Consider the following 55755-nt stretch of genomic DNA (forward strand, 5'->3'; position numbering starts at 1 on the left):
AAACGTCTGCAAGATGGACAATCATCCTTCCTGCAGGCGCCTTCACAAGATACCTGCGCATACTTTCAAAGATCCGGGGAAGTGGCCTCAGCGCCGTTCCCGTGTGCTGCGAAGTTTCCTTCGTAGCGAGCCGCCCATTATGCCAGACTTTTTCAGTCCGTCAACACCTTCGTTCGATCATCTCGTTCGGCGGTGGTGGGCGCCCTGATGTCGCTGAAGCCCCTTGGTGGCGACCCCTGCGACGGGGGAGGAGAAGTATGTCCCTATTCCCATCGTTTGTGAAGGGGGTGTGGCGACTTTTTTCACCGGATGTTGCATCTGTTCAGCCGTCGCGCTGGGGGAGGACCGCTCGAAGAGCAAGCCAAGCGCGGGCTTGGCTCTACAAGAGCATCAAGGAAGGGCCGGCTGCGCCGGCCCTTCCCTGGTGTCAGCCAGCGACCAGGCGCACGCGGGCGAAGGTGCGCTTGCCGACCTGCAGCAGGCCTTCGAAGCCCGGCTGCAGCACCTGCTGGCCATCTTCCACCACTTCGCCGTCCACTTTCACCGCCCGCTCCTTGAGCTTGCGGTTGGCTTCGGAATTACTCGGGGTCAGCCCCGCCGCGGTCAGCAGTGCGGCGATGCGCAGGCCTTCGGCCGGGATCGCCACGTCCTGCAACGGCAGCTGGGTGATGTCGCCCTGCCCGGTCACCGCCGCTTCCCAGCCCGCGATCGCCTGCTCGGCCGCCGCAGCGTCGTGGAAGCGGGTCGCCAGTTCACGCGCCAGGCGCAGCTTGACCACACGCGGGTTCAGGCCGCCAGTGGCCACCTGCTCGCGCAGTTGCACGGCTTCGGCCTGGCTGATGTCGAAGGACAGCAGCTCGATCCAGCGCCACATCAGGGTGTCGTCCACCTTCATGGTCTTGGTGACGATGTCGATGGCCGGCTCGCTGATGCCAATGTAGTTGCCCAGCGACTTGGACATCTTGTTGACGCCGTCCAGGCCTTCCAGCAGCGGCATGGTCAGCACCACCTGCGGCTTCTGGCCGTGGTGCTCCTGCAGGCCACGGCCCATCAGCAGGTTGAACTTCTGGTCGGTACCGCCCAGCTCCACGTCGGCCTCCAGGGCCACGGAGTCGTAGCCCTGCACCAGCGGGTACAGGAACTCATGGATGGCGATGGACTGCTGGGCGGCGTAGCGCTTGGCGAAGTCGTCGCGCTCGAGCATGCGTGCCACGGTGTGCTGGCCGGCCAAGCGGATCATGTCGGCCGCGCCCATCTTGCCGAACCACTCCGAGTTGAAGCGGACTTCGGTACGGCTGCGGTCCAGCACCTTGAACACCTGCTCCTCATAGGTACGGGCGTTGGCCAGCACGTCCTCGCGGCTGAGCGGCTTGCGGGTGAGGCTCTTGCCGGACGGGTCGCCGATCATGCCGGTGAAGTCGCCGATCAGGAAAATGACCTGGTGGCCGAGGTCCTGGAACTGGCGCATCTTGTTCAGCAGCACCGTGTGGCCCAGGTGCAGGTCGGGCGCGGTGGGGTCGAAGCCGGCCTTGATCCGCAGCGGGCGGCCCTCCTGCAGGCGCGCACGCAGATCCTCGAGCTTGAGGATCTCGTCGGCACCACGGCCGATCTGGGCAAGGGCTTCTTCAATCGAGGACACGTGACTACTCCCGGCAACGCCGATTCTTGTGTGGGGTGTTAAAGCAAAGTTAACCCGATTGGCTTCACAAAAGCCAATGGGCACAAGGGTTTGACGCGGTTTTCTCAGGTGTCTATGGTAACCGGCGATCAGGCCCCCGCTCCCGGGCCACCAGGAAAAAACCGCCGATGCACAATTCCGAACAAGGGCGCGCACGCAAGCAGCGCTTCCAGGAACGCCTCCACGTCCTGCACGACAACGCCCTGCATCGGAAGCTCAGGCAACATCTTCCCGCCGCCTTCAACGAGCGCTGGACCCGGCGCCATTGGATGCATGCCAGCCTGTTCGCGACCATCGGCGCCCTGGTGGCGACGATCGTGCCGGGCTTCTCGCACACCATCGACGCCCCCTTTGCCGACAGCCATACCAGCCTGGCACTGCCGTTGCCGCCGCTGGCCATGGCCCGCCAGCAGCAGGTGCCCGGTGACAGCTGGCAGGTGCTGCGCGTGGAACGCGGCCAGACCCTGAGCGATCTGTTCGACAAGGCCGGTATCCCGGCGACCACCCTGCACCGGGTACTGGACCACCCGGGCGCGCGCGAGGCGCTGACCAAGCTTCGCCCGGGCGCCGAGATCGCCTTCGACATGCCGCTGTCCGGCGACCTGCGCAGCATCCGCTTCGACCGCGATGCCGACAACCGGGTGGAGCTGAGCCTGGCCGGTGACGACATCAAGGAGAAGGTGACCAAGCGCGAGACCTCCACGCGCACGGTGGTCACCAGTGGCGAGATCACCAGCTCGCTGTATGCCGCGGCCCGCCGCGCCGGGCTGTCGCCGTCGGCGATCGCGACGATGACCGACGACATCTTCAAGTACGACATCGACTTCTCGAAGGACCTGCAGCCGGGCGACCGCTTCAGCGTGGTGATGGATGAAACCTGGCGCGAAGGCGAGAAGGTGGACACCAGCAAGATTCTGGCGGCGACTTTCACCACCGGTGGCAAGACCTATTCCGGCTTCCGCTTCGACCGCAACGGCAAGTCCGAGTACTACGACATCAACGGCCGTTCGCTGAAGAAGAGCTTCATCCGCATGCCGATCCCGTTCGCGCGGCTGAGCTCGACCTTCGGTGCGCGCAAGCACCCCGTGCTGGGCAAGATGCGCATGCACAAGGGCGTGGACTACGCCGCGCGCACCGGCACCCCGATCATGGCCGCCGGCGACGCCCGCGTGCAGTTCGCCGGCGTGCAGCGCGGTTACGGCAACGTGGTGATCCTCGACCACGGCCGTGGCCACACCACCCTGTATGGGCACATGTCGCGCTTTGCGAACATCAAGACCGGCCAGCGGGTGGCCCAGGGCACGGTGATCGGTTATGTCGGCTCGACCGGCCTGGCCACCGGCCCGCACCTGCACTACGAATTCCGCGTCAACGGCGAGCACCGCAACCCGCTGACCGTGACCATGCCGCCGCCGGAGCCGCTGAAGGGCGCCGAGCTGGTCGCCTTCCGCGCGCAGACCGCGCCGGCGATGGCCCGCATCCAGGGCATGGAGAAGCTGATCTACGCCGATGCCAGCCCGGCACCGACCAGCCGCGACGAGGCCGCCCCCGAGGTGGCCAGCGCCAAGGACAAGAGCAGCGCCGGCCGCAAGCGCGGCTGAGCCCCTGCGTTGACGAAGAAGGACGCGGCAGCACAAGCTTGCCGCGTCCTTTTTTTATGCCCGCCATGAACACGACTGCCGACACTGACGCCCCCCTGTACCTTGGCCTGATGTCGGGCACCAGTGCCGACGGCATCGATGCCGCGCTGGTGCAGTTTCCTGCCGGCGGAGGCTGCCGCTTCGTGCACGGCCTGACCGCCCGCTGGGAGCCGGTGCTGCGTGCACGGCTGGTGGCGCTGGGCGAAGGTGGTCCACTGGATTCGCTGGAGGAGCTGGGCGAGCTGGACGCCCGGATCGCGATCAGCTTCGCCGGGGCCGCCAACCAGCTGTTGGCCGAGGCTGGCGTGGACCGCAGCCAGGTGCGCGCGATCGGCTCGCATGGGCAGACCGTGCGTCACCGGCCGCTGGCCGACCCCGCCTTCACCGTGCAGCTGGGCGACGGCAACCGCATCACCGAGTTGACCGGGATCACCACGGTTTCCGACTTCCGCCGACGCGACGTGGCGGCCGGGGGCCATGGTGCGCCACTGATGCCGGCCTTCCACCTGGCCATGCTGGGCACGGCCGACGAAGACCGCGCCGTGCTCAATCTGGGCGGTATCGCCAACCTGACCCTGATTCCGCGCGAAGGTGCGGTACGTGGCTTCGATACCGGCCCGGCCAATGCGCTGATGGATGCCTGGTGCCAGCGCCACACCGGCCGGACCTTTGATGCCGACGGCGCGTACGCCGCCAGCGGCGCGGTGGACGAGGGCCTGCTGGCGGGCTGGCGCTCGGACCCGTGGTTCGCGCTGCCGCCGCCGAAGAGCACCGGCCGTGAGCAGTTCCACCTGGCCTGGGCCGAGGCGCACATGGCCGAGGGCCAGTACGCGGCGGCCGACGTGCAGGCGACCCTGCTGGAGCTGACCGTGGCAACGGTGGCCGACGCGCTGCTGGCGCAGCAGCCGCAGACCCGCCGCCTGCTGGTCTGTGGCGGCGGGGTACGCAACCGGCAGCTGATGAAGCGCCTCGCGGCCCGGCTGCCGGACGTGCAGGTGGAATCCAGCGCCGTGCACGGGCTGGACCCGGAGTACGTGGAAGCGATGGGCTTTGCATGGCTGGCGCAGCGGACGATGGACGGGCTGGCCGGCAACCTGCCAAGCGTGACCGGAGCTAAGGGCCCGCGGATCCTGGGTGCGATCCACCTGGCGTGAGGTGGCGCCATCCACGCGTGGCGTGGATCTACCGGGCAGCCGGACGTGGACTCGTCTCTACAGCATTGCGGCGCGGCCGCTAATCGAAGCCCTGCCCTGCGGGCAAGGCCTGCAGGGCGGCAATGGCATCGGACAGGGCATCCACTTCCGGATCGCCGAAGCCGGAGCGGACTTCCAGTTCACTGCTGAACAGGCCCTGCTCCAGCAAGGCGGCACAGGTCTGTTCGTGGGTCCAGCCGCGGGCGACCGCGACGCGTTTGATGCGTTCCAGCAGCAGCGGGTCCAGGTCCCGCAGCACAACGTCGGCCATGCTCACTTCCCCGTTCGCAAGGCACCGCCCCCTCGGCGCGTCGGGGCGATGATCCCGCAGACCGGGCGGGCAGGCAATCAGGTTGAGCCGGCGGCCTGGCGACGGCGCTGCTGCAGGATCAGCAGGGCGCAGAGGATCACCACCGGGATCGCCACCAGCGCAGTACCGACGAAGAACAGCGCGTAGCCTTCCAGCAGCGTCCGGCCCTGTGCGAGCGTCTGTACCGACCACCCCGAGAGCCCCTTGAGCGCCTTGCCGGGCATCGCGTAGAACGAACTCAGCAGTGCGTACTGGGTTGCGGTGTATCCAATGCTGGTCAGGCTCGACATGTAGGCGATCAGCGCCGTACCGGCGAAGCCGCTGGCGAAGTTGTCGATTGCCATGGCCACGGCGAAATGGGTTGTGTCCGGGCCGGAATAGGCCAGCCAGGCAAACGCCAGGTTGGAGGCCGGCCCCAGCACGGCGCCTACCATCAGCGCCGCCAGCACCCCCCAGCGGACCGAGACCAGGCCCGCTGCGGCAATACCGACGAAGGTCGCGACCAGCCCGACCGAGCCACGCACCGCGCCCACGGTGTCCTCGTCCAGGCCGAGATCGACGTAGAACGGGTTGGCCATCGGTCCCATGACGAAGTCGGCCATGCGATAGACGCTGATGGCCACCAGGATCAGGATCGCGCCGCTGCGATGCTCGCGGACGAAGGCGATGAACGGTCCCGCTACGGCGTCGAACAATCCGCGCGGTGTCCACAGCGAGGTCGCCTGCGCCTGCACGGCAGCCACTTCCCGCGCGGGTTCGCGGGCCATGACCACGGCCACCACGCCAAGCGCCATCAGCACGGCCATGATCTCGTAGGAAACCTGCCAGCCGACACGGGCCGCGATGATCAGGATCAGCGCATCGGTGACCAGCAATGCAGTGCGGTAGCCCAGTGCCGAGGATGAGGTCAGCAGTCCAAGCTGCTCGCTGTTGTCAGCACTTTCAATGCGCCAGGCATCGATGACGATGTCCTGGGTGGCCGAAGCAAACGCTACGATCACGGCCATCACGCCGAACACGACGATGTGCTGCCAGGCGATACCCAGGAACTGGATCTGGCCCCCCTTGGGCTGGACCAGCGCCATGCCGACCAGGCCCACCACCACAACCAGCTGCGACAGCAGCATCCAGCCACGGCGGCGGCCAAAGCGGCCGAACAGAGGCACGTCGGTCTTGTCGACGATCGGTGCCCACAGGAACTTCATGGTGTAGGCCAGCCCGACCCATGACAGGAAGCCGATCGTACTCAGCTCGATGCCTTCCTTGCGCATCCAGAAGCCGAGCGTGTTGCCCACCAGATAGATCGGCAGGCCGGAACTGAAGCCGAGCAGCAGCATCGCCAGCACCTTGCGCTGGCTCAGGTTGGACAACACCTGCTGCCACGGTCGGCGCGGCTTGGCAGCCTCGGTCACAGGTCGTAGTCCACGGTGAACGGGGCGTGGTCGGAGAAGCGCTCGTCGCGGTAGATCGAGCAGCTTCGCAGGCGGTCACGCAGGCCCGGGGTGATGAACTGGTAGTCGATGCGCCAACCGACATTGTTGGCACGGGCGGCGCCGCGGTTGCTCCACCAGGTGTAGTCCTCGCCGGTGGGGTTGAGCAGGCGGTAGGCATCGGCCCAGCCGCGGCCGGCGGTGACATCGGTGGTCTGGCCGTGGTCGGCGCAGAGGGCGTTGAGCCAGTCGCGCTCCTCCGGCAGGCAGCCGGAATTCTTCTGGTTGGACTTCCAGTTCTTGATGTCCAGCGCCGAACGCACGATGTTCCAGTCGCCACACAGCACGTAGTCGCGGCCGCTGCGCGCCCACTCCTCCAGGATCGGCCGCAGCCATTCCATCACTTCGAACTTGAAGCCCTGGCGCAGGTCGCCCGAGCTGCCGGACGGGATATAGAAGGAGACCACGCTGAGGTTGCCGTAGCGTGCCTCGATGTAGCGGCCTTCGTCGTCGAACGGGGCCCAGCCCAGCGAAGTGATGACCTGGTCCGGCTCGCGCTTGCTGTAGATCGCCACGCCGCTGTAGCCCTTCTTGGTAATGGCGTCGCGGTAGAAGCAGTGGTGGCCGTCCGGGCGGAACATCGGGTCGCTCAGCTGGTCTTCCTGGGCCTTGGTTTCCTGGATGCACAGGACATCGGCATCCTGGGCACGGAACCAGTCGAGGAAGCCCTTGGTCGCGGCGGAACGGATGCCATTGGCGTTGAAACTGATGATGCGCATGCGGAAGACCTACGGCGGGAAACCGGGCAAGCATACCGGTTGACTGCAGGGCTGCGCAGTCCGCCGGGTGGGCCCGCCAGCGCCTTCACACGGGGCCGGACGAGCGCGAAACGCCCAGCTGGATTAGGATTTGTGCTCCAAATGAAGATGAATCGAGTTTTGATGAGCGACCACCGCCACCGTTTCCTGCAGCTGGCCCTGACCGCCGACGCCCTTCGCTTCGGCCAGTTCACCCTCAAGTCCGGCCGGCTGAGCCCCTATTTCTTCAACGCCGGGCGCTTCGACTCCGGCTCGCTGCTGTCCCAGCTCGGCGCGTGCTATGCCGATGCCATCGATGCCAGCGGGATCAAGTACGACGTGGTGTTCGGCCCGGCCTACAAGGGCATCCCGCTGGCCACAGCGATGGCCTGCGAGCTGGCCCAGCGCGGCCGCGACCTGCCGCTGTCGTTCAACCGCAAGGAAGCCAAGGACCATGGCGAGGGTGGCCAGCTGATCGGCGCCGACATGCAGGGCAAGCGCGTGCTGATCGTCGACGACGTGATCACCGCCGGTACCGCGATCCGCGAAGCGCTGGGCATCATCCGCGCCGCCGGTGGCACCCCGGCCGGCATCGTGGTGGCACTGGACCGCCAGGAGATCGCTTCGGAGACCGACCGCCGCTCGGCCGCGCAGTCGGTGGCCGAAGAAGCCGGTATCCCGGTGATCGCCGTGGCATCGCTGGCCGATCTGCTTGATTTCGCCTCCGGCAACCCGGAACTTGTGGGTTACCGGCAGCCGCTGGAAGCCTATCGGGCCCAGTACGGCGTTCGTTCGATCCGCTGACCGACCCAGGGGAAAGGTCATGTCCCGAGTTCCTGCTGTCCTCTTCGCCGGCCTGCTGCTGGTCGTGCCGTTCACCGTACCGGCGCAGTCGCGCGACAGCGGCAAGGCGGAAAAGAAGCTGTACTGCTGGAACGAGGGCAAGGAGCGGATCTGCAGTGATTCGCTGCCGGCCGACGCGGTCAACCATGCCCGCGAGGAATTCAATGCGAGCACGGGCCTGCGCAATGCGCAGGTCCAGCGCGCGTTGACCGACGAGGAGCGTGCCGCTGCCAGCACGGCTGCGCAGCAGCAACAGCTGGACCTGATGGCCGAGCAGACCCGCCAGCGCACCGAGCAGGCCATGTTGTCCACCTACGGCAGCGAGGCCGACCTGCGCCGGGTGTTTGCCGAGCGCCAGGAAGTGCTGGACAACAACCTGAAGACCGCCGAGTACAACGTCACCAGCCTGCGTGAGTCGCTGGTGGCGCTGCTGTCGGCGGCGGGAGACCGCGAGCTGGCCGGCGCCAAGGTGGCCGACAAGCAGGCCGAGGCGATCCGCAAGCGGCATGCGCAGCTGCAGGCGCAGCAGCGCTTGCAGGCCGGGCTGGTGCAGCAGCAGCAGGCGTTGAAGGCCGAGATCGACAGCACCCTGCAGCGCTATCGCGAGCTGAAGGGGCTGGTGCCGGCGGACACTCCGGCGGGCTGACGGCGCTGCCTCCGCCGGGCATGGCCCGGCGCTACCCCGGGCCTGGTTACGGGTTGGCCCACGGAATTTATGCACTCTTTACGCGTCGGCCCGGTCCGGCGCGTAGTGCGTTTATGGGGGGTAGGACGACGATGGCGGCCTGAGGTGGAGGGGTTCCACCAGGACGCTATTGCAATGTCCCCCTGGCTGTCGTTGTTGTGTGGCGTGCTGGTGCTGGTTGCCGCCGCCTATCTCCTTTATGTCGTGCTGCGGCCCGAGTCGTTCTGAGCGGAGCCGGCCATGACTGAGATGCTTGTGATTATTGCCGCCAGCCTGCTGCTGGCGTGGCCGCTGGGCCTGTACCTGGCGCGCGTGATGCGCGGCACGCCGATGAAGGTCGACGTGCTGTTCCATTGGATAGAGAAGCCGCTGTACAAGGTGCTCGGCGTAGATCCATCGCGCGCCATGTCCTGGCGCGGCTATGTGCTGGCCTTCGTGCTGAGCAACGTGGTGGTCGCGGTGCTGACCCAGGCGGTGTTCATGACCCAGGCCTGGTTGCCGTTGAACCCGGACCAGATCCCGAACATGCGCTGGGACACCGCGCTGCACACGATGATCTCGTTCCTGACCAACACCAACCAGCAGCACTATTCGGGCCAGGCGCAGCTGTCCTACTTCTCGCAGATGACCGGCATCACCGGCCTGCAGGTGGTGACGCCGATGATGGGCCTGGCGCTGGCGGTGGCGACGCTGCGCGCGTTGTTCTCGCGTGCGCCGCAGGCTGCGGCGACCACCGGGGCCGGCGATGACCGCCAGGTGGCGGTGGGCAACTACTACGTGGACGTGGTGCGCCTGTGCGTGCGCTTCCTGCTGCCGCTGTGCCTGGTGTGGACGCTGGTGCTGACCAGTCAGGGCGTGCCGTCGACGATCGCCGGTGGGCCACAGGCTACGCCGATCGATGCCAGCGCTGGCATGGCCGAACAGAAACTTCCGCTGGGCCCGGTCGCGGCGATGGTCGCGGCCAAGCAGCTGGGCGCCAACGGCGGCGGCTGGTATGGCCCGAACAGCAGCTTCCCGCTGGAGAACCCGACCCCGCTGTCGAACGCGCTGGAGATCGTCGGCATCCTGCTGGTGCCGATGGCGGTGATCTTCATGATCGGCGCGTTCACCGGCCGGCGCCGCTTCGGCGCCCTGGTGTTCAGCTGCATGCTGGGCATGTCGCTGCTGTCCACCGGCGCGATGATGTGGAGCGAAGGGCATAGCGCCAGCGCCGCCACCCCGCTGCTGATGGAAGGCAAGGAAGTGCGCTTCGGCGCCGACGGCACTGCGCTGTGGGCGGCGGTGACCACCCAGGTCTCCAACGGCTCGGTCAACGGCATGCACGATTCGCTGGCGCCGCTCAGTGGCGGCATCGCGATGGTCAACATGCTGGTCAGCGCGATCTGGGGCGGTATCGGCTGCGGCCTGCAGCAGTTCATCGTGTACCTGCTGCTGGGCGTGTTCCTGGCCGGGTTGATGACCGGGCGTACGCCGGAACTGTTCGGCCGCAAGCTGGAGACGCCACAGGTACGCCTGCTGGCCCTGCTGGTGCTGCTGCAGCCGATCACCCTGCTGGTGTTCACCGCGATCACCCTGGCCGTACCCGGCCTGGCCGGCACCTCCAATCCCGGCTTCCATGGCATCAGCCAGGTGTTCTACGAGTATGTCTCGGCCTATGCCAACAACGGTTCGGGCTTCGAAGGGCTGGGTGACGCCACGCTGTGGTGGAACCTGAGTTGCTCGCTGGTGCTGCTGCTCGGCCGCTTCCCGCTGCTGATCATCCCGCTGGTGGTGGCCGCACAGCTGGCTGCCAAGCGCCAGGCGCCGGAGTCTGCCGGCAGCCTGCAGATCGAAACGCCGACCTTCGCCCTGACCCTGGTCTCGGTGATCGTCATCCTGACCGTGCTGCAGTTCATGCCGGCGCTGGTACTCGGCCCGATCGCCGACCACCTGAGCCTGGGACTGCACTGAGGACATCGCAATGAGTACCCACGCAAGTTCAACCCGTAGTTCCCTCGCACCGCGCCCTGCCCTGCTGGATGGCGCAGGCCTGCGCCGCGCACTGGTCGAGGCAGTGCGCAAGCTGTCGCCGATGCATCTGGTGCGCAGCCCGGTGATGGCGGTGGTGATGGCCGGCACGATCGTGGCCGCGATCGTCACCCTGACCGGCAATGCGCCGCTGGGCTTTGGCCTGGCGGTGACCGCGATCCTGCTGGTGACCGTGCTGTTCGGCAATTTTGCCGAAGCCGTGGCCGAAGCACGTGGCCGTGGCCAGGCCGCATCGCTGCGCCGCGCCCGCCAGGACCTGGTGGCGCGCCGCCTGGCCGCACCGCAGCCGGGTGCCGCGGAAACCCAGCTGCCAGCCGCCGAGCTGCGCCCGGGCGACCATGTGATCGTCAGTGCCGGTGAGCTGGTACCGGCCGATGGCGAGATCGTGCAGGGCCTGGCCACCATCAACGAAGCAGCGGTGACCGGCGAATCGGCACCGGTGCTGCGCGAGGCCGGTACCGACCGATCCGGTGTGATCGGCGGAACCAAGGTGCTGTCCGACCAGATCATCGTGCGGGTGACCGCCGAGCCGGGCCACAGCTTCCTGGACCGGATGATCGCGCTGGTGGAAGGCGCCAACCGGCAGAAGACGCCGAACGAGATCGCACTGACCCTGCTGCTGGCGGCGATGACGCTGACCTTCCTGGTGGTGGTGGCGACGCTGCCGGCCATTGGCGCGGCGGTAGGCGTGCAGGTTGACCCGCTGCTGCTGATCGCGCTTCTGGTCTGCCTGATCCCGACCACCATCGGCGGCCTGCTGCCGGCCATCGGCATCGCCGGCATGAACCGCGCGCTGGCCGCCAACGTGCTGGCCAAGTCGGGCAAGGCGGTGGAAGTCGCGGGAGACGTGGACGTGCTGCTGCTGGACAAGACCGGCACCATCACCTACGGCGACCGCCAGGCCAGCCACTTCCATCCGTTGGCCGGTATCGATGCCAGCCAGCTGCGTGAAGCGGCGCTGTTGTCCTCGCTGGCCGACCCGACCCCGGAAGGCAAGTCGATCGTGCGCCTGGCGCGCGAACAGGGCTGCGCCACCGCTGAACCGGACCACGCCGAGTACCTGGCGTTCAGTGCGCAGACCCGCATGTCCGGCGTGGATCTTGAACATGGGCGGCAGATCCGCAAGGGTGCCGCCGATGCGATCCGTGCCCACGTACAGGCGCTGGGCGGCAATGTACCGGCTGAACTGGCCGGCCGCGTCGAGCAGGTCGCACGCAACGGTGCCACCCCGCTGGTGGTGGCCGAGGGCCGCCACGTGCTGGGCGTGATCGAACTGTCGGACGTGGTCAAGCACGGCATGCGCGAGAAGTTCGCGCAGCTGCGGGCGATGGGCATCCGCACGGTGATGATCACCGGTGACAATCCGCTGACCGCCGCCGCGATCGCTGCCGAAGCCGGTGTCGACGACTACATCGCCGAGGCGCGACCGGAAGACAAGCTGGCGCGCATCCGCCAGGAGCAGGCCGGTGGCCGTCTGGTGGCGATGGTCGGTGACGGTACCAACGACGCCCCGGCACTGGCCCAGGCCGACATCGGCCTGGCGATGAACTCCGGTACGCAGGCGGCGAAGGAGGCCGGCAACATGGTCGACCTCGATTCGGACCCGGCCAAGCTGCTGGCAGTGGTGGAAGTAGGCAAGCAGCAGCTGATCACCCGCGGCGCGCTGACCACCTTCTCGCTGGCCAACGACGTGTCCAAGTACTTCGCGATCCTGCCGGCGCTGTTCGCCGCGGCCGTTCCGACCATGGCCGCACTGAACGTGATGCAGCTGTCGAGCCCGCGCAACGCGGTGCTGGCGGCGCTGATCTTCAACGCCCTGGTGATTCCCGCCCTGATCCCGCTCGCCCTGCGTGGCGTGCGCTTCCGCCCGGCCACCGCAACGGCGCTGCTGCGCCGGAACATGCTGGTGTACGGCCTCGGCGGCGTGCTGCTGCCGTTCGCAGCGATCAAGGCGATCGACCTCCTTCTTGTCCTGGTATTCGGCGCATGAACCGTTCTGCTTCCACCTCCACTTCCCTGTCGCGCGAACCGAAGGCCGAGGCCCGCGTGGCCAGCCTGCAGGATGGCGCCAGCTGGCGCCCGGTGATCGGCCTGGGCCTGGCCACCCTGCTGCTGGCCGGTGCGGTCTACGCCGGCATCGCCACCGGTTTCGCCGGCCTGGCCTACCCGACCCAGGCCGAGGGCAGCCTGCTGCGCGATGGCAATGGCCAGGTGCGCGGCTCGGCGTGGCTGTCGCAGCCGTTCACCGGTGACGGCTACTTCCAGGCACGTCCGTCGGCGGCCAACTACGACCCGATGGCGGCAGCCGGTTCCAACATGGCGCGCAGCAACCCGGCGCTGGCCGAGCGCGTCGCCGCCAGCACCGCGGCGGTGGCCGCGCGCGAAGGCGTCACCGCGGCGCAGGTACCGGCGGACCTGGTCACGCAGTCCGCCGGCGGCCTGGATCCGCAACTGTCGCCGGCCGCGGCGCAGCTGCAGGTGGCCCGCGTGGCGCGTGCCCGTGGCCTGCCTGTGGAACGCGTGCAGGCACTGGTGCAGGCGCATACCGAAGGTCGCCAGTGGGGCCTGTTCGGCCAGCCGCGGGTGAACGTGGTGACGCTGAACTTCGCGCTGGACCACGCGCCCAAGGCGCCGTGATGCCGGCCTGCACCGGCTGCGCGCACAATGGCACCCATGACTGATGCGCGTACCCGCCAGGCCGATGCCCTGGTCGAAGGCCTGCAACGCGAAGCCGGCGGCAAGCTGACCGTGTTCCTCGGCGCGGCGCCGGGCGTGGGCAAGACCTACGCCATGCTGACCCGCGCGCAGGAACAGCTGCGTCGCGGCGTCGACCTGGTGGTCGGGTTGGTGGAAACCCATGGCCGTGCCGATACCCAGGCGCTGCTGGAGGGGCTGCCACAGCTGCCGCTGAAGGACGTGGCCTACCACGGCCATGCCCTGCAGGAGATGGACCTGGATGCCGTGCTCGCACGGCATCCGGCCTTGGTGCTGGTGGACGAACTGGCCCATCGCAATGCACCCGGCAGCCGCCACGAGCGGCGCTGGCAGGATGTGATGGAGCTGCTGGACGCCGGCATCGACGTCTGGACCACGGTCAACATCCAGCATCTGGAAAGCCTCAATGACGTGGTGATGCGCATCACCGGTGTGCGGGTCAGCGAGACCGTGCCGGATGGGGTGCTCGACCGCCTGCATGACATCGTGCTGGTCGACCTGCCGCCGCGCGAGCTGATCGCGCGCCTGCAGCAGGGCAAGGTCTATGTGCCCGAACAGGCCGCGCAGGCGCTGCAGGCGTTCTTCTCGCCGGCCAACCTGACCGCGCTGCGCGAGCTGGCGATGCAGGAGGCGGCCGACCGCGTCGACAGCAGCCTGCGTGAAGCGCGCGCCGCGCGCGGCGAGAGCAACCTGCCACTGCGTCGTGGCGTGCTGGTGGCCATTGATGGCGGCGGTCAGAGCGAATACCTGGTGCGGGTGGCGCGGCGCATCGCCGAACGCCGCGATGCGCCGTGGACGGTGGTGACCGTGCAGGGCCGACGCCAGGACGAGGCGACCCGGCGCGAGATCGATGCTGCGTTCGCCCTGGCACGCCGCCTCGGCGGCGACGCCGAACTGCTGCACGGATCAAGCATCGCCGATGCCCTGCTCGACCATGCCGCGCACAACGGCGTGTCGACCCTGGTGCTCGGCCGGACCCGCGAACGTCCACTGGCGCGGATGTTCAACCGCACCCTGACCCAGCAGCTGATCCAGCGCGGCGCGCATTACGAGATCACCATCATCAGCACCCCACAGGCACGTGCGCGCTCGCGCCGCGAGGGCCTGCTGCCGCCGATGCGCGGCATCAGCTACGAACCGGTGCAGGCGCTGATCGCCACCGCGCTGGCCTGTGCGGTGGCATGGCTGGCCGAACGCTGGGTCGGCATGGCCGACCTGTCGATGGTGTTCATCGTGGCGGTGGTGCTGGTGGCCGCACGCACGCGCGCCAGCGTGGCGGTGATGGCGGCGATCCTGTGCTTCCTCGCCTACAACTTCCTGTTCATCGCGCCGCGCTTCACCTTCGCCATCGGCGCGCGCCAGGGCGTGATCACCGTGTTCCTGTTCCTGGCCGCCGCACTGGTGGCCGGACGCCTGGCCTCGCGCCTGCGCATGCAGGTGATCGCGCTGCGTGCGGCGAATCGACATGCGCGTGCGCGCCAGCAGCTGGGACGGCAGCTGGCCAGCGCGGCCGGCAACGGCGAGGTGGCCCAGGCGGGTCGGCATGCACTGGAACAGGCCATGGACGTTCCAGCGTGGCTACGGATCGGCGCCGATACCGCAACCGGTGGCCGCAGCCAGCCGGGCGATACCGACTTGGCCGCCGCCGATTGGGCACTGCGCCACGGCCAGCCCAGCGGGCGCTTCACCGACACCCTGGCCGGTGCGCAGTGGTGGTTCCTGCCGCTGCTGGATGGCGAAGACCGCGCCATCGGCGTGGCGGGCCTTTACCTGCCCGGCGCACAGGCGCGCCTGCTGCCCGAGCAGCGGCAGCTGGCCGAGGCGATGGTCGACGACATCGCCCAGGCCGCGCTGCGCACGCGGCTGGTGGCCGAACTGGAGCAGGCCCACGTCAGCAACGAGACCGAGCGGCTGCGCTCGGCGCTGCTCTCTTCGGTGTCGCACGACCTGCGCTCGCCGCTTGCGGCGATGATCGGCTCGGCCGACAGCCTGGCCAGCTACGGTGCGGCGATGGATACGGCCGATCGCCGTGCCCTGCTGGACACCATCCTGGTCGAAGGCGAGCGGCTGGACCGCTACATCCAGAACCTGCTGGACATGACCCGCCTCGGCCACGAAGGGTTGAAGATCAACCGCGACTGGATCGGCGTGGACGAGCTGATCGGCTCGGCGGCGCGGCGCCTGCAGCGCTACCAGCCCAAGGTGCGGCTGGAGCTGGATATTCCGGCCACGCTCGCGCCGATCTGGGTACACCCGGCGCTGGTTGAACAGGCGGTGTTCAACGTGATGGAGAACGCGGCCAAGTTCTCACCGCCCGATACCGCCGTGCAGGTGCAGGCGCGCGAACTGGACGGACAGCTGCGCATCGATGTGATCGATGCCGGCCCCGGCATTCCCGATGACGAGCGCGCGCGCATCTTCGACATGTTCTACAGCGTCGAGCGCGGCGACCGTGGCCGCCACGGCACCGGCCTGGGCCTGACCATCTGCCAGGGCATGGTCGGCGCGCATGGCGGCAGCGTGCAGGCGCTGCCCGGACGCGACGGTCGCGGTACGCTGATCCGCATCACCCTGCCCCTGCTCAAGCCAGCCTCCCACGATGAGCCCGACCCCGATTGATGCCAGCGTGCCGGCCGCGCGCGTGCTGGTGATCGATGATGAAACCCAGATCCGCCGGTTCCTGGATATCAGCCTGCGTGCGCAGGGCTACCAGGTGCGACAAGCGGCCACCGGCCAGGAAGGCCTGCAGCTGGCGGCCAGCGAGGACATGGACCTGGTGATCCTGGACATCGGCCTGCCGGACATGGAAGGCCACGAGGTACTGGAGCAGCTGCGGCAGTGGAGCCAGGTGCCGGTGATCATGCTGACCGTGCGTGCGGGTGAAGCCGAAAAGGTGCGCGCACTGGATACCGGCGCCAATGACTACGTGACCAAACCGTTCGGCACCCAGGAGCTGATGGCGCGGGTGCGGGCGCTGCTGCGCACGCGCAGCGTGCCCAGCGACGGCACGCCACCGGTGTTCGACGATGGCCATCTGCATGTGGATCTCGTACGCCGCGAAGTGGCGCTGGATGGCGAGCCGGTGGCGCTGACCCGCAAGGAGTACGCGCTGCTGTCGCTGCTGCTGCGCAATGCCGGGCGGGTGGTGACCCAGCCGCAGATCCTCCGGGAAATCTGGGGCCCGACCCACCAGCACGACACCCACTACCTGCGCATCCTGGTCGGCAAGCTGCGGCACAAGCTGGGCGATTCAGCACTGGATTCACGCTACCTGTTCACCGAGCCGGGCGTGGGCTTGCGTTTCAAGGGGTAGTGCCGGCCGCTGGCCGGCAACTCCAGGGTGTGTGAGGTTCATGGGCTTGCCGGCCAGCGGCCGGCACTACCCACTCTGCTGCAGCTTCCAAAGGGGTCAGAACCCCAGCGGGGTCTCGCCCAGCACCGGCTGCAGCTGGCTGCGGAACAGCGCCTGGATGCGTTCCAGTGCCGCCTCGTCGTTGCCCTCGAAGCGCAGCACCAGCACCGGCGTGGTGTTGGAAGCACGCACCAGGCCCCAGCCATCGGGGAAGTCCACGCGCAGGCCATCGATGGTCGACAGGCGACCGCCCACATACGGGTTGTCCGGCGACTGCGCCGCCGCCACCAGCATCGCCACCAGCGCGTGCGGCGTACCGTCGGCCACCGGCACCTTCAGTTCCGGCGTGGCCACCATCTCCGGCAGTTCGCCCAGTACCTCGTCCGGGGTCTCCTCGCGCTGGGCCAGGATCTCCAGCAGGCGCGCCGCCGCATACAGGCCATCGTCGAAACCGAACCAGCGCTCCTTGAAGAAGAAGTGGCCGCTCATCTCGCCAGCCAGTTCGGCGTCGGTCTCGCGCATCTTCGCCTTCATCAGCGAATGCCCGGTCTTCCACATCAACGGGCTGCCACCATTGCGCAGCACGTGGTCGGACAGCTTGCCGGTGCACTTCACGTCGTAGATCACCATCGCGCCGGGGTTGCGCATCAGCACATCAGCGGCAAACAGCATCAGCAGGCGGTCGGCATAGATGATCCTGCCTTCGCCGGTGACCACGCCCAACCGGTCGCCATCGCCATCGAAGGCGACGCCGAGGTCGGCGCCGAAGCGCTTGACCGTCTGCACCAGGTCTTCCAGGTTGGCCGGTTCGCTCGGGTCGGGATGATGATTGGGGAAGGTACCGTCAACATCGCAGTACAGCGGAATGACTTCCGCACCGATCGCTTCCAGCAACTGCGGTGCGAGCGCACCGGCAACGCCGTTGCCCGCATCGGCCACCACCTTCAACGGGCGGTCCAGCTGCACGTCGTCGGCGATGCGCTGGATGTAGTCGGCACTGACATCGCGCTGCTGGTAATCGCCCGGCTCGGCCGCCTGCGCCAGGCGCCCCTCGACGATGCGCTGGTAGAGATCGGTGATGGCATCGCCTGACAGCGTCTCGCCGCCGATGACCACCTTGAAGCCGTTGTACTCGGGCGGGTTATGACTGCCGGTGACCGCCACGCAGGTGCCGGTACGCAGGTGGAAGGCAGCGTAATAGACGACCGGCGTCGGTGCCAGGCCGATGTCGATCACCGCGCAACCGGTGCGACGCAGGCCCTCGGCCAATCCCGCAGCCAGTTCCGGGCCGGACAGGCGGCCATCACGGCCGATCACCACCTCGCGCAGGCCCTGTTCCAGCGCCACGGTACCGATGGCCTGGCCGATCAGCGCGGCGGTCTTCGGCGTCAGTTCGCTGCCGACCACGCCACGGATGTCGTAGGCGCGGAAGATGCCGGCGGCCAGTTCCCCGGCAGGGACCGGTGGCGGCGGCGGCGCAGTGTCCGCGGCGCTGGCGGCGGCCACCGGTGGCGGCGCCATCTGCAGGCTCTCGCTCAGGGTCGGGCCATGATCCGCTTCCGCCACGGCCGCACGGCGCGGCAACGGCAGCGACTTCGGCAGCCGGCCGCGACCCACCACCAGCAGCACGGCGATGAACGCCAGCAGCAGCGCGACGATGGCACTGGCCAGCGAACCCAGGCCCAGAGGACCGGCTTCGACATTCGGTACGGCGGCCACCAGCCGCAACGGCGTGCCCGGAACCGGGCGCGCCAGCGCTTCGGCGCTCTCGGCCAGGCCGGCGTCGCCCTGGGCAACGAGGTCATGCGTGCCTTGGCGCAGGCCGAGGAAGCCGGTGGACGGGGCGCTCACCTGGTCCAGCGGCGAGGTCAGCCGCAGCAATGGCTGGCGCACGTAGAGCACTGCCGGGCCAAGGCTGCCCAGCTGCACCGGAGCCGCCAGACCCAGGCGATTGCCACCTGCATCGCGCACCACGCGCAGGCCAGGCTTGCCCTCGGCCAGCGCTTGTTCCAGCAGGGCCAGGCGTGCGTAGCCGAAGGTGGCCGGGTCGGCATAGGCCGTGGCCAGATCGGCGGTCAGCACGTCAGCCTGCTCCACGCCGGTCCAGCTCTCGCGCACGGCCAGCGCCGCTGCCGCGGCGTCACCGGCCTGCAGTGCCTGCCGCACGCGTTCGTTCTTCAACTGCTGCTGCAGCTGCTTCAGCTGGCCGGCTGCCGCCTCCTGCAAGCCCTGCACGGCCTGGTCACGCGCTTCTTCCAGCGCCTGGCCGTTGGCCTCCTGCCGCCATTGCTGCACCGCGCTCCATCCGAACCAGCCGGCCAGCAGGACCAGCAGCACCCCCAGTAGTGGCGCACTGCGTCCCAACGACCGTTCCCGCTGCCCTTCCCCGATGCCGCTCATCGATGTCCCCCGTCAACGCACCCCGGTATGGCCGAATCCACCCGTTCCCCGCACGCTGTCGGTGAAAGTATCCACCACCTGCAGGCTGACGCGGGCAATCGGCACGACCACCAGCTGCGCGATGCGATCGCCCGGCTCGATGGTGAAGGCCTCGCGGCCACGGTTCCAGACGCTGATCAGCAACGGGCCCTGGTAATCGGCGTCGATCAGGCCGGTGCCGTTGCCGAGCACGATGCCGTGGCGGTGGCCCAGCCCGGAACGCGGCAGGATCACCGCGCACAGGTGCGGATCAGCGATATGGATGGCCAGGCCGCTGGGCACCAGCGCGGTGTCGCCCGGCTGCAGGGTCAGCGCGGTATCCAGCGCCGCGCGCAGGTCCATGCCGGCGCTGGCTTCGGTGGCGTAGGCGGGCAGCGGCCAGCTGTCGCCGAAACGCGGATCAAGCAGCTTGACCTGCAGCGGTTGGGAAGTGAAAGCCTGGGTCATGCCTGGAGTCTCCGCGCGATCAGCGCCAGCAGTTGTTCGGCCAGCTCGCGCTTGGAGGTGGCCGGGAATACCTGTTCACCGTCCTGCCAGAAGGCCGTGGCGGCATTGTTGTCGCTCTCGAAACCGCCGCCACTGATGCCGACCTGGTTGGCGATCACCAGGTCCAGGCGCTTGTCGACCAGCTTGCCACGCGCATATTTCTCCACGTCGTGGGTCTCGGCGGCGAAGCCGACCACCAGCTTCAGCGACTGCGTCTGTGCAGCGACTTCGGCGAGGATGTCCGGCGTGCGCACCAGCTCGATCACCAGCGACTGGCTGTCGGCGGTCTTCTTCAGCTTCTGCGGCGCGACCTGGCGTGGCGTGTAGTCGGACACCGCGGCGGCACCGATATAGATGTCGGCCGGCAACGACTTCAGCACGGCATCGCGCATCTGCGCGGCCGAGCGCACGTCCACGCGCTGCACGCCGGCTGGCGTCGGCAGCTGTACCGGACCGCTGACCAGCACCACCTGGGCGCCCATCGTCGCGGCGGCCGCGGCCAGGGCAAAGCCCATCTTGCCGCTGCTGCGGTTGCCGACGTAGCGCACCGGATCGATGTCTTCATAGGTCGGGCCAGCGCTGATCAGCAGGCGAAGGCCCTGCAGCGCGCGGGTTTCCGGTGCGACAACCGCCGCTGCAGCACTGCCATTGGCAGCCAGCGCGGCAACGATGTCGCCCGGTTCGGCCAGACGGCCGGGACCGGATTCGCCTTCGGCCAGCGGCCCGTCGACCGGGCCGATCACCTGCGCGCCGCGCTGGCGCAGCAGGGCGATGTTGGCCTGGGTGGCCGGATGCAGCCACATGCGGTGGTTCATCGCCGGGCAGATCGTCAGCGGCGCGGTACTGGCCAGGCACAGGGTGCTGACCAGATCATCGGCGTGGCCCTGGGCCAGCCGGGCCAGCAGATCGGCGGTACCCGGGGCGACCACGATGCGGTCGGCCCAGCGGGCCAGCTCGATGTGGCCCATGGCCTGTTCGGCCGCGCTGTCCCACAGCGTGGTGCGGGTGGGCTGCCCGGACAGGGCCTGGAAACTGAGCGGAGTGACGAACTGCTGTGCTCCGGCGGTCATCGCCACCTGCACCTGGGCACCGGCGTCGCGCAGGCGCCGCACCAGTTCCAGGGCCTTGTAGGCCGCGATCCCGCCTCCGACGCACAACAGCAGTTTCTGACCTTCCAGCGCGCGGGCCGGCGCGGGGGAAGCGTTGGGGGAGTCAGCCACCTGGAATTCCTGTGCAAACGAGGGCGCTAGCTTACCCGATGGTCGGTAATGTCCCGGTGCAGGGCGCACATAGCGGGCGGCTATCAGCAGATGGAGTCCGTCTCCGTTGACCCGGGATTCACCCGGTACCAGTTTCGGACCTTTCCTATACCTCTACGGGTCTGCGCTTTTGCAGAATCAGGCATTGGCTGCCGCCCGCCGTGGCCTGTCCGACCTTCGAGGAGCCGCGTGCATCCGCGCATCATCATCGCCGACGACCATCCCGTGGTCCTGCATGGCATCCGTATCGTGCTGCAGACCTACCTGATGGACATCGTCGGCAGTGCGCGCGACGGCGCCCAGCTGCTGGAGCTGGTGGATCACCACGACTGCGATGCGGTGCTGACCGACCTGTCGATGCCGGGTGCCGGTCCGGACGGTCCGGAGCTGATCGACGCGCTGCGCATGCGCCGCCCTGGCCTGCCGGTGGTGGTGCTGACCGGCGCCCGCCATCCCGGCCTGCTGGACAGCCTGCTGCGGGAGGGTATCAGTGGCCTGGTCGACAAGTGCGCCGATTTCGCCGAACTGCCCCACGCGCTGAACGCCGCGCTGGCCGGGCAGGTATTCGTCTCCCAACAGCTGCGCCACCACCTGCAGGCGCGCGACCTGCTGTTTCCACGTCAGCCGGCGCCGTTGTCGGCACGCGAACAGGAAGTGCTGGAGCTGCTGGCAGCCGGCCTCAGCGTGAACGAAGTCGCCGAGCGCTGCGGGCGCAGCCCGAAGACCATCAGCCGGCAGAAGGCCGAAGCCAAGCGCAAGCTGGGCCTGCAGAACAACCAGGAACTGTTCGACTACCTGCAGACCCGGCGCGGCTGAGGCAACCTCCGACCCCAGTCCGCGGCATGCCCCGATGGGAGCCACCGCAAGGTCTGGCGATGATGGGCCATGCCCATCCATGACTGGCCCGAACAGGAACGCCCCCGCGAGAAGCTGATCGCGCGCGGGCCCACGGCACTTTCCGACGCCGAACTGCTGGCCCTGTTTCTCGGCTCCGGGTTCGGTGGCCGCGATGCCGTGCAGACCGCGCGCGACCTGCTGCAGGCGCACGGCCCGTTGCGGGTACTGCTCGACCGCCCCGCCGCCGAGCTCGCCCGCCTGCCCGGGCTCGGCCCGGCACGCAGTTGCACGCTTGCTGCCGGGCTGGAACTGGCCCATCGCTACCTGGCGGCCGAGCTGGAGCACGGCGAGGCGGTTGGCAACAATCCGGCGGCGGTCGGCCGCTACCTGCAGCACCGGCTGCGTGGCCAGGCCCGCGAGGTCTTCATGGCCCTGTTCCTGGACAACCGCCACCGCCTGATCGCCTGTGAAGAGCTGTTCCACGGCACCATCAACGCCGCACCGGTCTACCCCCGCGAAGTGGTGCGGCGCGCCCTGCTGCACAACGCGGCGGCGGTGATCCTCAGCCACAACCACCCTTCCGGCGATCCGGAACCCTCCAGCGCCGATACCCGCATCACCGACGAACTGCAGCAGGCGCTGGCGATGGTGGACGTGCGCCTGCTGGACCACTTCGTGGTCGGCGAGGGCCGTCCCGTTTCATTTGCTGAACGGGGTCTGCTATCCCCGCCCCAGCCGCGGCTGTTCGGCTGAGCGCGGCCCTTCAGGCGCCATCGGCCGCCCCCACAGGCATGTTCTGGTCAGCGTGGGCGCGGGTATCTGCGCTAAAATGGGCGATTCCGCCGCTCATTCTCACAGCAGGCCTCGTGAAAAATCTCCTCCGCGCCCTGATCAGCCAAGGCATCGAAGCCTTGCGCGCCAATGGCACCCTGCCCGCCGACTCCCTGCCGCCGGACTTCGTGGTCGAGCGCCCGAAGACCCGCGACCACGGCGACTTCGCCACCAACGCCGCGATGCTGCTGGCCAAGGCCGCGCGCAGCAATCCGCGCGCACTGGCGCAGGCGCTGGTCGAGGCGCTGCCGCGCAGCGAGGACGTGAGCAAGGTCGAGATCGCCGGCCCCGGCTTCATCAACTTCCACCTGGCCCCGGCCGCGTACCAGCGCGAAGCCGCGTCGGTCATCAAGGAAGCCCACGACTACGGCCGCAACCTGTCCGGCAATGGCCGCACGGTGGGCGTGGAGTACGTGTCGGCCAACCCGACCGGCCCGCTGCATGTCGGCCATGGCCGCGCGGCAGCGATCGGCGACTGCGTGGCGCGCGTGCTCGATGCCAACGGCTGGAACGCCAAGCGTGAGTTCTACTACAACGACGCCGGCGTGCAGATCGAGAACCTGGCGCTGTCCACCCAGGCACGGATCAAGGGCATCGCGCCGGACCAGGACGGCTGGCCGGAAGGTGGCTACCGCGGCGAGTACATCGCCGACGTCGCACGCGCCTACATGGCCGGCGCCAGCGTCGACCTGGAAGGCAGCACCGTGGTCGGCGCCAAGGACCCGGACGACATGCAGGCGATCCGCCGCTTCGCCGTGGCCTACCTGCGCAACGAGCAGAACCTGGACCTGGCCGCGTTCGGCGTCGACTTCGACATCTATTTCCTGGAAAGCTCGCTGTACGCCGACGGCAAGGTAGCCGAAGCGGTGGCCAAGCTGCAGGCGTCGGGTCATACCTATGAAGAAGGTGGCGCGCTGTGGCTGCGCAGCACCGACTTCGGTGACGACAAGGACCGCGTGATGCGCAAGTCCGACGGCACCTTCACCTACTTCGTGCCCGACGTGGCCTATCACCTGTCCAAGTGGCAGCGCGGCTACGAGCGCGCGATCACCGAGCTGGGCGCCGACCACCACGGCTCGCTGGCCCGCGTGCGCGCCGGCCTGCAGGCGATGGAAGTGGGCATCCCGCAGGGCTGGCCGGAATACGTGCTGCACCAGATGGTCACCGTCATGCGCGGCGGCGAGGAAGTGAAGCTGTCCAAGCGTGCCGGCAGCTACTTCACCCTGCGCGACCTGATCGAGGAAGCCGGCCGCGATGCCACCCGCTGGTTCCTGATCGCGCGCAAGCCCGATTCGCAGCTGACCTTCGACATCGACCTGGCCCGCCAGCAGAGCAACGACAACCCGGTGTTCTACGTGCAGTACGCGCATGCCCGCGTCTGCAGCCTGCTGCGCCAGGCGCAGGAGAAGGGCCTGGTGTACGAGCAGGGCAACGGCCTGGCCAACCTCGGCCGCCTGGCCGACGATGCCTCGCTGCTGCTGATGAACGAGATCTCGCGCTATCCGGAAGTGGTGGAAGCGGCCGGCGTGGCGCTGGAACCGCATCTGGTGGCGCAGTACCTGCGTGAATTGGCGCACGCGTTCCACACGTGGTATCACGGGACGCCGGTGCTGGTGGAAGATGCCGCCGATCGCAACGCCAAACTGACCCTGGCCTGTGCGGCGCGCCAGGTACTGGCCAATGGCCTCGAACTCCTGGGCGTCAGCGCCCCGGAAAAAATGTAAGCATCAGGAGACGCAGTACACATGGCAGCACGACGCGGCAAAAGCCAGGCACGACGCAACAGCGGCAGCCAGGGCACCCCCGGATGGGTGTGGCTGGTGGCCGGTGTAGCGATCGCGGCCGTGGTGTTCCTGGCGGCGCCGAACCTGTTCAAGGGCGAGGGCGATGGCTTCCTGCGCGCCGGTCCGCAGCCGAACCCGAACGCGCAGCCGGCCCCGGTCGCCGATGCCGACAGCGATGTCGGTACCCAGCCGGCCGCGCAGCCGGCTGCGCCGAAGCAGGCCGAACCGGAAAAGCCGGCCGCCACCCAGTACGACTTCTACACCCTGCTGCCGGGCAAGGAAGTCGAGATGTCCGACGCCGAACTGGCCGCCAGCGCGCGTGCCGAAGACCAGCGCCGGGCCAAGGCCGAAGCGCAGCGCGCGCAGGCGGCACTGGAAGGCAAGCCGGTTCCGCCGGCGACCACGACCACGACCGCACCGGCGGCCACCGCCAGCGTGTCCAGCACCGCGCAGGTGACCGCCACCAGCCGTCCGCTGCCGGCACCGCTGAGTGAACGTCCGGCTGCGGCAACGCCGCCGGCCAGCACGGCCTCGACCAGCACCGCCGCCGCCACGCCGGCAGCGCGCGCGGAAACCGCAACGGCAACGGCGGGTACCCCGGCCACAGCCGCTCCGGCGGCCGCCGACAACGCCCGCTATATCCTGCAGGCAGGCGCCTTCGGCGCCTCCGGCGATGCCGAAGCAACCAAGGCCAAGCTGGCGATGATGGGACTTGCGGCACGCGTGGAGTCAGCACAGATCAACGGCAAGACCGTGTACCGCGTGCGCATGGGGCCGTATGGCAGTGCCGGTGAACTGTCCGAAGCCAAGCAGAAGCTAGATGGCACCGGCCTGCAGGCGATGGCGATCAAGGCCCAGTAAGCCTGCCGCTGTGAATGAAAAAGCCGGGCATTGCCCGGCTTTTTCTTGTTTCTGCAGAGTCGAGCCATGCTCGACTCTACAAACGGCGGTCAGCCTTCGCGGGCGACCTGGAAACCGGCGAAGGACTGGCTGACCGGCATCAGTTCCAGGCGATTGATGTTCAGGTGCGGCGGCAGGCTGGCCACCCAGAAGATCTGTTCGGCGATGTCTTCGGCGGTCATCGGGTTGGCGCCGTTGTAGAGCTTGTCCGACGCCGCCTGGTCGCCGTGGGTACGCACCACGGTGAACTCGGTTTCGGCCATGCCTGGCTCGATCGTGGTCACGCGCACGCCGGTACCGTGCAGGTCCGAACGTAGGCCCAGCGAGAACTGGCTGACGAAAGCCTTGGTGCCACCGTAGGCGTTGCCACCCGGGTACGGGTAGACGCCGGCCACCGACGAAATATTGATGATCGCGCCCTTGCGCTCCACCAGCTGCGGCAGCAGGCGGTGGGTCAGGGTCACCAGCGCGGTGATGTTGGTGTCGATCATCGTGGTCCAGTCCGACAACTTGGCGCTCTGTGCCGGCGCGGTGCCCTGCGCCAGGCCGGCGTTGTTGACCAGCAGATCGATCTCGCCAAAGGCGGGCGGCAGTGCCAGCAGCGCCGCTTCCATCGCAACCGGATCGCGGATGTCGAAGGCGGCGGCATGCACCACGTCCTTGCCGTAGCGATCGACCAGCGGCTGCAGGCGTTCGCCGCGGCGGCCCGTGGCGATCACTTTCCAGCCGGCCTGGGCGAAGCGGTGGACGGCGGCGGCGCCGAAGCCGGACGTGGCGCCGGTAATCAGGACAGTGCGGGTCATCAGGCAACTCCAGGGGGAAAAACCGGACGCCCATTCTGGCATTCCCGGCCCGTCCTGAGTTGCCCGCCGTCCTGCCGTCCCCCCGGCTCAACGCACGCGAAACACTCTGGCCTTGGGCAGGTCTTCGTCGACCTGCAGGAACCAGCGCCCGGCAATTCCTGGAACAACGGCGATCTGCGGCGACTGCAGCACCTTGCGCAGCTTCATCTGCCCCTTCATCACCTGCCATTGCTGGCCGTTATCAAGGGTGAACAGCGTGCCGGGCTGCCAGCCTGCGACCTCTCCGACCACGCGTGCATTGACCGGTCCTTCTTCCAGGCCCAGATGCATTGCTGCCGGTGCCGGCACATTGGCAGGCAGCGGCGCAGCGGCGGGGGCCACCGCTGCCGTCGGCCCGGTGGCCGCGCGCTCTGCCTCGCGCAGTACCCGGTTCAGCGCCTGCAACTGCGCTGGGCTGAGCCCGACCTCGGCCAGTTGGGATGCACTCAGGCGCCGCTCGACGGGTACGAAGCGGTCCTGGGCGAAGGCAGCGAAGCTGCTGGCGAGCAGCAGTGCGGAAAACAGATACCGGCGCATGCAAGGGTCTCAGCGAACGAGTGCCCACGATGCTGCAGTTCGATGACAGTCCGGTGACACGCCAGGGGCCGGTACAATGGGCCATGATCAACAACGATGTCCTGCGCAGCGTGCGCTATTCCCTGGACCTGGGCGACCACCACGTGGTGACCCTGTGCCAGATGGCCGACCCGGCCTTCGCCGTGGATCCCGAACAGGTGAAGGCCTGGCTGCGCCGCGAGGACGAAGCCGGTTTCGAAGCGATGAGCGACAGCGCGCTGGCGCACTTCCTCGATGGCCTGATCGTGCACCTGCGCGGTCGCGACGAGAGCCAGCCGCAGCGCGCGGTGGAAACCCGCATCGACAACAACCTGGTGCTGAAGAAGCTGCGCGTGGCGTTCCAGCTGCGCGACGTCGATCTGATGGAGATCTTCGCCAGCGCCGGTTTCAACGTCTCCAAGTCGGAAGTCGGTGCGCTGTTCCGCCAGCCCGGGCACACCAACTACCGGCGTTGCCTGGACCAGATGCTGCGCAACTTCCTCAAGGGCCTGAGCCTGCGCCTGCGCGGCTGAGCACGGCCTCGACGAACGCCCGCGCCGCCGGTGTCGGCAGCCGCTGCCAGACCAGGTGCACGCGGCGGGTCGGGGTTGGCTGCAGCGGAATCCGCACCACGCCCTGGAAGCCTTCGGCGATCAGCGCCGGCACGATGCCAACCGCCAGACCATGGCGGACGAAGCGCTCGACCAGTTCCATCAGGTTGACCTCGAAACGCACTGTGTGCGGCAGGCCAGCGGCGACGAAAGCATCGTCGGTCTGCCGCCGCGCACCGGTGCCGCGCGGGAAGTCGACCAGCGCCTCGTCCTGCAATTCGGTCAATGGCAGCCGCTTGCGCCTAGCCAGCCGATGCGAGGGGGCCAGCACCGCCACCAGGTCTTCTTCCTGCAGCATCTGGTGGCAGACCCCGTCCAGGCCGGCCGAGGGCGCCAACCCCACCAGTGCAACATCCAGGTCACGCGACTGCACCTGCGCGATCAGGTCCTCGCTCTTGTCCACCCGCAACTGGAATTCCACCTGCGGGTGCGCCTGCTGGAACGCGGCCAGCATCGCCACCACATCGATATCGGTCAGCGAGGAGATCTGCCCGATCGCCAGCAGCCCGCGCACCTCGCCACTGACCGCGGCCACGTCGGCGCGCAGGTGGCGCAGGCTGACCAGCACCTGGCGTGCGTGCACCAGCAGCGCCTCACCCGCTGCCGTCGCCCGCACCTGCCGCGGCAGGCGCTCGAACAGCGGCGTGCCCAGTTCCTGCTCCAGGTAGGCAATCTGGTGGCTCAACGCGGACTGCACCACATGGCAGCGTTCGGCGGCACGGGTGAAATTGCCCTCCTCGGCCAGGGCAACGGCAAACTCGAGCTGCTTGAGATTCATCCAACTATCTCGTTTACAGATGGCAAGGATGATGATGATTCATTTCCATCATGACCGCAGCAGGTGGACACTGTGCCCCCCGCTTCCTGGAACACCGCGTGAGCCCGTCCCTCCCCCCTCTGCACCGCTGGCAGGTGCTGCTGATGTCCGTGGCTACCGGCGTGGCCGTGGCCAGCAACTACTATGCGCAGCCACTGCTGCACACCATCGCCGACGCCTTCGGCGTACCGTTCGGCCAGGTCGGCATGGTCGTTACCGCCGCGCAGCTGAGCTATGCCGCCGGCTTGATCCTGCTGGTGCCGCTGGGAGACCTGTTCGAACGCCGCCGCCTGATCGTGGTGATGAGCCTGCTGTCGGCCGGCGGGCTGGTGATCAGCGCCTGTGCACCGTCGCTGACCTGGTTGCTGGTCGGCACCGCGATCACCGGCCTGTTCTCGGTGGTCGCACAGGTGCTGGTGCCGTTCGCCGCTACGCTGGCCGCGCCGGAACATCGCGGTCGCGTGGTCGGCACGCTGATGAGTGGCCTGCTGCTGGGCATCCTGCTGGCGCGCACCGTGGCCGGCCTGCTTTCCAGCCTTGGCGACTGGCGCCTGGTGTATGTGATCGCCGCTGCCACCCTGGTGCTGACCGCACTGGCATTGCAGCGCGGCCTGCCGCGATTCCACCACAGCGCCGGCTTGGGCTATTTCGCATTGCTGCGCTCGATCGGCGTGCTGTTCGTGCAGGAACCAGTGCTGCGCCAGCGTACGCTGCTGGGCGCCTGCAGCTTCGCCATGTTCGCGATCTTCTGGACCCCGCTCGCGTTCCTGCTGGCACAGCCGCCGTATGCCTACAGCGACGCCACCATCGGCCTGTTCGGGCTGGTCGGCGCGGCCGGCACGCTGGCGGCCGGCCTGGCTGGCCGCATGTCCGACCGTGGCCAGACCGGGCGTGCCACCGCCATTGCACTGCTGCTGTTGTTGCTGTCGTGGCTGCCGTTGGGGCTGTCGGCACACTCGCTGCTGGCGCTGCTGGTGGGCGTGGTGGTGCTGGACCTGGCCGCACAGCTGTTGCACGTCAGCAACCAGAACCTGATCTACGCGCTGCAACCGGCGGCACGCAACCGCCTCAATGCCGGCTACATGACCGGCTATTTCATCGGCGGTTCGCTGGGTTCGCTGCTGTCTGCGCAGGTCTACCAGCGCTTCGGCTGGACCGGCGTCTGCGTGGCCGGCGCTGCCGTGGCTGCGCTGGCCCTGCTGCTGTGGCTGCCCGGCGCGCTGCGCGCGCGCCAGGCGTCGCTGCCCGACTAGAAGCTGCCCTGCAGCGCCAGCTCCCATCGCCCACCGGCGTTGCCGGGGAACAGGCGCTTGGCTGCGTTGTCCGTGTCATGCACGGTGGCGCGCAGTTCCCATGCCGGGGTCAGCGAGGCGATGGCACTGAGCTGCCCATGCAGGTAGTCCGGGCCCTGGGCGGTGGCCAGCCAGTACTGGCCCACCGCTGCTTCCAGGCGGAGGCGTTCGTGCAACGGCACACGCACACCCAGCTGGGCATAGGTACCGCGATGGCCACCGGCCAACGCATCGTTGGAATGGGCGACCTGCAGCCAGGCGCGCTGCTTCCAGGTCACCGTGGTGTTGAGCTCGGTCCAGTCCAGCGCGCGGACGGTGCCCGGGTACACGTAACGGGTCAGGTTGGCATCCAGGCTCCAGTCCGGTGCCAGTGCGCCGGACCAGCCCGCCACCAGGTCGAACTCGCTGCGCGCGCCATTGTCCGGCTTGAACGAAACGTTGGACCCCCACACGCTGGCGTACCAGCCCGCTGGGATCGAGACCTTCGCGCCGGCCTGCACCGCCGGGTCGCCGTCGCTCTGCGAGCTGCCGCGCCATACGTAGTCACTGGTCAACGCCGCACTGCCACTGACCTGCACCTGTGCCTGCGCGCTGCCGATCCCGAGCAGCCCTGCCAGGGCGGCCACCAGCGCCGCCATCATCCCCTTGCTGTTCACTGCACTGTGTTCCTCGTCGAAGGCGGTCACGCCGCCGGGAACGCAGTGTCGAGGCGAGGGCCGTAACGGATCGAGGGTGCTGCCGGGCCCGTGGCGCAAATTCGGCGTAAATCCCGTGGACTGCGGCCAATGCCAGCAGCGCGGTATCATGGCGCCCTGTTTCCAGGAACCAACCGCGTGGACGCCATCCTGACTCCGGTATCGATCGGCGAGCTGATCGACAAGATCACCATTCTCGAGATCAAGGCCGAGCGCATCGACGATGCCGCCAAGCTGGCCAACGTCCGCACCGAGCTGGACGGCCTGCTGCCGTTGCTGCAGCAGCTGCTGCACGCACAACCGGCACTGGCCGCGCTGAAGCAGCAGCTGAAGGTGATCAACGAGCGCATGTGGGACATCCAGGACCAGCTGCGCGACAAGGAAGCGGCCCAGGTGTTCGACGATGCCTTCATCCAGCTGGCACGCGGTGTCTATGGCACCAATGGCGAGCGCGTGCAGGTGAAGAACGAGATCAACCGCGTGGCCGGTTCGGCCCTGGTCGAAGAAAAGCAGTACCAGGGCGAGTAACCCCGCCTCAATCAGCGTCGATCAGATGGCGGAAGCGGAACAGCTCGCCATCGTTGCGGATGCCCAGCTTGCGGTAAGCCGCTCGCTTCTGCGTGCTGATGGTGCTGGCCGCACGCCCACTGCGGCGTGCCATCTCGCCGGTGCTGCAGCCGCGCAGCACCCACTGCAGGACAGCGCGTTCGCGCGTACTCAACCGTGGTGAACGCATGGACTGCTGGCGCTGTCGGCGGGACTGGTTCAATTGTGCACGCAGCTCCGGCGGCACGAAGCGCCCGCCGCGGGCAACCACGCTCACCGCGCGCAGCAGCATCTGCGGCGCGCAGGCCTTGGACAGGAATCCGCGCGCACCGGCCTGCAGGGCCAAGGACACGACACCCGCGTTGCAGTGTGCGGACAGCACCAGGATCGGCACTGCCGGCCAATGTCGTGATACGTGCCGCAGCAGTTCCAGGCCTTCCCCGCTGTCACCGATCGGCAAGGCGTCAACCAGCAGCAGATCGATCGCAGCTGCCTGCTGCTGCAGGCGCTGCAGCAGGTCACCGCTGCGGCCATAGCTTCCATCGACCTGCAGGCCCGTCTGCCGGGCCAGCAGTTCCTGCACGCCATGCCGCAACAGTGGATGCGGATCCAGCAGCAACAAGCGGCAGGGAGAATCGCGGGGCGAGGGAAACGGGGGCATCGTTGCATTCCTGCAGGACAGGCCACTCACCCTAGGGCGCAGCCGACGCCTGCGGAATCCAATTCGTTGCAATGCCGCCCGTCCACCTCAACACGGTCAGGTAGCGTTTGCCCAGCCGGAAACGCAACAGGCCCGGCATGGGCCGGGCCTGTCGAGGCATCTTCAGCGCGCAGGCGCGCCGAGGAAGCAATTACCAGCTGAAGCGCGGGCCGACGGTGTATTCCTTGTCGCCGTGGCGGTTCATCTTCAGCTCGCCGTTCAGGCCCCAGTTCTGGTTCAGCTTGACCTGACCACCCAGGCGGCCGTACCACTGGCCGTCGATGTCGACGCCGTGCTTCTTGGCGTAGTCTTCGTAGCCGACCATGCCGTAGACCTCGGCGTGGGCACCGAAGGCGGTGCGGATACCGGCTTCAGCGCTGTAGCCGTTGAAGTCCAGGCCGTGCTTGCGATCGAACTTCTGGTAGGCAACGCGGGCAACGAAGTCGGTCGACGGAGCAATTTCGACGTTGTAGCCGGCACCGACCTTCCACTGGTCAACCTTGATGTTGGTGTGGTCGACTTCCTGACGGCTGTATTCACCGAACGCGTGGAAGTTCGGCAGGAAGCCGTAGGAACCCTTGACGCCCCAGCCGTCAGCCTTGATGCCATCGACGTCGGTCTTGGCGTAGTCGGCCTCAGCGTAGTTGTACGACAGGTTCTCAGCAGCCGAAGCGGTGAACGGCAGGGCAGCGGCCAGGGCCAGAGCAATCAGCGAATTCTTCATGGGGGTACACCTTCACTTTCTTATGGTGTGCAGCAGCGCCAGGGCGCCATCGCATCGGGAATGTAAATTCTCCGTTATTCGCCACAACGCTCCCTGAAAACAGTGGTCTTCGCATTGCTGAATTTTTGGGCTTGATTCAGGCTCCGTCTGGCATACGCGCGCGGCGCGCGTGCATCTGTAATCCTTCGACGATTGCAACAGGAGGTTGCCTTGCTCGTTTCCGATCCGCTGCGGACGTGTGTCCGCGCCGCTGTCTTTGCCTGCATTGCCCTCTTGTCGCCACACACCGCACATGCGCTGCAGGCGGCCGACTACCAGCGCGCCGAACGCGTGCATGACAGTCATCTGCGCGGCGCGCTGCGCAATGCTTCGGTCCTGCCCCACTGGCTGGCCGATGGACGATTCTGGTATGAGCGCGAAGACACTCAGGGCCGGCGCCAGGCGGTACTGGTCGATCCGGTCCAGGCGACACGCCAGACCCTGTTCGAACCCACTGCGCTGGACGCTGCGGTTGCACCGCTCGGTGCCAGCGGGCCACGCCTGCGCCTGGCCAGCGTGCAGCAGGCGGACGATGGCCTGCGCCTGCGGTTCAGCGGAGAAGTGCCCGTCGATTGCCAATGGCCGCGCTGGCAATGCACACGTTCACCGGATGCGCGGCCGCCGGCCGATGCACTGCCTTCGCCCGTAGGCGATGCGTGGCTGCAGGTGCGCGACAACAACCTGTGGCTGCAGTCGCCTGGCACGGTGCCACGGGCACTGACCCACGGCGGAGAAGCCGGTAATGGCTATGGCGTGCTGCCGGACTTCGCCCTGCGCGGTATTCCACGCCGTCAGGGCCGGATGCCGGTGCGCCCGTTCGCGGTTGGCTGGTCTGCGGACGGGCGCTACGTGGCCGGCATCCGCTACGACGAACGCGCGCTGCAGGACTACCCCTATCTGGAAAGCAGCCCGACCCACAGCGCGCGGCCGCGCGTGCATACCGTGAAGCTGGGGGTGCTGGGCGATGCACAGCAGGTGCGCGACACCCTGTTTGTGGTGGATACCCGCAGCGGCAGGCAGCATGACATCGCGCTGCCCGAGGGCTGGAACACGCTCAGTGAGGCCGGCATCCTGGGTTGGGACGGCGATCGGTTGTATGCCGTGATCGCGCACTTCGGCACACCGCGCAGGCTGCGCCTGCTGGAGATCGATGCCAGCAGCGGTGCATTGCGCACGGTTCTGGAAGAAGCCAGCGACACTCGCCTGCAGCTCAACGTGTATTCCTACAACCGGCCAGCGGTGGCCATCCTGCCCGGGCAGGACACCGCCGTGTGGTTCTCGCAGCGCGATGGTTGGGGCCATCTGTACCGGGTGCGCCTGTCCGACGGCAAAGTGCTGCGCCAGCTCACCCGCGGCCACTGGGCGGTGCGCGACCTGCTGGGTGTGGACGCTGCCGGTGGCTGGGCGTACTTCAGCGCCGGCGGCGTCGACGGTGGCGACCCCTACGTACGCGGCCTGTACCGTGTATCGCTGCAGGGTGGACCGGTCCAGCGCCTGGCCGCCGATGGCAACGACCATCTGGCCGATGCCGGCAGCGGCGCGTTGTTCGGCGGGCGCGCCCCCCAGGCGCTGTCGCCTGGCGGTGGCTATCTGGTGGATACCGTTTCCCGTCTCGACCAGCCACCACGCACCGTGCTGCGGGCCAGCGATGACGGTCGCGAGCTGCTGTTGCTGGAAGCGGCGGACAACCGGGCAGTGCTTGCTGCGGGGTGGCGCCCACCGCGGCGCGAACGTCTGCTGGCCGCCGACGGGCGCACGCCGATCTTCGCCACCGTCTACCTGCCCCGCGACTATCGCGATGACGGCAGCTTCCCGGTGATCGATGCGATGTACGGCGGCGCCTTCATCAGCAATGCCCCGGTGACCTACGCCGAAGCGGTGTCCGCGCTGAATCCGGTGTCACGCGCCAGCCTGGCCGAGCTTGGCTTCGTGGTGGTCAGCATCGATGCGCGCGGCACCGGCGGCCGCGACAAGGCCTTCCATGACAGCAGCTTCCTGCACGGCGCCGATGTGCAGCTGGATGACCACGTGGCCGCGCTGCGCCAGCTGGGCGAACGCTACCCGGGCATCGACCTGCAGCGGGTCGGCATCTACGGGCATTCGTTCGGCGGTTACAGCGCGGCGCGGGCATTGCTGCGCTACCCGGCGTTCTACAAGGTGGGCGTGGCCTCGGCCGGCAGTCACAATTTCCAGGGCATGTACGGCGGCGCCCTGCACGGCATGGACCGGCTGTTCGGTGGCGTGCTGCCAGCCACGGCCATGACCGATGGCGTGCCGGCGCCCTTTGCCGGGCTCGACAACGCAGCGCTGGCCGACAACCTGCGCGGGCATCTGATGCTGGTCTATGGCGAGCTGGACGAAAACGCACCGCCGGCGCTGACCCTGCAGCTGGCCGCCGCCTTGAACAAGGCCCAGCGCAGCTACGACCTGCTGTACCTGGCCCGGCAGGACCACGAGCTGTTCCGCAACGACGCCACCTACACGCACCGCATGTGGGACTACTTCGTGCGCCACCTGGCCGGCCAGCAGCCACCGGATACGGTGCTGGCACCACTGCCCGGTGGCCCGGGCTGAACGGGCGGCCAGAGGATGTCGATCCCCGACGCCCTGGTTCGTCGTGTACTTGAAGGCCGTGCATGCGGCACGGTCCATCCGGAGGCAGGCAATGAGCTACATCGATGGTTTCGTCCTGGCGGTGCCCACCGCCAACAAAGAGAAGTTCCTCGCCCATGCACGCACAGGGGATCCCGTTTTCATCGAGTACGGCGCGCTGCGCGTGGTCGAGTGCTGGGGTGACGACGTGCCGCACGGCAAGACCACCGACTTTTTCGGCGCGGTGAAAGCCACGCCGGACGAGACGGTGGTGTTTTCCTGGATCGAATGGCCGGACAAGCCGACCCGCGACGCCGGCATGAAGAAGATGATGGAAGACCCAAGGTTTGATCCGGCGACGAATCCGATGCCGTTCGACGGCGCGCGGATGATCTACGGTGGCTTCGTGCCGATCTACGAACTGACCCGCTGAACCGGGCGGACGTGCTCAGCGCGCGTCCGTTTCATCGCTGGCGGAGGCATGGCCGGCGCCCAGTGCGGCGCCGGCGCCGAGGCCCACACCGCCCATGCCGGCCCCCATTCCGCCACCGCCGCCTCCACCCGCACGACCGCCCTTGGCATCGCCGTCGTTGCGGCCCTTGCCACTGGCACCGCCCGGCCGGGTCGGCCCCTGCGGCGGTATCTGCAGGTCGGCCGGAATCGGCGCCAGGTCCAGCGCTTCGCGCACGAAGTCGCGCAGCGAGACCACCAGTTCGTGGGTATGCACCGGTCGCCCCTGTGCAAGATCGTTGGCAGCGCGCGCAGCCAACCGCACCTGTTCGTCGGTGCCCAGCAGCAGGATGTCCGACAGCGCCGCTTCAACGGCATCGCGGATGCGGCGCGCGCGATCCGAGCGGGGTTCGGCGATGCCTTCGGCATCTTCGCGCTGGCGCAGGTCGCGGCGATGGCTGGGATCCACGCCCAGTTCGCCGGTGAACGAACCGCCCAGGGTCTTGTAGGCCGCCATCAGCGTGCGCAGCCGTTCGTTGATCTGCCGGTTCTCGCGCTCGCGGCGCTGTTGCAGGGTCTGCATCACCAGCAGGCGGATGCCCACGCCCAGCAGGGTGATCAGGACCAGGCCGGCCAAGGTGGACAGCACGCCCTGCCAGGAACTGAAGTCGATACCGCGCATGCCCGGGGCTCCAGCGGAAAGAACCTGCATCTTGCCCCGGACAGTGTCCCGGAAACGCGAAAGGCCCCACCACCCGGTGGGTGGCAGGGCCTTTGGTCACGGCGCGATTACTTGCGCTTGGCGGTCTTGCGCACGGCCTTCTTGGCCGGAGCCTTCTTGGCGGCGACCTTCTTCAGCGGGGCAGCCTTCTTGGCAACCGTCTTGCGGGTAGCGGCAACCTTCTTGCCAACTGCCTTCTTGGCAACGGCGGTCTTCTTGCCGACAACCTTCCTGGCAGCAGCGGTCTTCTTGCCGACGGCCTTCTTGGCGACGGCAGCCTTCTTGCCGACAACCTTCTTGGCCGCGGCGGTCTTCTTGGTGGCGACCTTCCTGGTGGCGGCAACCTTCTTGCCGACAACCTTCTTCGCAGCCACGGCCTTCTTGCCAGCAACCTTCTTGGCGGCGACGGTCTTCTTGGCCACAGCCTTCTTGGCGGTGGCGACCTTCTTGCCGACCACCTTCTTGGCGGCCGCGGTCTTCTTGGCAACGGTCTTCTTGGCGACGGCGGCCTTCTTGGTGGCAGCCTTCTTCACGGTGGCGACCTTCTTGCCGGCAGCCTTGGTGGCGGCCTTGGTGGTCTTCTTGGCAGCGGCGGCCTTCTTGGTCACAGCCTTGCCTGCAGCGGCCTTCTTCTTGGCCACTTCCTTCTTCAGGGCAGCGGCTTCGGCCTTGGCGTTCTTCTTGGCCGCTTCCAGCTTCTTCTTGGCGTTGGCAACAGTCTTGCCGACCGACTTGGCAGCCTTTTCGGCCTTCTTGGCAACGGTCTTCTCGACCTTGGCCACGGCCTTCTTGGCCTTGGCAACGCGGGTACCGGCAGCCTTGGTGGCGCGCTTGACGGTCTTCTTGACCGACTTCACTGCGTCTTCGGCAGCGTGGGCGATGGTCTCGCCAACGTTGGTGGCGGTTTCTTTGACGTTCTCGACAGCGTCGGTCACGACCGACACACCATTACCGTTGCTCATGTTGCCCTCCTGGGGGCCTTAAGTATCAAAACGGGGCGATGCTATACCGACATTGACGATCGTGGAACGGGGCATGCGCCACCAATCGCATGTGCTGCGACGGCGATGGTGTAGTCGACCATCCCTGCAGGCACACCGTGTTTACAGGAAACCCCTTTTTTTTCAGTGCTGCGCCGCATGATCCGCGTCGTGACAGGCATTGGTTGTGTGCACCCGCCCGGATGCCGCGGAAGGCATGCAATATGGCGCGTCGCGGCACCGGGATGCGCAGAACTGCGCAAGTATCGTCCTGTATCCGCACGACCTGCGGCTGACGTCCGCGCACTGCCGGGCGCCGCCTCCGCTGTCATCACCGGCCCAGCGCCGGTCGTCGCGATCCGCGTTCCCGGCGCGCGGTTTTCATGGCGCATTTATCCAGATCGCGACACACTCATTCAGCTTGTTTTACCGTAGAGCCGAACCGCCCCCATTCCCGCCAGCGAACCGACTCCCATGCGACCGCTACCTACCCTGCTCACGCTCGCAATCGCCGCCGCCTTCGGTGGCTTCGTTGCCACCGGCATCAACGCCCACCTGGACAACCGTGCCGATGCCGCTCCGCTTCCAGCGGTGGTGCCGACCATGGCGGCACTGCCAGCCGCAGTGGCCGGGCAGCAGGTTCCGTCACTGGCACCGATGCTGGAGAAGGCGATGCCGGCCGTGGTCAGCGTCAACACCAAGCAGGTGGTGCGCGTACGCAATCCCTTCTTCAACGACCCGTTCTTCCGCCGTCTGTTCCCGGACATCCCGCAGGAACGCATCAACGAATCGCTGGGCTCGGGCGTGATCATCGACGCCAGGGAGGGCCTGGTGCTGACCAACCACCATGTCATCGACAACGCCGATGACGTACAGGTGACACTGGCCGACGGGCGCACGGTCAAGGCCGAATTCCTCGGCTCGGACCGCGATACCGACATCGCGCTGATCCGCATTCCGGCGCAGAACCTGACCGACATCAAGCTCGGCAACAGCGACCAGTTGCGGGTGGGCGACTTCGTGGTGGCCATCGGCAATCCGTTCGGCTTCAGCCAGACGGTCACTTCGGGCATCGTCTCGGCGGTGGGCCGCAGCGGCATCCGCGGGCTGGGCTACCAGAACTTCATCCAGACCGACGCGTCGATCAACCCGGGCAACTCGGGTGGCGCGCTGGTCGACCTGCAGGGCCAGCTGGTCGGCATCAACACTGCCAGCTTCAACCCGCAGGGCAGCATGGCCGGCAACATCGGCCTGGGCCTGGCGATTCCCTCGAACCTGGCGCGCAGCGTGGTCGACCAGCTGGTCAAGCACGGCGTGGTGGTGCGCGGCACGCTGGGCGTGGAAAGCCAGAACCTGACCGCGCAGATCGCGCAGGGCCTGGGCCTGGGCGAAACCCGCGGTGCGCTGATCACCCGCGTGCTGGCCGGTTCGGCGGCCGCCGCCGCCGGCCTGAAGCCGGGCGACGTGGTGGTGTCGGCCAATGGCCAGCGCGTGGACAGCGCCGAAGCCCTGCACAACGTGGAAGGCCTGGCGGCGGTCGGCAGCCCGATGACGCTGGACGTACGCCGCGAAGGCAAGCCGCTGCAGATCAAGGCGACGCTGAAGGAACAGGCACGCGCGGTCACCGGCGACAGCCTGGACCCGCGCCTGGGCGGGGCCACCTTCGTCGACCTGCCCGAGTCGCTGCGCCAGTCAGGCGCCAGCGGCGTGCTGGTCAGCGAGGTCAAGCGCGGCAGCCGCGCCGCCAGCAATGGCCTGCAGCAGGGCGACATCATCACCGATGCCACCGTCGGTGAATTCGCCGACCTGGCCAGCTGGCGCGCCAACTTCCAGCAGCGCCCGCCGACGCTGGTGCTGCGCGTGCTGCGCAACAATGGCCAGCAGCAGGGCCAGCTCGTGATGCGCTGATCGCCCTGCCGTAACACCCCCTATACCCCGGCAATGTTATTGCTGTCAGTCCAGGTCGGCACCGCCGACTCCCGTTCCCCCATCGCAACAGGAGTGATTCGATGAGCCCCACCAATACCGAGAACCTGAAGGAACACCTGGGTGAAGCCGGTTCCCACCTGAAGCAGGCCGCTACGGCCGCCGGCGGTGCGATCAAGGGTGCAACCGGTGCAGCGACCGACGAGCTTCGCATCGGCAAGGCCAACGTCAAGGCTGAATTGTCCGACAGTGCACTGTCCGGCCTGGCCGCCGCCGAGTTCGGCGGTGCCGCCGCCAAGGAACAGGTCGATGCGCTGATGGACAAGGGCAAGGACCTGATCGACAGCGCCGCCGAACTGATCCGCGAACGTCCGCTGGCCTCGTTCGGCGTTGCCTTCGCAGCCGGCTGGATCATCGCCAAGCTGGCCCGCGGCAGCAGCGACAAGTAAGCCGCAGCGTGAGCGAAGACAACACGCAAGCGCCTGATCCGGCGGCCACCCCGCCGCTGGATGAGAGCATCCGCCAGGTCGGCGCGGCCGGTCGTGCCGCTGCCGATTCGGCCAAGCACACGCTGCGTTCACTGCGCCGGCTGGCCTCGGCCGACTTCGCGCTGGCGCGCAGCGCATTCGGTCGTGCGCTGGCCTGGGCCGGCGTGGCGATCGTGTTTGGTGCATCGGCGTGGCTGCTGATGGCCGCCACCCTCATCGCGCTGCTGCAGAGCTGGGGCCTGAGTTGGCTGCAGGCCCTGCTGATCACCTCGCTGCTGAGCCTGGCCGTCACCGGCTATGCGATCTGGCGGGTGTCCTACTTCTTCCACCACACCGGCATGCACGCCACCCGGCGTCAGCTGTCACGCCTGGGCCTGTTTGACGAACCCAGCGAAGACGACCCTGATGCCGGCGTGCAGCTGCCCGAGGGCAAGCCATGAAGTTCGGCGCGCTGCAGCGGCGGGTAAAGCGCTGCGAACAGGTGGTGACCGTGCGTCTGGGCGAGACACAGGACCACTGGTCCACCCTCGGCCAGGTATGGCGACAGGGCTGGTCGCCGTTGCGCATCGTGGTGGTCGGCCTGGCCGGTGGCTTCATCGCCGGCAAGCTGGAGGTACCGGGCAAGGTCAACGGTGCCCGCTGGCTGCAGATGGTCGGTTCGGTCTCGAACCTGTTCGCCAGTGCGCAGGCGGCGTTCGCCACGGCGATGGCGGCGCAGGCCGCGGCCACCGCCGACGATGCGGCCGAAGAAGCCGACGATGCCAGCGAGCAGGCACAGGCAGCGGCCTCCGCTGCCGGAGCACGGCCGGCACCGGCACCACGCTCCGTGCCGGAGCCAGAACCGGACCTGCGCGGACCGCGTCCGGCCGAAGCGGCCACCGAGCTGTCCGAACGTTGATCCATGGAATCCGCCGCGCCGATCGCGGCCGGCGGATAATGCGCTCCCCTTTCCGGTTGATGCGTCGATGAGCGAGTCCCTCCTGTCCCCGCCACCGGCCGGCCCCGACGAGCCGGAGGCAGCGCTGCCACCACCGTCGCGCCCGCGCGGGCCGATGTCGCTGGTGGTGCTGGCGACCCTGGCGGTGGGCTACACGCTGTGGGCCGCGCAGGACATCATCCTGCCGGTGCTGCTGGCGATGTTCTTCGCCCTGGTCGGCAACCCGATCCTGCGCCTGCTGCAGAAGCTGTGGATTCCGCGCGCGCTGGGCGCACTGTTGATCCTCGGCGCCGGCCTGGGCGTGACCGGTTCGCTCGCCGTGCAGCTGATCGGCCCGGCGATGGAATGGGCGCAGGAAGCCCCACAGCAGCTGCGCAAGGTCGCCCGCCAGGTGCAGGACCTGACCAAGCCGGTGCAGCAGGCCAACCAGGCGGCGGAAAACTTCGCCCGTGTGGCCGGTGGTGACAGCAACCACAAGGTGCAGGTGATCCGTACCCAGCTGGACGACCCGTACCGCATGCTGACCCGTGCACCGCGGCTGGCTGCCTCGGTGTTGGCCGTGGTGCTGCTGACGCTGTTCTTCATGATCTACGGGCAGAGCCTGCAGCGCGCGGCGATCGCCCTGTTCCCCAACCGCCAGCAGCAGCGCTTCACTACGGACATCCTGCGTTCGATCGAACGCGAGGTCTCGCGTTACGTGCTGACCATCAGCGTGATCAACACTCTGGTCGGGCTGGTGTTCGCCGGCGTGCTGATGCTGCTCGGTATCGGCCTGCAGGAAGCGCTGCTGTGGGGCACGGTGGCCGCGCTGCTGAATTTTGCGCCGTATGTGGGTCCGTTGATCGGCGTGGCGCTGATGCTGTTGATGGGCTTCGTCGAGTTCCGCGACCCGCTGCAGGCCCTGCTGCCAGCGGCCGCCTACCTGGGCCTGCACACACTGGAAGGGCAGATGGTGACCCCGATCGTGCTGGGCCGTCGGATGAAGCTGTCGCCGCTGGTGCTGATCCTGGCGCTGATGGTGTTCGGCTGGGCCTGGGGCATGATCGGGCTGCTGCTGGCGGTGCCGCTGCTGGTGTGCATCAAGCTGGTGCTGGCACGCCTGGACGGCATGCAGGGCTGGGCACGCCTGCTGGAGTGACGGCATCAACAACGGATGGACGCAGGTGGCGGAACCAGAAACAGGGACGAAGTGGCAGACTATGGCGCCCTACCCGGATGGATCCGCTCGGATGAACTCTCTCGCCACGCGTTGCCTTGCCTTGGCCTGCATTGCCGCTCCCGCGTTCGCCGCGACACCGCCGACTGCCGATCAGGCGCGCACTCAGCTTGCTGAGGCGGTTACCTGCAAGCGGCACCTCACGCCCATACAGTTCGACGCCATGGCCCGGATGCTGACACCGGCCCCGGCAAGGGTGCAGGACGGCGAATCCAGCGGCGAGTTCCGGCTGACCACGCCCTTGATGGTGCTGGGCCAGCCCGTGAACCGGCTGCAGTCCTATGACGGCGACAGCGGCGAGGATGGCATCGACAGTTTCACCGCGTACTTCAGCTCGGCCAGTGTGGAACAGGTCGCGGCACTGGCGAAGATGTCCGACCCGGTAGCAGGCACCTACACGAAGGAAGTTGGGCGGCACAACCTGGACGTGCAGCAGTTCGACGGCCAGACCACCATCGCCTGCTCGTACAACCTGCGCTGACCCGGCCCAGCCACAGTGCCCACCCGCCCGCCGCGTCGCATGAAAGCCCGTGCTGGCAGGGGTAGAATGGCGGGGTGAATTTCCCCGTCCAAGCCATCACCCTCGACCTTGACGACACGCTGTGGCCGTTCGCTCCGATCGGCGCCCGCATCGAACAGGTCCTGCACGCCTGGATGTGCGAACACAGCCCCGCTACCGCCGCGATGTATCCGGTGGAGGCGATGCGCGAACTGCGCGAGCGGCTGTACCACGCCCATCCGCACCTCCACCACGACCTGAGTGCGCTGCGCCGGCTGACCCTGCACGAAGCACTGCACACCAGCGGTGCCAGCCTCGATCTGCTGGAGCCAGCGTATGAAGTGTTCTACGCCGCGCGCAACCAGGTGGAGTGCTATCCCGATGCGATCGACGCGCTGGCGCGCATTGCCGCACGGGTACCGGTGGCGGCGCTGAGCAACGGCAACGCCGACCTGGAGCGGATCGGCCTGGCCCATCATTTCGCCTTCCAGCTGGGTTCGCGCGAACACGGCGCGGCCAAGCCCGAAGCCAGCATCTTCCATGCCGCGTGCACCCGCCTGGGTGTGGCACCGGCACAGGTGCTGCACGTCGGCGACCATGCCGACATGGACGTGGCCGGGGCGATTGCCGCCGGCCTGCGCGGCTGCTGGATCAACCGCGACGCAGCCACCTGGACCCATCCGCAGCTGCAGCCGGACCTGCAGTTCGACACCCTTACCGGCCTGGCCGACTGGTTGGATGCCAACCTCGACGCCGCCGCACCCCGGAGTACCTGACGCATGAGCGAGATCACTGGTTTCACCGCCGACACCGCTGCGGCGCTGCCGTTGTACGTGCTGGACCGCGAGCAGTTCGCCGCCTGGAAGGACAGCCAGCCGGCTGCCACGCAGGCGTGGCTGGCATCGCAGGGCTTCAACGCCGGCGCCCACAGCGTGGCACTGCTGCCGGGCGCCGATGGCCTGGCCGGTGCCGTGATGGGCGTGGGTGATCGTGCCGATGCCTACAGCTATGCGCATGCGCCGCACGCGCTGCCGGAAGGCAGCGTCTGGCAGCTGGCCAATGAACTGCCGGCCGCCGAACTGGCGCTGCTGCAGCTGGGCTGGGGCCTGGGCAGCTACCGCTTTGACCGCTATCGCAAGCGCAACCGCGCACCGGCGCAGCTGGTGGCCTCGCCGACCGGCGAAGTGGCCGACCTGATCGCCGCCAGCCTGCGCGTGCGCGACTGGGTCAACACCCCGACCGAAGACATGGGCCCGCAGCAGCTGGAAGACGCCGCGCGCGCGCTGGCCCATGCACATGGTGCGCAGGTCGAGGCGATTACCGGCGACGAACTGCTGAAGCAGAATTTCCCGGCCATCCACGCCGTGGGCCGCGCTTCGCACCGTGCGCCGCGCCTGGTCGTGCTGCGCTGGGGCAGGGAAACCGACCCGGCACTGGTGCTGGTCGGCAAGGGCGTGTGCTTCGATACCGGCGGGCTGGACATCAAGCCGGCCGACGGCATGCGCAACATGAAGAAGGACATGGGCGGCGCCGCGCACGCACTGGCCCTGGCCGGCCTGGTGATGGCGCGCGGGCTGCCGGTGCGCCTGACCCTGCTGGTGCCGGCAGTGGAAAACGCGATCGGCCCCGATGCGTTCCGTCCGGGCGAGGTCATCGCCACCCGCAAGGGCCTGAGCGTGGAGATCGACAACACCGACGCCGAGGGCCGCGTGATCCTGTGCGACGCATTGACCTTCGCCGGTGAGCAGAAACCGGACCTGGTGCTGGACTTCGCCACCCTCACCGGTGCCGCGCGCATCGCCCTGGGCCCGGACCTGCCGGCGCTGTTCAGCAACGACGACACGGTGGCCCAGCAGTGGCTGCAGGCCGGTGACGCGACCCGCGACCCGGTCTGGCGCATGCCGCTGTGGCGCCCCTACCTGCGCTACCTGAGCAGCGGCATCGCCGACCTGGCCAACGCCGGTTCGCGCATGGCCGGCTCGGTTACCGCCGCGCTGTACCTGGAACGCTTCCTGGAAGACGGCCAGCGCTGGGCGCATCTGGACGTGTATGCCTGGAACGACGGCGAGCGCCCGGGCCGTCCGGCCGGTGGCGAAGCGCTGGCGCTGCGCTCGGCGTGGGCGATGCTGAAGCAGCGCTACAGCTGATCGGGTGGGTGCCGACCGTTGGTCGGCACCCCGTCCCCGGAAAATCTGACGAAAAATTGAATTTCGGCCCCGGCCGGGTTCTGCGAGGATGTGTGGGTCGACCACCCACACGCTCCGTGAAGGCAGGACTCCGACCATGTCGCTCTTCCGCTACACCCGCGCTGGCCAGACGCCTGGCGCGCCACGCAAGCATTCACCCCTGCTCTGGATCGCACTGATCGCACTCATCCTGGGTGCGGTCGCGCTGGCCTTCGCCTGGCTGGCCGGCTGGATTGGCGGCCGCCTGACCGCGCAGCGCTTCACCGACACCATCGAAGCCACCGGCCCGGCACATCCCGGGTTCCGCCGGGCGCACAGCAAGGGCATCTGCGTGAGCGGCTGGTTCGAACCCAGTGCACAGGCCCCTACCCTGTCCAGTGCACGGGTGTTCTCGCAGCGCCGCGTGCCGGTGATGGGCCGCCTGTCGATCGGCGGCGGTGATCCCTACGGCGCCGACAACACCGCGCGCGTACGCAGCCTGGCGGTGCAGCTGGTCAGCGATGACGGCCAGGAATGGCGGATGGCAATGAACAGCTTCCCGTTCTTCGCGGTGCCCGATGCCGAGGCGTTCTACGAGCAGACGCGCGCCTCCATTCCCGACCCGGCCACCGGCAAGCCCGACCCGCAGAAGATGGCCGCGGTGCTGGCGAAATACCCCAGTGCACAGGCGTTCCAGCAGTGGGCCAGGACGGCACCTTGGACCAGCAGCTGGGCTGACACCACCTTCAACAGCGTCAACAGCTTCTGGTTCACCAACGCGCAGGGCCAGAAGCGCGCGGTGCGCTGGCGCTGGCAGCCGCAGGCGCCGGTGGTGGAGATGGATGCGGAAACGCGCAAGCAGGCCAGCGTCGATTTCCTCAGCCAGGAACTGCAACAGCGCATGGCCAGCGGCCCGGTGCGCTGGAACCTGGTCGTCACTACCGCCGAGCCTCGCGATGCCATCGATGATCCGTCGGTACCGTGGCCCGAATCGCGTGATCAGGTGGTGGCCGGCGTACTCAGCCTGGCCCGCATGCAGTCGCAGGAAAAAGGCGCGTGCGGCCAGATCAACTTCGATCCGCTGATTCTGCCCAGCGGCGTGCGCGGCAGTGACGATCCGATCCTGGCCGCACGCTCTGCGGTGTACTCGCAATCCTTCAACCGCCGCGAGCGCGAGCGCGCCAGCGGCAACGTCGAGCAACCGAAGGAGGCCGCACGATGAGCACCGGCAACGGCCACTTCAACCTGCTGGCGCGGGTGCTGCACTGGTCCATGGCGCTGATGATCATCGCCATGCTGTTCATCGGCGTGACCATGGTCGCCTCGCTGCACCTGCGTCCGGTGCTGATCGACCTGCACCGCCCACTGGGCATCGCGATTCTGCTGCTGGTGCTGCTGCGCCTGTACAACCGGCTGCGCCATCGCCCACCGGCGCTGCCTGCCGACCTGCCGGTCTGGCAGGGGGTGGCGGCCAAGGCCTCGCACTGGATGCTGTACGCGCTGATGCTGGCGATGCCGTTGATCGGCTGGGCGATGCTGTCGGCCGGCGGTTACCCGATCGTGCTGTGGGGTGGCCTGCACCTGCCGCCGATCGTGCCGCACACCCCGGCGTTGTATGCCGCGCTGCGCAATGCGCACAGCTTGTTGGCGTATGTGTTGTTCGCCACGGTGCTGATGCACGTGGGTGCGGCGTTGTTCCACCTGTGGGTGCGGCGCGATGGCGTGTTCCAGGCGATGGCGCGCGGGAAGGATTGAGCGGATTCGCCGGGTGTTCCCGGCGGATTGTTTCCGCGACTGCGGAGGGGTGTCACTTTCTTTGCGCGCAAAGAAAGTAACCAAAGAAACGCTCCGCCGGCCGCGAGCCGGCGTGCTTCGCACGCCGGTGCCCTGCGCTCCTCGGTCCGTCGAGGGACGGCGCGGGAACTCGCTGCGCTCAGACACCCGCACCTCTTCGCCCTCGCCGGACCTCCGGTGCTCGGCTCGCTTGAAGGCGGACTGGAAGGTCAAGATCAAGAGCAACAGCATCCACGCATGGCGTGGATCTACTGGGTGCAGCTGTGGCTTTTGACGTTGGGTCCGCCTTCTAGCGAGCCGAGCATCGCAGGGGAATCAGGGGCGTAGAGGCGCCGGTGTTTGAGCGAAGCGAGTTCGGCGCCGTCCCCTGATTCCCCGAGAAGCGCAGGGAACCGTCGCGTAGCGACGGCTCGCGCTCTGGCGGCGTGTTTCTTTGGTTACTTTCTTTGCACGAGCAAAGAAAGTGACACCTCTCCGCAGGCGCGGTAACAATCCGCCGGGCAGCGCCCGGCGCTACCAGTGCGTCGGCGCACGCCCCTACAACCATCCCTTCTGCCGCGCCAGCCGGTACGCCTCGATCCGGTTGGCCACGCCCAGCTTGCCGATGCACTCGGACAGGTAATTGCGCACCGTGCCATGCGACAACCCCAGCTGCTCGGCAATCTCGCTGGCGGTACGGCCCTCGCCCGCCAGCCGCAGCACGCGGCGTTCGCGGTCGGTCAGCGGGTCGGCCTGCGACCACGCATCCAGCGCCAGCTGCGGGTCGATCGCGCGGATGCCCTGCTTCACCTTGCGCAGGGCATCGGCCAGGTTCTCGGCTGGTGCGTCCTTCAGCAGGTAGCCCAGCACGCCCGCTTCCAGCGCGCGGCGCAGGAAGCCGGCACGGGCGAAGGTGGTCACGATCACGACCTTGATCGGCAACTCGTGGCGGGCGATGCGCTGGGCCAGTTCCAGCCCGGACAGGCCGGGCATTTCGATGTCAGTGACCAGAATGTCCGGCTGCAGCTGCTGCAGCATGCGCCACGCCGCCTCGCCGTCAGCAGCGCTGCCCAGCACCTCGATGTCCGGCTCCAGGCCCAGCAGCGCCGACAATGCACCGCGCACCATCGCCTGGTCTTCGGCCAGCAGGATGCGGATCATGCGGCACCATCCCGTGCCAATGACGCTGGCGACAGCGGCGTGGTCGCGGCCACCAGTGGCACGCGCACGGTCACTACCGTGCCTTCTCCGCGCGACGACTGCAGTGACAACTGGCCGCCCAGCGCCATCGCCCGTTCGCGCATGCCACACAATCCGTTGCCCTCGGCCTGTACGCCACCGCGGCCGTCATCGCGTATCTGCATCACCAACTGTCGTTCCTCAAGCATGAAATCCACCTGCACCCGGGTCGCCTGTGCGTGGCGCACGATGTTGGTCGCAGCCTCGCGCAGCACCAGCGCCAGCCCACGTTCCACGTCGACCGGCATCGGCGGCGGCGGTGTGTACTGCAGGTGTACCTGCTGGCATTCCAGCAGCAGGCGCGCCGAGGCCAGCTCGCCGGCCAGGTCGCTGGCGCGGATGCCGGTCACCGCACTGCGCACCTGGGCCAGCGCCTCGCGGGCGATCGCTTCGGCTTCGCCGATCTCCTGCCGCGCGCGCGCGCCATCACGGTCGTACAGCTTGCGCGCCAGCTCCAGCTTCAGCGTGATCAGCGACAGCGTGTGGCCCAGCAGGTCATGCAGATCGCGGCCGATGCGCTCGCGCTCGGCGGTAGTGGCCAGCCGCCGCACCTCGTCCTGGGACAGCTGCAGGGCAACGTCCCGTTGATGGCTCAAGGCCTCCACGTTCACCACCAGGCCGACGATGAACGACACGGCCGGCATCCACACCATGGCTTGCCACGGATAACCGACGTAGAGCGCAGCGCCGCAGAACAACAGGTTCAGGCCGGTGAGCTGCAACAGGTACACCCACCAGCCGCCACGGCTGCTCATGCGGATCATCACGCAACCGAACACGAAGTAGCTCAGTCCCGACGGATACCACGGCAGCAGCACCAGGGCCATCAGGATCATGCCCAGCGCATAGCGCCATGCGTGGTGCCGTGGCGCCAGCATCACCTTCGCATAGAGCAGCAGGAACAGCGGATAGCTGGCCACGGTCAGCAGCAGCCAGCGCACCGTGAAGCCATTGCCGAGCACCGGGGTAAGGAAGATCCAGACCGACCACAGCAGGTGGATCGCACCACTCCAGGGCGACTTGCCACGCCTCAGCAGGTCGGCCACCGCCGAGTCCGGTGCGGGGCGCAGCAGGGACGCAAGCCAGCTCGACGACACGGAAGAATCCAGGCGGGAATGATCGCTGCCGATCATGCCAGTTCAGCCGATCCGGCGCAGGCGGCGGCGCGCCAGTAGCAGCGCCACCACCGTGACCGCCAGCAGCACCAGCAGGTGGCCGGCCATGCTGCCCACCGACGGCAGCCCGACCACCGGCAGCGCCAGCTGCGCCAGATGCCAGGTCGGCCACAGCGGTGCCATCATCGAGAACAGCTGGGGCAGCGCCGACAACGGCAGCCACAGGCCCGACAGCAGGGCCAGCGGCAGGTAGACCAGGTTGACCATCGCCGGCGCCGCGCTGGCACTGACATGACTGCCGATCAGCAGGCCGATCGCCCCCAGCGGCAGCGCTGCCAGGCCCGCCACCGCCAGCAGCTGCAGCATCTGCACTGCCTGCAGCTGCACGCCACCCAGCGCGCGCGCCACCCCGATCAACAGGGCGGCTACCAGCAACGCGAACATCACGGCCATCGCCAGTCGCGCCAGCAACGGTGCCGCCGCCGGCATCGGCAGCGCTCGCTTGAGGGTCAGCAGGCCGCCTTCACGGTCCAGCGCCAGCTGCACGCCGAAGCCGAAAAGGGCCGGGGCCATCGCACCGAACACGCAGTAGGTGGCCAGCAGGTAGAGCGGTGCATGGCCGCGGCCCAACAGCACGCCGAACAACAGGTAGAACAGCACCGGGAACAGCAGCGAAGGCACCGCGAAGGCGGGTGTACGCCAGGCGCGGCGCAGCTCGGCCACCAGTTCAGCGCCGTACGGGCGCAAGGCCTGGCGCCACGCCGATACCGGCGCGGGTGTAGTGCCGGTACGGGTCATCGTGTTCATGCGGCCTCCCGGGTCATGTCGAGGAAAGCGTCGGCCAGTGCCGCGCCCTGTACTTCCAGCTCACGCAGCTGTGCATCGGCGGCCAGCAGGCGCGCCACCACCGGCTCGGCCGGGCTTGCCATCAACTGCAGGTGCTCGCCATCACGCTGCACCTGCTGCACGCCCGGCCACTGCTGTACGTCTTCAACAGTCAGCACGCTGCGGCAGCGGATGCGGCGCGGCCGATCGGCCAGTCGCAGCTCGCTCAACGGCGCATCGGCCAGCACCCGGCCCTGCTCCAGCACCAGCACCTGCTGCGCCAGCGCTTCGGCCTCTTCCAGATAGTGGGTGGTCAGCAGCACGCCGCAGCCTTCGGCCACCAGCTGCCGGATTGCCTGCCACATCGCCTGCCGCGCCTGGATGTCCAGGCCTGTGGTGGGCTCGTCCAGGAACAGCACGCGCGGGCGGCCACACAGCGCGATGGCGAACTGCACCGCGCGCTGCTGGCCACCGGACAGCTGACCGTAGCGACGGCCTGCCAGTGCCTGCAGGCCTGCGCGCTGCAGCACCTCCTGCAGCGGCATCGGGTCCGGATAGCAGGCGCTGGCCTGCGCCACCAGTTCGTCCACCTGCAGCATCGGCGGCAGGCTGGTGCTCTGCAGCATCGCGCCCAGGCCGAGGCGGCTGCTGCGCTGCTGCGGGTCGCCACCGAGCAGCTCGACCTGGCCGGCATCGGCGCGGCGCAGGCCCAACAGCACGCTGATCGCGGTACTCTTGCCGGCACCGTTGCGGCCCAGCAATGCCAGCACCTGGCCAGCGCGGACCTGCAGGTCGATGCCCTGCAGGGCGGTATGGTCGCGGTAGCGCACCTGCACCTGCTGCAGGCGGGCCAGCGACGGGGCGATCGGATCCATGGGCGGTACCGGTAGCGGGGACGTTGCCATCCTGTGCCGCCGTGGTCACATTTCGCAGTTGCCGCCGTCAGTGTCATCGGATGACAGCTGTCACTGCCGTCATCGCTGTGCCTGCCTTCATGCTGTGCCGCACGCTCCACCGCCGGAACCGCCGCCGTCCGCGCTTCCGGCCACACCCGCCCGAACGCCTGTGATGGAACGAATGAACGCTTCTGCCGAGCTGTTGAAGGAACTCCGTATCGACCGCAAGTCGCCGCCGCCCGCCTCCGGTGGTGGCAGCAATGGCGGTGGCCGTCGTTGGCTGTGGATCGCGATCATCGTGGTCGTGCTGCTGATCGCCGCTGCCGTGGCCTTCCTGCTCGGCCGCGCGCCGGCCGTGGAAGTGGAAACCGCGCCCGCAGTAGCCATCCAGCAGGGCAGCGCCAGCAGTTCGGTGCTCGATGCCAGTGGCTACGTGGTCGCCCGGCGCATGGCCACGGTCTCGGCCAAGATCACCGGCAAGGTGCGCGAGGTGATGATCGAGGAAGGCATGCGGGTCGAAGCCGGCCAGGTGATGGCCACCCTGGATCCGATCGATGCCGATGCGCAGCGCAGCCTGTATGCCTCGCAGCTGCAGGCCGCGCGCAGCCAGGTGGCCGGGCTGGAGGCACAGCAGAAGCAGGCCGCCGCCGAAGCCAGCCGCCTGCAGGCGCTGGTCGGCCAGCAACTGGTGTCACGTTCGCAGTACGACCAGGCCGTGGCCCAGCGTGACAGCCTGCGTGCGCAGCTGGAAACGGCCCAGCGCAACGTCAAGGTCGCCAACGACCAGCTGGCCATTGCCGATCTGGGCGTGGACAACAACATCGTGCGCGCGCCGTTCTCCGGCGTGGTCACCGCCAAGGCCGCGCAGCCGGGCGAAATCGTTTCGCCGCTGTCGGCGGGCGGTGGTTTCACCCGTACCGGCATCGGCACCATTGTCGACATGGACTCGCTGGAGATCGAAGTCGAGGTCGGCGAGGCCTTCATCGGCCGCGTGCAACCGAAGATGCCGGTGGAAGCCACGCTCAATGCCTATCCGGAGTGGAAGATTCCGGGCGAGGTCATCGCCATCATCCCCACTGCCGACCGCGGCAAGGCCACGGTGAAGGTGCGCGTGGCGCTGAAGGTGAAGGACCCGCGCATCGTGCCGGAGATGGGCGTGCGGGTCAGCTTCCTGGAGCAGGCGCAGCCGCAGGCGGCCGCCAAACCGCAGGGCGTGCGCGTGCCGGCTGGCGCGGTGGTCCAGCGCGAGGGCGCCTCGGTTGCCTTCGTACTGGGCGACCAGAGCCGCGTGCAGCAGCGCACGGTCGAGGCCGGCCAGGCGATGGGCAAGGACCGCCAGATCCTCAAGGGCGTCAGCGCGGGTGAGTCGGTGGTGGTGAACCCGCCGGACACCCTGCGCGATGGCGCCAAGGTGCAACAGAAACAAGCGCAGTAACGGCCTGGCGCCCATGGGCGCCGCCGGCAACACCGCTCGACGCACGCCTGCGGCCACCGCAGGTGCGCTTCCCCGTTTCCCGCCTTCCGTGGAGAACCACCCATGTCGACCCTGGTTTCACTGCGCAACATCACCAAGACCTACCAGCGTGGCCCCGAGAAAGTGCAGGTGCTGCACGGCATCGACCTGGACATCGCCAGCGGCGACTTCGTCGCGCTGATGGGCCCGTCCGGCTCGGGCAAGACCACCCTGCTCAACCTGATCGGCGGCCTGGACAGCCCCAGCGGCGGCGAGATCAGCATCGAAGGCGAGCGCATCGACCAGATGAGCGGCGGCCAGCTGTCGACCTGGCGCAGCCACCACGTCGGCTTCGTGTTCCAGTTCTACAACCTGATGCCGATGCTGACCGCGCAGAAGAACGTGGAGCTGCCGCTGCTGCTGACCCATCTCAATGCCGCGCAGCGCCGCCGCAATGCCGAGATCGCGCTGACCCTGGTCGGCCTGGCCGACCGCCGCAGCCATCGCCCCAATGAACTGTCCGGCGGCCAGCAGCAGCGCGTGGCGATCGCGCGGGCGATCGTCTCCGACCCGACCTTCCTGATCTGCGACGAACCCACCGGCGACCTCGACCGCCAGTCCGCCGAGGAGATCCTCGGCCTGCTGCAGCAGCTCAACCGCGAACACGGCAAGACCATCATCATGGTCACCCATGACCCGAAGGCCGCCGAGTACGCCACGCACACGGTGCACCTGGACAAGGGCGAGCTGGCCGACGCGCCGCTGGCCCACTGACGGAGGCCACGGCGATGAAATACTTCTCGTTGGTGTGGGCGCAGCTGTTCCGCAGCCGCACGCGCACCTTGTTGACCCTGCTGTCGGTGGTGGCCGCGTTCCTGCTGTTCGGCATGCTCGACTCGGTGCGCGTGGCGTTCTCGTCCGGCGGCAGCGTGGAAGGCGCCAACCGCCTGGTGGTGGCCTCGCGGCTGTCGATCACCCAGTCGCTGCCGATCCGCCTGGAAACCCAGATCCGCCAGGTGGCCGGCGTGCGCGACGTGGCCTACGGCATGTGGTTCGGCGGCATCTACCAGGATCCAAAGAACTTCTTCCCGAACTTCTCGGTGTCGCCCAACTACTTCGATGTCTACCGCGAGCTGCAGATCGATCCGGCACAGCTGGAGGACTGGAAGCAGACCCGCACCGGCGCCATCGTCGGCGAATCGCTGGCCAAGCAGTTCGGCTGGAAGATCGGCGACACCATCCCGTTGCAGGCCACGATCTTCCCGCGCGGCGGCAGCAACGACTGGCCGCTGGAACTGAAGGGCATCTACCGTTCCAAGGACCGAGCGCTGGCGGCCAACGAAGAACGCCAGTTGATGATGAACTGGAAGTACTTCGATGAATCCAACGACTACATCAAGAACCAGGTGAGCTGGTACACGGTGACGCTGGACAACCCGGATCATTCCTCGCGGGTAGCGCAGGCCATTGATGCAATCTCGGCCAACTCCGACCACGAGACCAAGACCCAGACCGAGTCGGCGTTCCAGCAGGCCTTCGTCAAGCAGTTCGCCGACATCGGCATGATCGTCACTTCAATCATGGGCGCGGTGTTCTTCACCCTGCTGCTGCTGACCGGCAACACCATGGCGCAGGCCGTGCGCGAGCGCGTGCCGGAGCTCGCCACGCTGAAGACGCTGGGCTTCAAGGACAGCACCGTGCTGACCCTGGTGATGGTGGAGTCGGTGCTGCTGATCGGCCTGGGCGGCCTGATCGGCATGGGCCTGGCCGCACTGATCCTGCCGGCGATCGGCCCGAAGAGCATGGGCATGCTGCCGCCGCACGTGCCGACGCCGACCTGGCTGATGGGGCTGGGCCTGATCGTGGTGATCGGCATCATCGTCGGCCTGTTGCCGGCGCTGCGTGCCAAGCGCCTGAAGATCGTCGACGCACTGGCCGGCCGCTGAGGAGGACACCGACATGTTCAAGAGCAAACTCAAGAAATGGCTGGGCAACGGCCTGACGGTGCTGCTGCTGGTGATCGGCCTGGTGCTGTGGATCAGCCTGCCGTGGTTTGGCGTGCTGGCCGTGGCCGTGCTGGTGGCACTTTGGCTGCTGCTGACCCGTGGCGGACGGTTGGCGCTGGCCGCCACCCGCATCGGCGTGGCCAGCCTGCCGCAGCGCTGGGGCGCGTCCTCGGTGATCGTGGTCGGCATCGCCGGCGTGGTCGGCGTGCTGGTGGCGATGCTGGCGATGGGCGAAGGCTTCCAGGCCACGCTCAACAACACCGGCGACGACACCACCGCCATCGTGCTGCGCGGCGGCTCGCAGGCCGAGACCAACTCGGTGATCACCCGCGAGCAGGTGCCGACGTTGTCCACCCTGCCCGGCATCAGCCGCGATGGCGAAGGCCGGCCGCTGCTGTCGCCGGAGCTGTCGCAGGTGGTCAACCTGGTGTCGAAGTCCGACGGCACCGACGTCAACGCGCAGTTCCGCGGCGTTGGTCCGCAGGCCTGGGCCGTGCATGACAAGGTCAAGATCATCGAAGGCCGCAAGTTCGCAGCCGGCCTGCGCGAGATCGTGGTCGGCCAGGGTGCCAAGGGCCAGTTCCGCGACATGGACGTGGGCAGGACGCTGACCCTGGGCAACCAGACCTGGACCGTGGTCGGCGTGTTCGCCACCGGCGATGCGCACGATTCGGAGCTGTGGACCGACGCCGATACGCTGGCCACCACCTACCAGCGCAGCGCCTGGCAGTCGATCAGCGTGCGTACCGATGGCAAGGCCGGCTTCGAGCAGTTCAAGGCAGCGGTCGCCGCCGACCCGCGCCTGAAACTGGACGTGGAAACCACCCGTGTCTACTACAGCAAGCAGGGCGGCGGGCTGACCAAGCTGATCGACATCCTCGGCAAGGTGATCGGCACGATCATGGCGGTGGGTGCAGTGTTCGGCGCACTCAACACCATGTACGCGGCCGTGGCCACCCGTGCGCGCGAGATCGCCACCATGCGCGCGATCGGCTTCCGCGGCCTGCCGGTGGTGACGGCGGTGATGCTGGAGACCATGCTGCTGGCGTTGCTGGGTGGCCTTCTGGGGTGTGCGGTGGCGTGGCTGCTGTTCAATGGCTACAGCGTGTCCACCATAGGCAGCAACTTCAGCGCGGTAGTGTTCAAGTTCCATGTGTCGCCGGAACTGCTGTGGACCGGACTGAAATGGGCGCTGGGCATCGGCCTGGTCGGCGGCCTGTTCCCGGCGCTGCGCGCGGCCCGTTTGCCGATCACCACGGCGTTGCGAGAAACCTGAGCATCACGCAGCGGTGGACTGCGCATCACGCAGGGGACGGAGCGAAGGCTCCGTCCCTTTTATTTTGCGCGTCATCCACGCTTGGTGGTGAGCCAGGACGTCCAGTAGATCCACGCCATGCGTGGATGGATGCCGGCGCACGCGCACGGCTACAGATTGCGGGAAATACGCCGCTATCGATGCCTCTGCCCATCGAAAGCGCAACGCGCGTGACGTTGCGCACATCCCATCTGTGGATTGTTGGTTGCGATTCATTTTCGCGCACATCCGCAGCGCAGAGGCAAACAGTTACGAATGGAAACATTCTAGAATCGCCCCCCCACGTTGGTTTGCAGCACCCCACGCGTCCATAGAACGGGCGCTTGTTTTTCCTGAAACACGAGATTTCACGGATGTCCCTGAAAACCAATCCGCTGCGCAACGCGATCGTCATCGCGCTGGCCGCCAGCTGCACCACCCCCGCCTTCGCACAGAGCGCCGGCGATACCCCGACCAACCTCGATCGCATCGAAATCACCGGCTCGCGCATCCGCCAGGCCAGTGTCGAGACCGCACAGCCGGTCGTCGCGCTCAGCCGCGCCGAGATCGAGAAGAAGGGTTACATCAACGTCGCCGACATCCTGCAGGACGTCACCGCCGCCGGCGCACCGAGCCTGAGCCGCTCGTCGTCGCTGAGTTCTTCGCGCGACTTCGGCGGCACGTACGTCAGCCTGCGCAACCTCGGCCCGGAGCGCAGCCTGGTGCTGATCGACGGCCGCCGCATGGGCGTCAGCGCCGGTGGCTACTCCGACCTGGCTTCGATTCCCTCCGCGATTGTCGAGCGGGTGGAAGTGCTCACCGATGGCGCGTCCGCGCTGTACGGCTCGGACGCCATCGCCGGTGTGGTCAACATCATCACCCGCAAGAACTTCGACGGTGGCGAAGCCAGCGTCTACGTCGGCCAGTACGGTGAAGGTGACGGCCAGAAGCGCTCCTACAGCGCCACCTTCGGCAAGACCTTCGACCGCGGCTGGTTCAGCGTTGGGGCCGAGCGCACCAAGGAAGACGAGATCCTCGGCAGCGAGCGCGAGTTCAGCCGTTACCCGGGTGGCCCGCGCCATCCCGACGACGTCAAGGCACTGAACCAGACCACGCAGTGGGGCAGCGTCACCGTCGACGGCAAGTCGCTGA

The 55755-nt window shown here is 67.9% G+C and carries 53 protein-coding genes (1 of these 53 only partly in view); 34 read left to right on the forward strand and 19 right to left on the reverse strand.

What is annotated here, in order from left to right:
* Window positions 1-427: 427 nt before the first annotated feature.
* Window positions 428-1639 (reverse strand): tyrosine--tRNA ligase, encoded by a 1212-nt coding sequence (gene tyrS, locus AC5P5S_RS14115; protein WP_062605968.1) that lies wholly within the window; start codon window positions 1637-1639, stop codon window positions 428-430.
* 167 nt (window positions 1640-1806) lie between these two features.
* On the opposite strand from tyrS, the gene AC5P5S_RS14120 reads away from it, so the two are divergent.
* The gene (locus tag AC5P5S_RS14120) at window positions 1807-3279 is read left to right on the forward strand and encodes a M23 family metallopeptidase (protein ID WP_111118142.1); all 1473 of its coding nucleotides are present in this window, start codon (window positions 1807-1809) and stop codon (window positions 3277-3279) included.
* A gap of 65 nt (window positions 3280-3344) precedes the next feature.
* A complete protein-coding gene (locus AC5P5S_RS14125) occupies window positions 3345-4472 on the forward strand; it encodes an anhydro-N-acetylmuramic acid kinase (RefSeq protein WP_099490531.1) in 1128 nt (375 codons plus the stop codon).
* 79 nt (window positions 4473-4551) lie between these two features.
* Here AC5P5S_RS14125 and AC5P5S_RS14130 read toward each other — a convergent pair whose 3' ends face one another.
* The 3 genes from AC5P5S_RS14130 to AC5P5S_RS14140 form a co-directional block, all read right to left on the reverse strand.
* Window positions 4552-4782 carry a hypothetical protein gene (locus AC5P5S_RS14130; RefSeq protein WP_005407775.1) on the reverse strand — a complete coding sequence of 77 codons (231 nt, stop codon included), beginning with the start codon at window positions 4780-4782 and terminating at the stop codon, window positions 4552-4554.
* A gap of 77 nt (window positions 4783-4859) precedes the next feature.
* The gene (locus tag AC5P5S_RS14135; RefSeq protein ID WP_005412009.1) at window positions 4860-6233 is read right to left on the reverse strand and encodes an AmpG family muropeptide MFS transporter; all 1374 of its coding nucleotides are present in this window, start codon (window positions 6231-6233) and stop codon (window positions 4860-4862) included.
* Window positions 6230-7030 (reverse strand): exodeoxyribonuclease III, encoded by an 801-nt coding sequence (locus tag AC5P5S_RS14140; protein ID WP_043035170.1) that lies wholly within the window; start codon window positions 7028-7030, stop codon window positions 6230-6232. Before AC5P5S_RS14140 ends, AC5P5S_RS14135 begins: the two co-directional genes overlap by 4 nt.
* A gap of 162 nt (window positions 7031-7192) precedes the next feature.
* Here AC5P5S_RS14140 and pyrE point away from each other — a divergent pair, with 162 nt between their 5' ends.
* The 8 genes from pyrE to AC5P5S_RS14180 all read left to right on the forward strand — a co-directional run bounded on the left by pyrE (window position 7193) and on the right by AC5P5S_RS14180 (window position 16632).
* Complete coding sequence (gene pyrE / locus AC5P5S_RS14145; protein WP_005407772.1) at window positions 7193-7852, forward strand: orotate phosphoribosyltransferase; 660 nt, start codon at window positions 7193-7195, stop codon at window positions 7850-7852.
* Window positions 7853-7871: 19 nt separating this feature from the next.
* A complete protein-coding gene (locus AC5P5S_RS14150) occupies window positions 7872-8537 on the forward strand; it encodes a hypothetical protein (RefSeq protein ID WP_049418611.1) in 666 nt (221 codons plus the stop codon).
* Between the two features lie 174 nt (window positions 8538-8711).
* A complete protein-coding gene (locus AC5P5S_RS14155) occupies window positions 8712-8804 on the forward strand; it encodes a potassium-transporting ATPase subunit F (protein ID WP_005407770.1) in 93 nt (30 codons plus the stop codon).
* 12 nt (window positions 8805-8816) lie between these two features.
* On the forward strand, window positions 8817-10526 hold the full coding sequence (kdpA, locus tag AC5P5S_RS14160) for a potassium-transporting ATPase subunit KdpA (protein ID WP_012478921.1): 1710 nt from the start codon (window positions 8817-8819) through the stop codon (window positions 10524-10526).
* A gap of 10 nt (window positions 10527-10536) precedes the next feature.
* Window positions 10537-12594 carry a potassium-transporting ATPase subunit KdpB gene (gene kdpB / locus AC5P5S_RS14165; RefSeq protein ID WP_005412004.1) on the forward strand — a complete coding sequence of 686 codons (2058 nt, stop codon included), beginning with the start codon at window positions 10537-10539 and terminating at the stop codon, window positions 12592-12594.
* Window positions 12591-13241 (forward strand): potassium-transporting ATPase subunit KdpC, encoded by a 651-nt coding sequence (kdpC, locus tag AC5P5S_RS14170; RefSeq protein WP_049459891.1) that lies wholly within the window; start codon window positions 12591-12593, stop codon window positions 13239-13241. Before kdpB ends, kdpC begins: the two co-directional genes overlap by 4 nt.
* A gap of 36 nt (window positions 13242-13277) precedes the next feature.
* Window positions 13278-15938 carry an ATP-binding protein gene (locus AC5P5S_RS14175; RefSeq protein WP_495276326.1) on the forward strand — a complete coding sequence of 887 codons (2661 nt, stop codon included), beginning with the start codon at window positions 13278-13280 and terminating at the stop codon, window positions 15936-15938.
* Window positions 15919-16632: a response regulator transcription factor gene (locus AC5P5S_RS14180; protein WP_062605976.1), complete on the forward strand. Its 714-nt coding sequence runs from the start codon at window positions 15919-15921 to the stop codon at window positions 16630-16632. Before AC5P5S_RS14175 ends, AC5P5S_RS14180 begins: the two co-directional genes overlap by 20 nt.
* A 96-nt stretch (window positions 16633-16728) precedes the next feature.
* Here the strand turns inward: AC5P5S_RS14180 and AC5P5S_RS14185 are convergent, their stop codons facing one another.
* The 3 genes from AC5P5S_RS14185 to coaBC form a co-directional block, all read right to left on the reverse strand.
* Window positions 16729-19008, reverse strand: a complete 2280-nt coding sequence (locus tag AC5P5S_RS14185; RefSeq protein ID WP_495205354.1) for a phosphomannomutase/phosphoglucomutase — start codon at window positions 19006-19008, stop codon at window positions 16729-16731.
* Between the two features lie 75 nt (window positions 19009-19083).
* A complete protein-coding gene (gene dut / locus AC5P5S_RS14190; protein ID WP_005411999.1) occupies window positions 19084-19557 on the reverse strand; it encodes a dUTP diphosphatase in 474 nt (157 codons plus the stop codon).
* Entirely contained in the window at window positions 19554-20816 is a 1263-nt protein-coding gene (gene coaBC / locus AC5P5S_RS14195; RefSeq protein ID WP_005411998.1) for a bifunctional phosphopantothenoylcysteine decarboxylase/phosphopantothenate--cysteine ligase CoaBC, read from the reverse strand. Before coaBC ends, dut begins: the two co-directional genes overlap by 4 nt.
* Before the next feature lie 228 nt (window positions 20817-21044).
* On the opposite strand from coaBC, the gene AC5P5S_RS14200 reads away from it, so the two are divergent.
* From AC5P5S_RS14200 to AC5P5S_RS14215, 4 genes are all read left to right on the forward strand, one after another.
* Complete coding sequence (locus tag AC5P5S_RS14200; RefSeq protein WP_033834997.1) at window positions 21045-21671, forward strand: response regulator; 627 nt, start codon at window positions 21045-21047, stop codon at window positions 21669-21671.
* Between the two features lie 69 nt (window positions 21672-21740).
* A complete protein-coding gene (gene radC / locus AC5P5S_RS14205) occupies window positions 21741-22445 on the forward strand; it encodes a RadC family protein (protein ID WP_005407759.1) in 705 nt (234 codons plus the stop codon).
* A gap of 113 nt (window positions 22446-22558) precedes the next feature.
* Window positions 22559-24247 carry an arginine--tRNA ligase gene (gene argS, locus AC5P5S_RS14210; RefSeq protein ID WP_012478915.1) on the forward strand — a complete coding sequence of 563 codons (1689 nt, stop codon included), beginning with the start codon at window positions 22559-22561 and terminating at the stop codon, window positions 24245-24247.
* A 21-nt stretch (window positions 24248-24268) separates the two neighbouring features.
* Complete coding sequence (locus AC5P5S_RS14215) at window positions 24269-25168, forward strand: SPOR domain-containing protein (RefSeq protein WP_012478914.1); 900 nt, start codon at window positions 24269-24271, stop codon at window positions 25166-25168.
* An 89-nt stretch (window positions 25169-25257) separates the two neighbouring features.
* On the opposite strand, the gene AC5P5S_RS14220 is transcribed toward AC5P5S_RS14215, so the two are convergent.
* Together AC5P5S_RS14220 and AC5P5S_RS14225 are read right to left on the reverse strand one after the other, a co-directional pair.
* Entirely contained in the window at window positions 25258-26010 is a 753-nt protein-coding gene (locus AC5P5S_RS14220) for an SDR family NAD(P)-dependent oxidoreductase (protein ID WP_005411994.1), read from the reverse strand.
* Window positions 26011-26097: 87 nt separating this feature from the next.
* Complete coding sequence (locus tag AC5P5S_RS14225) at window positions 26098-26586, reverse strand: hypothetical protein (RefSeq protein WP_005407755.1); 489 nt, start codon at window positions 26584-26586, stop codon at window positions 26098-26100.
* An 83-nt stretch (window positions 26587-26669) separates the two neighbouring features.
* Here AC5P5S_RS14225 and AC5P5S_RS14230 point away from each other — a divergent pair, with 83 nt between their 5' ends.
* Window positions 26670-27137 carry a YehS family protein gene (locus tag AC5P5S_RS14230; RefSeq protein ID WP_005411992.1) on the forward strand — a complete coding sequence of 156 codons (468 nt, stop codon included), beginning with the start codon at window positions 26670-26672 and terminating at the stop codon, window positions 27135-27137.
* Here AC5P5S_RS14230 and AC5P5S_RS14235 read toward each other — a convergent pair.
* Window positions 27106-27993 (reverse strand): LysR family transcriptional regulator, encoded by an 888-nt coding sequence (locus tag AC5P5S_RS14235; RefSeq protein ID WP_005407753.1) that lies wholly within the window; start codon window positions 27991-27993, stop codon window positions 27106-27108. The two genes, AC5P5S_RS14230 and AC5P5S_RS14235, sit on opposite strands and share 32 nt — an antisense overlap.
* A gap of 143 nt (window positions 27994-28136) precedes the next feature.
* On the opposite strand from AC5P5S_RS14235, the gene AC5P5S_RS14240 reads away from it, so the two are divergent.
* Window positions 28137-29285 (forward strand): MFS transporter, encoded by a 1149-nt coding sequence (locus AC5P5S_RS14240; RefSeq protein WP_329757753.1) that lies wholly within the window; start codon window positions 28137-28139, stop codon window positions 29283-29285.
* Here AC5P5S_RS14240 and AC5P5S_RS14245 read toward each other — a convergent pair.
* A complete protein-coding gene (locus tag AC5P5S_RS14245; RefSeq protein ID WP_111118144.1) occupies window positions 29282-29980 on the reverse strand; it encodes a TorF family putative porin in 699 nt (232 codons plus the stop codon). The genes AC5P5S_RS14240 and AC5P5S_RS14245 overlap by 4 nt on opposite strands.
* A 129-nt stretch (window positions 29981-30109) precedes the next feature.
* On the opposite strand from AC5P5S_RS14245, the gene AC5P5S_RS14250 reads away from it, so the two are divergent.
* Window positions 30110-30547 carry a DUF6165 family protein gene (locus AC5P5S_RS14250; RefSeq protein ID WP_043035177.1) on the forward strand — a complete coding sequence of 146 codons (438 nt, stop codon included), beginning with the start codon at window positions 30110-30112 and terminating at the stop codon, window positions 30545-30547.
* Between the two features lie 7 nt (window positions 30548-30554).
* Here AC5P5S_RS14250 and AC5P5S_RS14255 read toward each other — a convergent pair whose 3' ends face one another.
* Together AC5P5S_RS14255 and AC5P5S_RS14260 are read right to left on the reverse strand one after the other, a co-directional pair.
* Complete coding sequence (locus tag AC5P5S_RS14255) at window positions 30555-31226, reverse strand: response regulator transcription factor (RefSeq protein ID WP_005407749.1); 672 nt, start codon at window positions 31224-31226, stop codon at window positions 30555-30557.
* 190 nt (window positions 31227-31416) lie between these two features.
* Complete coding sequence (locus AC5P5S_RS14260) at window positions 31417-31989, reverse strand: OmpO family porin (RefSeq protein ID WP_005407747.1); 573 nt, start codon at window positions 31987-31989, stop codon at window positions 31417-31419.
* Window positions 31990-32199: 210 nt separating this feature from the next.
* Between AC5P5S_RS14260 and AC5P5S_RS14265 the strand changes: the two genes are divergently transcribed.
* Together AC5P5S_RS14265 and AC5P5S_RS14270 are read left to right on the forward strand one after the other, a co-directional pair.
* Window positions 32200-34602: a S9 family peptidase gene (locus AC5P5S_RS14265; RefSeq protein WP_231336689.1), complete on the forward strand. Its 2403-nt coding sequence runs from the start codon at window positions 32200-32202 to the stop codon at window positions 34600-34602.
* Window positions 34603-34693: 91 nt separating this feature from the next.
* On the forward strand, window positions 34694-35053 hold the full coding sequence (locus tag AC5P5S_RS14270) for a DUF1428 domain-containing protein (protein WP_005407745.1): 360 nt from the start codon (window positions 34694-34696) through the stop codon (window positions 35051-35053).
* 15 nt (window positions 35054-35068) lie between these two features.
* On the opposite strand, the gene AC5P5S_RS14275 is transcribed toward AC5P5S_RS14270, so the two are convergent.
* Window positions 35069-35752 (reverse strand): hypothetical protein, encoded by a 684-nt coding sequence (locus AC5P5S_RS14275; RefSeq protein ID WP_005407744.1) that lies wholly within the window; start codon window positions 35750-35752, stop codon window positions 35069-35071.
* A gap of 107 nt (window positions 35753-35859) precedes the next feature.
* Window positions 35860-36753 (reverse strand): hypothetical protein, encoded by an 894-nt coding sequence (locus AC5P5S_RS14280; protein ID WP_049450901.1) that lies wholly within the window; start codon window positions 36751-36753, stop codon window positions 35860-35862.
* A 492-nt stretch (window positions 36754-37245) separates the two neighbouring features.
* Between AC5P5S_RS14280 and AC5P5S_RS14285 the strand changes: the two genes are divergently transcribed.
* The 10 genes from AC5P5S_RS14285 to AC5P5S_RS14330 all read left to right on the forward strand — a co-directional run bounded on the left by AC5P5S_RS14285 (window position 37246) and on the right by AC5P5S_RS14330 (window position 45757).
* Window positions 37246-38679: a Do family serine endopeptidase gene (locus tag AC5P5S_RS14285; protein ID WP_012478904.1), complete on the forward strand. Its 1434-nt coding sequence runs from the start codon at window positions 37246-37248 to the stop codon at window positions 38677-38679.
* A 101-nt stretch (window positions 38680-38780) separates the two neighbouring features.
* Window positions 38781-39146, forward strand: coding sequence for a hypothetical protein (locus AC5P5S_RS14290; protein ID WP_004153835.1), 366 nt, complete (start codon window positions 38781-38783; stop codon window positions 39144-39146).
* 8 nt (window positions 39147-39154) lie between these two features.
* On the forward strand, window positions 39155-39625 hold the full coding sequence (locus AC5P5S_RS14295) for a phage holin family protein (protein ID WP_005407741.1): 471 nt from the start codon (window positions 39155-39157) through the stop codon (window positions 39623-39625).
* The gene (locus AC5P5S_RS14300; RefSeq protein ID WP_005411983.1) at window positions 39622-40083 is read left to right on the forward strand and encodes a hypothetical protein; all 462 of its coding nucleotides are present in this window, start codon (window positions 39622-39624) and stop codon (window positions 40081-40083) included. The genes AC5P5S_RS14295 and AC5P5S_RS14300 overlap by 4 nt, the downstream gene beginning before the upstream one ends.
* Window positions 40084-40150: 67 nt before the next feature.
* Window positions 40151-41260, forward strand: a complete 1110-nt coding sequence (locus AC5P5S_RS14305) for an AI-2E family transporter (protein WP_005411982.1) — start codon at window positions 40151-40153, stop codon at window positions 41258-41260.
* Between the two features lie 91 nt (window positions 41261-41351).
* The gene (locus AC5P5S_RS14310; RefSeq protein WP_005407738.1) at window positions 41352-41819 is read left to right on the forward strand and encodes a hypothetical protein; all 468 of its coding nucleotides are present in this window, start codon (window positions 41352-41354) and stop codon (window positions 41817-41819) included.
* 74 nt (window positions 41820-41893) lie between these two features.
* Window positions 41894-42613 carry an HAD family hydrolase gene (locus tag AC5P5S_RS14315; protein WP_049441851.1) on the forward strand — a complete coding sequence of 240 codons (720 nt, stop codon included), beginning with the start codon at window positions 41894-41896 and terminating at the stop codon, window positions 42611-42613.
* A gap of 3 nt (window positions 42614-42616) precedes the next feature.
* Window positions 42617-43984: a leucyl aminopeptidase family protein gene (locus AC5P5S_RS14320; RefSeq protein ID WP_012478900.1), complete on the forward strand. Its 1368-nt coding sequence runs from the start codon at window positions 42617-42619 to the stop codon at window positions 43982-43984.
* Between the two features lie 136 nt (window positions 43985-44120).
* Entirely contained in the window at window positions 44121-45224 is a 1104-nt protein-coding gene (locus tag AC5P5S_RS14325; RefSeq protein ID WP_062605988.1) for a catalase family peroxidase, read from the forward strand.
* Window positions 45221-45757, forward strand: coding sequence for a cytochrome b (locus tag AC5P5S_RS14330; RefSeq protein WP_062605990.1), 537 nt, complete (start codon window positions 45221-45223; stop codon window positions 45755-45757). Before AC5P5S_RS14325 ends, AC5P5S_RS14330 begins: the two co-directional genes overlap by 4 nt.
* Window positions 45758-46333: 576 nt before the next feature.
* Here AC5P5S_RS14330 and AC5P5S_RS14335 read toward each other — a convergent pair.
* Genes AC5P5S_RS14335 through AC5P5S_RS14350 form a run of 4 tightly spaced genes read right to left on the reverse strand, consistent with a single transcriptional unit; the run spans window position 46334 to window position 49829 of the window.
* Window positions 46334-46936 (reverse strand): response regulator transcription factor, encoded by a 603-nt coding sequence (locus AC5P5S_RS14335; RefSeq protein ID WP_005407733.1) that lies wholly within the window; start codon window positions 46934-46936, stop codon window positions 46334-46336.
* Entirely contained in the window at window positions 46933-48147 is a 1215-nt protein-coding gene (locus AC5P5S_RS14340; RefSeq protein WP_062605992.1) for a sensor histidine kinase, read from the reverse strand. The genes AC5P5S_RS14335 and AC5P5S_RS14340 overlap by 4 nt, the downstream gene beginning before the upstream one ends.
* Window positions 48148-48153: 6 nt before the next feature.
* On the reverse strand, window positions 48154-48936 hold the full coding sequence (locus AC5P5S_RS14345; RefSeq protein ID WP_062605995.1) for an ABC transporter permease: 783 nt from the start codon (window positions 48934-48936) through the stop codon (window positions 48154-48156).
* The gene (locus tag AC5P5S_RS14350) at window positions 48933-49829 is read right to left on the reverse strand and encodes an ABC transporter ATP-binding protein (RefSeq protein WP_062605997.1); all 897 of its coding nucleotides are present in this window, start codon (window positions 49827-49829) and stop codon (window positions 48933-48935) included. Before AC5P5S_RS14350 ends, AC5P5S_RS14345 begins: the two co-directional genes overlap by 4 nt.
* Window positions 49830-50031: 202 nt before the next feature.
* Here AC5P5S_RS14350 and AC5P5S_RS14355 point away from each other — a divergent pair, with 202 nt between their 5' ends.
* The 5 genes from AC5P5S_RS14355 to AC5P5S_RS14375 all read left to right on the forward strand — a co-directional run.
* Complete coding sequence (locus tag AC5P5S_RS14355) at window positions 50032-51285, forward strand: efflux RND transporter periplasmic adaptor subunit (protein WP_062605999.1); 1254 nt, start codon at window positions 50032-50034, stop codon at window positions 51283-51285.
* A gap of 102 nt (window positions 51286-51387) precedes the next feature.
* Window positions 51388-52077, forward strand: coding sequence for an ABC transporter ATP-binding protein (locus AC5P5S_RS14360; RefSeq protein WP_012478890.1), 690 nt, complete (start codon window positions 51388-51390; stop codon window positions 52075-52077).
* 14 nt (window positions 52078-52091) lie between these two features.
* Entirely contained in the window at window positions 52092-53249 is a 1158-nt protein-coding gene (locus tag AC5P5S_RS14365) for an ABC transporter permease (RefSeq protein WP_005407727.1), read from the forward strand.
* A gap of 13 nt (window positions 53250-53262) precedes the next feature.
* On the forward strand, window positions 53263-54585 hold the full coding sequence (locus AC5P5S_RS14370) for an ABC transporter permease (protein WP_005407726.1): 1323 nt from the start codon (window positions 53263-53265) through the stop codon (window positions 54583-54585).
* Between the two features lie 392 nt (window positions 54586-54977).
* Window positions 54978-55755, forward strand: partial view of a TonB-dependent receptor plug domain-containing protein gene (locus AC5P5S_RS14375; protein WP_005407725.1) — the beginning only. Its footprint extends 2081 nt past the window's final position; the window shows 778 of its 2859 coding nt (coding positions 1-778); it begins with the start codon at window positions 54978-54980; the stop codon falls past the right edge of the window.

This window comes from Stenotrophomonas sp. YJH_SMC_54 (assembly GCF_059368435.1).

Excerpts from the sequence above, each read along its gene's own strand:
- AC5P5S_RS14120 (WP_111118142.1), top strand. The coding sequence starts at position 1,807 with ATGCACAATTCCGAACAAGGGCGCGCACGCAAGCAGCGCTTCCAGGAA.
- AC5P5S_RS14125 (WP_099490531.1), top strand. The coding sequence starts at position 3,345 with ATGAACACGACTGCCGACACTGACGCCCCCCTGTACCTTGGCCTGATG.
- AC5P5S_RS14130 (WP_005407775.1), bottom strand. The coding sequence starts at position 4,782 with ATGGCCGACGTTGTGCTGCGGGACCTGGACCCGCTGCTGCTGGAACGC.
- AC5P5S_RS14140 (WP_043035170.1), bottom strand. The coding sequence starts at position 7,030 with ATGCGCATCATCAGTTTCAACGCCAATGGCATCCGTTCCGCCGCGACC.
- pyrE (WP_005407772.1), top strand. The coding sequence starts at position 7,193 with ATGAGCGACCACCGCCACCGTTTCCTGCAGCTGGCCCTGACCGCCGAC.
- AC5P5S_RS14150 (WP_049418611.1), top strand. The coding sequence starts at position 7,872 with ATGTCCCGAGTTCCTGCTGTCCTCTTCGCCGGCCTGCTGCTGGTCGTG.
- AC5P5S_RS14155 (WP_005407770.1), top strand. The coding sequence starts at position 8,712 with ATGTCCCCCTGGCTGTCGTTGTTGTGTGGCGTGCTGGTGCTGGTTGCC.
- kdpA (WP_012478921.1), top strand. The coding sequence starts at position 8,817 with ATGACTGAGATGCTTGTGATTATTGCCGCCAGCCTGCTGCTGGCGTGG.
- kdpB (WP_005412004.1), top strand. The coding sequence starts at position 10,537 with ATGAGTACCCACGCAAGTTCAACCCGTAGTTCCCTCGCACCGCGCCCT.
- kdpC (WP_049459891.1), top strand. The coding sequence starts at position 12,591 with ATGAACCGTTCTGCTTCCACCTCCACTTCCCTGTCGCGCGAACCGAAG.
- AC5P5S_RS14175 (WP_495276326.1), top strand. The coding sequence starts at position 13,278 with ATGACTGATGCGCGTACCCGCCAGGCCGATGCCCTGGTCGAAGGCCTG.
- AC5P5S_RS14180 (WP_062605976.1), top strand. The coding sequence starts at position 15,919 with ATGAGCCCGACCCCGATTGATGCCAGCGTGCCGGCCGCGCGCGTGCTG.
- dut (WP_005411999.1), bottom strand. The coding sequence starts at position 19,557 with ATGACCCAGGCTTTCACTTCCCAACCGCTGCAGGTCAAGCTGCTTGAT.
- radC (WP_005407759.1), top strand. The coding sequence starts at position 21,741 with ATGCCCATCCATGACTGGCCCGAACAGGAACGCCCCCGCGAGAAGCTG.
- AC5P5S_RS14215 (WP_012478914.1), top strand. The coding sequence starts at position 24,269 with ATGGCAGCACGACGCGGCAAAAGCCAGGCACGACGCAACAGCGGCAGC.
- AC5P5S_RS14220 (WP_005411994.1), bottom strand. The coding sequence starts at position 26,010 with ATGACCCGCACTGTCCTGATTACCGGCGCCACGTCCGGCTTCGGCGCC.
- AC5P5S_RS14225 (WP_005407755.1), bottom strand. The coding sequence starts at position 26,586 with ATGCGCCGGTATCTGTTTTCCGCACTGCTGCTCGCCAGCAGCTTCGCT.
- AC5P5S_RS14230 (WP_005411992.1), top strand. The coding sequence starts at position 26,670 with ATGATCAACAACGATGTCCTGCGCAGCGTGCGCTATTCCCTGGACCTG.
- AC5P5S_RS14235 (WP_005407753.1), bottom strand. The coding sequence starts at position 27,993 with ATGAATCTCAAGCAGCTCGAGTTTGCCGTTGCCCTGGCCGAGGAGGGC.
- AC5P5S_RS14240 (WP_329757753.1), top strand. The coding sequence starts at position 28,137 with ATGTCCGTGGCTACCGGCGTGGCCGTGGCCAGCAACTACTATGCGCAG.
- AC5P5S_RS14250 (WP_043035177.1), top strand. The coding sequence starts at position 30,110 with ATGCCAGCAGCGCGGTATCATGGCGCCCTGTTTCCAGGAACCAACCGC.
- AC5P5S_RS14255 (WP_005407749.1), bottom strand. The coding sequence starts at position 31,226 with ATGCCCCCGTTTCCCTCGCCCCGCGATTCTCCCTGCCGCTTGTTGCTG.
- AC5P5S_RS14260 (WP_005407747.1), bottom strand. The coding sequence starts at position 31,989 with ATGAAGAATTCGCTGATTGCTCTGGCCCTGGCCGCTGCCCTGCCGTTC.
- AC5P5S_RS14270 (WP_005407745.1), top strand. The coding sequence starts at position 34,694 with ATGAGCTACATCGATGGTTTCGTCCTGGCGGTGCCCACCGCCAACAAA.
- AC5P5S_RS14275 (WP_005407744.1), bottom strand. The coding sequence starts at position 35,752 with ATGCGCGGTATCGACTTCAGTTCCTGGCAGGGCGTGCTGTCCACCTTG.
- AC5P5S_RS14280 (WP_049450901.1), bottom strand. The coding sequence starts at position 36,753 with ATGAGCAACGGTAATGGTGTGTCGGTCGTGACCGACGCTGTCGAGAAC.
- AC5P5S_RS14285 (WP_012478904.1), top strand. The coding sequence starts at position 37,246 with ATGCGACCGCTACCTACCCTGCTCACGCTCGCAATCGCCGCCGCCTTC.
- AC5P5S_RS14290 (WP_004153835.1), top strand. The coding sequence starts at position 38,781 with ATGAGCCCCACCAATACCGAGAACCTGAAGGAACACCTGGGTGAAGCC.
- AC5P5S_RS14300 (WP_005411983.1), top strand. The coding sequence starts at position 39,622 with ATGAAGTTCGGCGCGCTGCAGCGGCGGGTAAAGCGCTGCGAACAGGTG.
- AC5P5S_RS14305 (WP_005411982.1), top strand. The coding sequence starts at position 40,151 with ATGAGCGAGTCCCTCCTGTCCCCGCCACCGGCCGGCCCCGACGAGCCG.
- AC5P5S_RS14310 (WP_005407738.1), top strand. The coding sequence starts at position 41,352 with ATGAACTCTCTCGCCACGCGTTGCCTTGCCTTGGCCTGCATTGCCGCT.
- AC5P5S_RS14320 (WP_012478900.1), top strand. The coding sequence starts at position 42,617 with ATGAGCGAGATCACTGGTTTCACCGCCGACACCGCTGCGGCGCTGCCG.
- AC5P5S_RS14325 (WP_062605988.1), top strand. The coding sequence starts at position 44,121 with ATGTCGCTCTTCCGCTACACCCGCGCTGGCCAGACGCCTGGCGCGCCA.
- AC5P5S_RS14330 (WP_062605990.1), top strand. The coding sequence starts at position 45,221 with ATGAGCACCGGCAACGGCCACTTCAACCTGCTGGCGCGGGTGCTGCAC.
- AC5P5S_RS14335 (WP_005407733.1), bottom strand. The coding sequence starts at position 46,936 with ATGATCCGCATCCTGCTGGCCGAAGACCAGGCGATGGTGCGCGGTGCA.
- AC5P5S_RS14340 (WP_062605992.1), bottom strand. The coding sequence starts at position 48,147 with ATGATCGGCAGCGATCATTCCCGCCTGGATTCTTCCGTGTCGTCGAGC.
- AC5P5S_RS14345 (WP_062605995.1), bottom strand. The coding sequence starts at position 48,936 with ATGAACACGATGACCCGTACCGGCACTACACCCGCGCCGGTATCGGCG.
- AC5P5S_RS14350 (WP_062605997.1), bottom strand. The coding sequence starts at position 49,829 with ATGGATCCGATCGCCCCGTCGCTGGCCCGCCTGCAGCAGGTGCAGGTG.
- AC5P5S_RS14355 (WP_062605999.1), top strand. The coding sequence starts at position 50,032 with ATGAACGCTTCTGCCGAGCTGTTGAAGGAACTCCGTATCGACCGCAAG.
- AC5P5S_RS14360 (WP_012478890.1), top strand. The coding sequence starts at position 51,388 with ATGTCGACCCTGGTTTCACTGCGCAACATCACCAAGACCTACCAGCGT.
- AC5P5S_RS14365 (WP_005407727.1), top strand. The coding sequence starts at position 52,092 with ATGAAATACTTCTCGTTGGTGTGGGCGCAGCTGTTCCGCAGCCGCACG.
- AC5P5S_RS14370 (WP_005407726.1), top strand. The coding sequence starts at position 53,263 with ATGTTCAAGAGCAAACTCAAGAAATGGCTGGGCAACGGCCTGACGGTG.